Raw genomic sequence first — 51,558 nt, forward strand, 5'->3', positions numbered from 1 at the left:
GAAAACGAATTAATTACTGCTGTCGATTTACCTCCATCTTTGAATGTAAAGTCTTATTACTTAAAAGTTAGAGATAGGGCTTCTTATGCTTTTGCTTTAGTTTCAGTTGCAGCAATGCTGGAAATTGAAAATAATTCAATTAAAACGGCACGTTTAGCGATGGGTGGAGTTGCTCATAAACCTTGGAGAGCAACGAATGCAGAAGACATTTTAGTCGGTGCTTCCCCAACTGAGGAAGTATTTAGACAAGCCGCAGAAACTGCATTGCAGGGAGCGCAAGGTTATGAACATAATACTTTCAAAATTGAACTTGCGAAACGGGCAATTGTGCGATCGCTGACGACAGTAGCAGAGTAAAGGGATGGGGAGATGGGGAGATGGGGAGATGGGGAGACAAGGTGACAAGGAGACAAGGAAACAAGGTGAATATAATTATTAACTACTTAACTCCTAACTATTCCCAATGGCCTATGCCCAATCCCCAATGCCCAGCCATTAATCTAAAATCTAAAATCTAAAATCCAAAATTGAAATGACTCAAACAATCGGAAAACCTTTAAATCGCGTTGACGGTAATCTTAAGGTTACTGGTGGCGCACTTTATTCGGCAGAATTTCCTCAAGAAAACCTTGCTTATGCTGTTGCGATCGGTAGCAAAATTGCACGGGGAAAAATCACAAGTATTGATACGAGTGCAGCAGCAAGTTTACCAGGAGTAACAAATGTAATTACTCACGAAAATGCTCCGAAGCTAGAGAAAGTTAAAACATTTAATCAAGGTGGAACGGCAGCAGAAAATTATTTACCACTGCAAGATAATAGTATTTACTATAGTGGACAACATATTGCTGTAGTAGTTGCAGATAGTTTAGAGCAAGCAACTTATGCTGCTACGTTAATTAATATTACCTATGAAGAAGAAAATCCTATCTTAGGAATGGAAAAATACCGAGGAGATGCTTTTGAACCAGACCATATTATGGGAAAACCTCCTAAATCGGTACGAGGAAATCCAGATACTAGTTTGGCACAAGCAGAGGTGAAAATAGAAGCAACTTATACTACTCCCATCGAAACTCATAATCCGATGGAACCTCATGCGACTATTGTTGTATGGGAAGAAAATAAACTAACGGTTTACGATTCTACCCAAAATACTTACGGTACAAAAAGTGCTTTAGCTACAGCTTTCGGTGTTACTGAAGATAACGTGCGTGTTGTATGTAATTTTATTGGCGGTGCTTTTGGCTGTAAAGGTGCAACTTGGTCGAATACTATTTTAGCTGCAATGGCAGCTCGTCAAGTTAACCGTCCGGTAAAGCTGGTTTTAACCCGCGAAGATATGTTTAATGTGGTGGGACATCGTGCACAAACCGAACAAATCGTTAAACTAGGAGCAAAACGCGATGGTAGTTTGACTGCAATTGTCCATTTGGGTATTTCTCAAACCTCGATGTTTGACAATTTTGTTGAAGCTTTCACTACGGCTACACCTTTACTCTATGCTTGTCCTAATTTAGAAGTATCGCAGCGTTTAGTTAAATTAAATAGAAGTACACCAGCTTGGATGCGTGCGCCTGGGGAAAGTCCTGGTACTTTTGCTTTAGAATCAGCAATGGATGAGCTTGCTTACGCTTTGAAAATCGACCCGATTGAATTAAGATTGCGTAACTATGCCGATGTTAACCCTGAAGATAATTTACCTTGGTCGAGTAAGTCTTTGAAGGAATGCTATCAAATCGGTGCAGAAAAGTTCGGTTGGTCAAAACGCAATCCCGAACCCGCTTCGATGCGCGACGGACGTTATTTAATTGGTATGGGTATGGCAACTGCGACATATCCTGTATGGCTTTTCTCCGCTACCGCTAAAGCTAAAATGTTAGCCGATGGTAGCGTTGTGGTGCAAAGTAGCACTCACGATATGGGTGGTGGTACGGCTACCGTAATGGCACAACTGATTGCGGATACTTTGGATTTACCCTTTGAAAAGGTCTGCTTTGAATATGGGGACACTAGACTACCGAAAGCACCTGTCAGTGGTGGTTCGGCGACTGTCGGTACTGTGGGTTCTGCGGTACATGGTGCAGTTAAGGCATTGCAAGCCAAGGTTTTGGAGCTTGCAGGTAAAGATATAAATGATTCTCCTAAAATAGAAGAGTACGCAGAAATACTGAAGAAAAATAATCTTGAACAAGTCGAAGTAGACTATACTTTTCAGCCAGATAAAGACAAAAAGTACTCAAAACACGCTTTCGGCGCTCAATTTGTGGAAGTGCGGATAGATCCTGATTTTGGAGAAGTGCGTATTAACCGTTACACCGGAGCTTTTGCTTGCGGCAAGATATTGAATGAGAAGACAGCGCGATCGCAATTCATGGGGGGTATTATTATGGGTATCGGTATGGCTTTGATGGAAGAAACTTTAGTTGACCCAAGTTTAGGTCGGGTAATGAACGCAAATCTTGGTGAATACCACGTTCCTGTAAATGCAGATATTCCCGATATTGACATTGAAATGATTGAGGAAGTTGATAATCATGTTAATCCGATTGGGACAAAAGGTATCGGTGAAATTGGAATTACAGGTGTTGCTGCTGCGATCGCGAATGCTGTTTATCATGCTACGGGTAAACGGATTCGCGATTTACCAATTACCCCCGATAAGGTGATGTGATTAATAGTAGAGACGTAGCAGTGCTACGTCTCCCTATATTTTAATTTGTAAACGAAAATTTAATCAAGGGATTATTAAACGCAAAGGGACGCTGAGGGAAGCGCAGAGGAACACAGAGAAAATTAATATAATGAAAGAATTAAAAAATATAATTTCAGCTATAGAAGATTTAAAAGCAACTAATGAAACAGCGATCGCAACTTTAGTAAAAGTCAGCGGCTCGACTTACAGAAGTCCCGGTGCGAGAATGTTAATGACTGCTAATAGTAATATTATTGGTGCTATTAGCGGGGGTTGTTTGGAAAGTGATGTTTTTGATAAAGCCCAAGCTGTAATTGAATCTGGAAAACCTCGTGTAATCAAGTACGATACAACCTCCGAAGAAGATATGATTTGGGGTTTAGGGCTTGGTTGTCAGGGGATTGCTTATGTTTTAATTGAGTCTTTGCAGGAGAATAAATTACAGGAAATTGCTTTTATCAAAAAGTGTTTGGATACTCGAAGCTATGGGGCGATCGCTACGATAATTATAGTTGAAGGTGAAGCTAAAACCCAAGTCGGACAGCGTTTATTATTGGGTGAAGATACTATTATTAGTAATTTGACGGATGACAATCTGTTAACGGAAGTTTTAAGCGACACTAAAGCAGCATTGCAAAATAATTCTTCTATTTTAAAAGAGTATCAGTTAGTAACAGGAAAAATCGAAGTTTTTATCGAAGTAATTCAACCACCTCTATCTTTGATCGTATTTGGTGCTGGTTACGATGTCCTACCACTAGTAATTTTCGGTAAACAACTTGGTTGGGATATAACTGTAGTAGATAACCGTCAGCGAGAAGCCAGTAAAAAACGTTTTGAACAAGCCGATAAAATACAGCTTTCTGCTCCCGAAAATGTTTTAGAGCATATTGAAATTACAGAGCGTACCGTTGCTGTAGTTATGAGTCATAATTATTTAGATGATTTAGAAATGCTCCAATTACTGCTACCATCTAATTTAAAATATTTAGGAATACTTGGTCCGAAAAAAAGAACAAATCGCATCCTAGAAGAATTAAAATCAGCAGGAATTACATCGAATGCGAATATTTACAGTCCCGTAGGATTAGATATCGGTGCAGATAACGCTGAAGAAATTGCTCTTTCCATAGTAGCTGAAATCCAAGCCGTAATATCTCAACGTAACGGAGAATTTTTAAAAAATCGTAATGCTCCAATTCATGCTAAGAAAGAATAGAAAACCTCACCCTCTTTCCCTCTCCTTGTTAAGGAGAGGGATGTCCGTTAGGATAGGTAAGATGAACCGTGATAATTGGTAATTGGTAATTAATGGGAAATGTTGGTTTAATAATATTAGCTGCGGGAAAATCAAACCGCATGGGTAAACCAAAACAACTGTTAACTTATCAAGGAAGTAGTTTAATATCTCATGCTGTAAAAACTGGTTTGAATTCTATTTGTAAACCCGTAATAGTAGTATTAGGTGCTTATGTAGAACACATTAAACCACAAATAAATAAATTCCCCGTACAGATAATAGAAAATCCCTATTGGAAAACAGGAATGTCATCTTCAATTCATGCGGGTATTACTGTAATCAAAACGAGTCATCCTAATTTAGATGCTGTAATTATCGCACTTGCAGACCAACCATTAATAAATCAAACGGTTTTTAATCAATTGGTTCAAAGCTATCAAGAAACGCAAAATATCATAATTGCTTCTGCTTACGATGATATTATCGGTGTTCCGGCTTTATTTGATCGCAGTCTTTTTACAGAATTGAATAACCTTGAAGGTGATAAAGGTGCAAAAACCTTGATGCGTAAATATCAAGATGAAATATTAACTATTAACATACCACAAGCAGCTATTGATATTGATACACCAGATGATTATGAGAAGTTGTTGGCTTTTTAAGCAGGTAACATTAGAATTTTACAAAATATTGTAGTGGGAGCATCTTGCTCCCTAATTTATAAATGTTGCTCCCTAGTTTATTTCCTACATCCTCTCTAAAACATCAATTCCTAACAAAAATAACCCCAATTTCAAAGTTCTCGCACTCAAATCGCATAAAGCCAAACGCGATGTTCTCGTTGGTTCTTCCGATTTCAAAACCGGACAGCTTTCAAAGAATTGATTGAACTTTTCACTCAATTGATAAAGGTATTCACATAAACGATTTGGAAGTAATTCCTGCTCAACTTCTGCAATCACTTCATCTAGCTGCAATAGATGTTTTGCTAAAGTAAATTCCGCTTCTTCTTGCAGGTTAATTTTGACATTTTCACCCAAATTTTCATAGTCGATATTACCTTTACGACTAATGCTTTGGGTTCTTGCATAAGCGTAAAGCATATAAGGTGCAGTATTACCTTTGAGCGCGAGCATTTTGTCAAAACTGAATTTATAATTACCTGTCCGATTTTGACTCAAATCAGCATATTTTACCGCACTTATTCCCACCACTTTGGCAACATTAGCAATAAATTCTTCCGTTTCTTCTCTTACTTCTTCCTGTGTTAATCTACTTTTTAAATCCTCGCGAGCGCGAGCAACTGCTTCATCCAATAGATCCCGCAATCTTACTGTATCACCAGAACGAGTTTTAAATTTCTTGCCATCTTCTCCCAATACTAAACCAAAGGTTACGTGAACTATTTCTACATCTTCAGGAATCCAATTAGCACGATTTGCTACTTGAAAAAACCCTGCAAAATGGCTTGCTTGTCCAGCATCGGTAACATAAATTAACCTTTTGGCTTTATCTTGCTGTATGCGGTAGCGTAAAGCTGCTAAATCCGTTGTCGCGTAGTTGTAACCGCCATCGGATTTCTGTACAATCAACGGTAATGGTTCGCCTTCCCTATTTTTAAACCCTTCCAAAAATACTACCTTTGCACCTTGATTTTCTTCCAATAATCCAGCTTGATTTAAATCTTCCACAACCGCTGGTAAAAAAGGATTGTAAAAAGATTCTCCCCTTTCCTCTACCTTAATATCGAGTAAATCGTAAATTATTTGAAATTCTTGCCGCGATTGTTCGCATAGTAACTTCCAAGCGTGGACTGTATCTTCGGCTCCTGCTTGCAATTTTACAACTTCTTGCCGCGCTCGTTCTTGAAAATCTTCATCTTCATCAAACCGCTTTTTAGCTTGCTTGTAAAAATTCACTAAATCTCCAATATCCAAAGCATTAGCAGTAGTTAACGCTGATGGTGAAACTTCCCGCAGATAAGTAATCAACATCCCAAACTGCGTACCCCAATCACCCACATGATTCAACCGCAGTACATCATGTCCGCGAAATTCTAAAATTCTTGCGATCGCATCTCCAATAATTGTAGAACGTAAATGTCCGACGTGCATTTCTTTGGCAATATTCGGACTGGAAAAATCCACAATCTCCCGTTTGGGATGGGAAGACACGGGAACTCCCAATCGGGAATCGGTTTGAATCGAATTTAATTGAGCTTCGAGGTAAGATGAAGTCAGTCGCAAATTGATAAAACCGGGGCCAGCAATTTCCGGAGTTTCGCAGATATCGGAGACATCAAGATGATCTACTACAAGATGCGCGATATCTCTCGGCTTTTGTCCCAACTTCTTCGCTAAACTTAAAGCCATATTTGCTTGATAATCGCCAAATTTAGGGTTTGACGCAGGAACTAAAATTGGGTCAATATCTATGTATTCATCACCGAAAGCCTTACCCAAAGCCTGCTTTAACTTATCTTTTAGCTGTTCCTGTGTAGCGTTCATATATATATATAACTATAAAACTTATACTATACAATACATTACTGCTTCCAGATGCAGTCGTGCCAACAGATTTGATTGTCAGCTTCCGAACTACATCTCAGAAAATATAATACTGCTAGTATTGCTCAACCCAATATTAAGCATATATCTGCGCTATTCATTAACTTGCCAAAGCAAATAAGCTTATGTGCCATTTAGGAATATTTGCTTTTTATTCTCTATTCCTTACGAGTTATATGGCTGAGCCAAGCTGCGCCTAAATAAATAAAAACAAATTCCTAAGTAAGTCGGTACAAATAAAACCAACTATGTAACAAAATGTAAATTTGTCTTAAAGCCTTGACCCTACTCCCTACTCCCTACTCCCTTGTCCCTACTCCCTTGTCCTAATGCCGAACTACTTGTATCTAATTAAGTTTACACAAACACTTATCAAGTTGGATCAAAATGTTTTTTATTTGCATTAATTTCTTACTTATGACAGATATCATTAGTTAAATACCTTTTATACTACTTTTGATAGATGTTAAATATATAGCAATTCGATCTATCTATGGTGTTGCTAAAGTATCGCTTTAGGTTATTCATTTTATCGACTTACTAATTACTTTATTGCTATATAGAGATATATTAAATTTTGGATAGATAAGCTTATTACTTGTTTTGCAAGAAAAAATCCCCATCTTGTTTATAAATTCAAGTAACATTAAATTTAAAGTTTTGATGAAGATAATATGTTTTTTTGAATTATAGGCGGTTTTTTTTATGATAGACTCTTGACAGAACTAACGATAATTTATTAATAGTAAGTGTAGTTCCATATAAAGTCTCAGAGACTACTATTTTCAAGGAAAAAACTGTCTTTGAAACAGTTTCGTGCTAATAGTAAGTTATCAAATACAAAATCCTTATTGACAGGCAAGTTCGGTAAACATCCATTCCGCTTAATCGATAGATGACTCATATTTATGGCTTCAATCCGTAAATATTTGTAAATTTTATCTTTTTTAAGATAATTTAGGTAATTTTGCTTTGGAGTATTTAATAACCAACACTTAAAACAAGAAAAACTACTTGAATTTGTAACATTTTCATCGTGGTGTCTGCATTTTTGGGATGTAAAAAAACATGAAACTGAGTCATAAATAATGGTCATTAATGGCTGGTAATGCTTGATTCCATCCGTTGTTCTAGCTCTTTAGCAATCGATTTTTACCCAGAGTTTGAGTTTTCTTTCTCGTTTAACACCATATAAAACTACTTATTCTCTGGAAGTTATACATCCACAGTAGTTGCAAAAGCATAGAGAGAATGCATACATATCATAAAATAATCGCATACTGCATAATCTCAATAAATAGCACCCATATATAAGTAGGGAACATTAAAATGATAAAGGCTACTAAATATGATTTGCAAAAAGCTAAAAAAAGAAAGGTTCAGCTTATTGTTGATGAAAGTTCATAAAACACAGTTTCAAAGTTTTCAATCTAGCTTTTCCGTAATTAACAAAGCACAATCAAAAATAGCAGTTATTTAAAAATTATGTATTATTTGCATTTGGAGATTAATACATGGAAAGATCTAATAATATCCCATAGGTAAGTTAAAGATTTATTCGTACTAACCCAGGAATAATCCCCCGAAACACTTGCAATGTCAGGGGGAAAAGCTTCCGAGGTTAGCTGCACATCGTAAACAAAATTAGCAAAGATGTAGAACCTTGGCGGGGATTTAACCTACAGCAATGCGTTACCATTCACGGCAGCTTATAAAAATTATGTCACATCAACTCAGTTTTCTACAAGGCTTTGTAGGGTACGGTTCCGTGCAAAGCAACCTATTCACCGCTTTGAAGAGCAACCGGATGCTAAAAAAGATACAGCAATTTTTACGGATAGAAAGCGATATAGGCAGCATAGTTAAACGCCTTCTTGAAATTATATTGTTGGCGGATATAGGTAAATTTCTCAATCAAATTTCTCAAGAATTAAAATTATTTCAGCATAAGTGCCTGTCCCGTAATACTTTGGCGCTTGGGACTAAAAATACTCAATGGAATCAACCGACTACTGATAGACTTAGAATTTCAAACTATCAGTACATTAGGCAATTAAAAAAGTTCGTCACTCAATCTTCGAGCGGCAGCGAGCAAGGTGATATATTTTACTTTTGCAAAGCTATGTGGCAATGTAATTATTGGTTAAAAAAAATACAACTTTTCAAGAAAAAGGTTGCCGAGTGTGAAGAAAAGTTAATTTATGACCTGCAACGCTGGCTTGTTGAACGCAACATTTATCGGTTATCTAAATTTCAGTTAATTAATCATTAAAGTTGTAGAGGTATGGGAATAATGCAGAACGTGTTATCCCAAGAACAGCTATGCAAAAATATCATCGCGACTTTGGGTGAAAGCCTGAGCGACCAGGATATACAAAGCTGCTTGAAGGGAGTAGAAATAATTGAGCCAGAAGTTGCAAAGCTGTTTTGGCAAGGATTAGAAGCAAAACCCGGTATTTATATTGTGCTTGCGGGTCAAGCAAGACTTCTCGATAGTTCGGATAATTTAATTGCAACTGTTAAGAGTGGTGTATCTTTCTCTGAACAGAGTTTATTCAGGGAACAGAATCTTGACTTGAGTGCAAGGGCTTCCAATTCTTTAAAGCTTGCCTTTATCGATGGTGAAGTAATACATGATTTGATGGAGAAATATCCTCAAATTCGAGAGCATCTCTACAGACGTGCGGAATTTTGGGACATATTGCTGCTGTGTCGTCATTCTCAACTATCCCGCTCCGACCCAGAAGAGATGTTTAAAGCTCTGTGTTTATTTGAGCGCTATCATATTGAGCCTGGAGGAAGCACTAATAAACTATTTGAGGATAATCAATTACTAATATTGCGACAGGGGGAACTAAAAAATGACGCAAATCGGACTTTGACTCCAGGGAATATCTATACAGATACCAATGGAAAATGGTCAGTAACACAACCAACGATCGCCTATAGCCTGAAAAGTTCTAACTTGCAATTAGCCTTTGCAGAGTGGGATCAGTTGAAAACGTGGATTAACCCATCAGAGCAAATCTCGCCCCGCGAAGTTCGTCCTCGAAACCGAATTAGTAAAGCATTTCCTAAAGCTGAGGGAGGTGTTAGCGACAGAAAAATTATTCCATTCCCTTCCCCTTCAGCCCAAAAGCAGAAAACAAAACCTTATTTTCCCAGCCCCAAAGTTAAGGCTAAGCATATATGGGAACATCTGAGTAAACAATATCCTTTTTATGCTCAACAAAGCGCTTCCGACTGCGGCTGTGCTTGTTTGGTAATGATTGCCAGACATTGGGGTAAACGGTTGGCTGTGAATCGCGTGCGGGATATTGCCAATGTTAGCCGCAGTGGCGCATCTTTACGAAGTTTAGCAGCAGCAGCCGAAAGTATGGGCTTTGCCAGCAAACCCGTGAAAGCTAGCTTTGATAAGTTGAAGGAACAACCTTTACCGGCAATTGTTCACTGGGAAGGCAAACATTACATTGTTGTCTATGAGATCGATAAAAAACACGTCATAGTTTGCGATCCCGCGATCGGACAACGCAATATTACTCATGCAGAATTTAAAGACAAGTGGAGTGGTTATGCATTGTTATTGCAACCGACACTTGGGTTAAAAGAAGCCAAAGAAGAGACAGGCGGCGTTTGGAGGTTTTATGAATTAATTAAACCCCACTCCTGGGTACTGTTTGAAGTATTCATGGCTTCGATATTGCTGCAAGTATTTGGTTTGATAATGCCGCTATTTACGCAACTGTTATTAGACAAAGTAATTGTCCAAGGTAGCGTATCTACTTTAAATGCCATTGGATTGGGATTGTTAATCTTTGGTTTCTTCAGCATCGCAGTAGATGCCGTGCGGCAATATCTGCTATTTCACACCGCTAACCGCATCAGCGTCGCGATGCTGGTAGGCTTTCTTAAACATACTTTTAGCTTGCCTCTGTCCTATTTTGAATCGCGTTTCGTAGGCGATATAACTTCCCGAATTGAAGAAAATCAGAAAATTCAAAGTTTTTTAACTGGTGAAACACTTTCAATAATTCTCGATCTAATTACGGTAGTTGTTTATCTCGCTGTAATGTTTTGGTACAACGCGCAGATGACATTATTAGTACTGTTAATAGTACCGCCATTTTTTATCTTAGCGTTTGCTAGTACAGGCATTTTAAGGAAAATGTCTAGAGAAATTTTTAATGCTGGTGCCGAACAGGACAGCTATTTAATTCAATCTCTGACAGGTATCCGTTCTGTGCGAAGTATGGCGATCGAGCATACAGTGCGCTGGCACTGGGAAGGATTGTTAAATGATTTAATTAAAAAAAGCTTTCGAGCGCAGATAATTGGTACGAGATTGCAAATTATTAGCGGCAGCATCGATACCATAAGTAGTACAGTATTATTGTGGTATGGCGCATATTTAGTAATTCAGAATCAACTTACCATCGGACAATTGATTGCCTTTAATATGTTGATGGGCAACGTTATCAGTCCTTTTAAGCGGCTTTCAGGAGTATGGAATCAATTCCAAGAAATTATTATTTCTACCGAACGTATTAACGATGTCTTGGAAGCCGAACCAGAAGAAAATTTACTTACATCACCCCGCAAACATATATCTAAACTTCGCGGACATATTCGCTTTGATAACGTTACCTTCCGCTATCACCCAGAAAGCGAAATTAACGTATTAGAGAATCTCAGCTTTGAAATTCTGCCAGAGCAAACGATCGCGGTTGTCGGACGTAGCGGTTCAGGAAAAACAACTCTTTCAAAACTGATGCTGGGTTTATATCCTCCGACAGATGGAAAAGTTTTTGTTGACGGTCAAGATGTATCTAAAGTTTCCTTAAAATCCCTGCGTCGCCAAATCGGGGTAGTAGATCAAAATACCTTCTTATTTGGCGGAACTATCCGAGAAAACATCAGCGTTGCTCATCCAGAAGCTGCTTTAGAAGAAATCGTCGAAGCAGCACGTTTAGCTGGAGCCGATGAATTTATTCAGCAATTACCAATGGGTTACGAAAACGAAATCGGTGAAGGTGGCGGAATGTTATCTGGAGGACAACGCCAACGTCTTGTAATTGCTCGGGCTTTATTAGGTAATCCTCAATTATTAATTTTCGATGAAGCAACCAGTAGTTTGGATGCTGAAACCGAACGCATAATTCAAAACAATTTAAAAACAATTCTTAAAGGACGCACTAGTTTAATCATCGCTCACCGTCTCTCTACAGTACGCAATGCCGATTTAATCCTAGTTTTAGACAAAGGTGTATTGATAGAAAGCGGCACTCATGACGAATTAATCGCCCAAAAAGGTCATTACTACTATCTCAACCAGCAGCAATTAGCACAAGCTGGGTAGAGGAATTAAGAGTTAGGAGTTAGGAGTTAGGAGTTAGGAGTTAGGAGTTAGGAGTTAGTTATTACACCTTTAACCTTTAACCTTTAACCCATGCCCAAGTGATAACTGATAATTGGTAACTGATTATGCCGCACACACATCACAATTCATCATCTCTGGCGAGAAAGGATGAATATCAAGTTTATACTCCACCTCCCTATGAGGAATTTACGGAGGAAAAATCGTCTTCAGAGGTCGTAGAAGATTCTGAAAAACTGCATCACGGTACGGAGGAACTGCTAGATGCTTTACCAAAAGTTTGGAGTCGCTCTTTACTCTATGTTTTTGTTGGTTTTATCGCTGTTGCAATACCTTGGTCAATGGTTTCTACAGTTGATGAAACTGGTAGCGCGATCGGACGGATAGAACCATTCGGAGCAATCCGCAAATTAGATAGTATTGCTGGTGGTAGTGTTACTGCTGTGAAAGTCAAAGAAGGAGATCGAGTCAGAGCCGGACAAATTCTTTTGGAACTAGATAACGATACAGTTAAACCTGAATTAGAACGGACAAAAGAAAAATTGGCGGGTTCAAAAAATCAGGTGTCGCAATTAGAACTGCTCAAAAAGCAAATAGAGTTGACGATTAACACTCAAGAGCAACAAAACCAGTCTCAAGCCTTGGAAAAGAAAGCCCAGGTTAATCAAGCGATTCAGAATCTAAACGCGAAACAAAGTACTTATAATCTACAAAAATTAGAGAAACAAGCATTAGTCAATCAAGCTAAGCAACAGATTGAAACAAATATTAACGAACGCAAATCGGCACAGGCTCGTTTAGATATAGATAAAAACCAAGTGGAACGTTATAGCAAACTTTTAACAGATGGTGCAGTCTCTGCTGCTCAAATTGACAGTCTTAGAAAAGAACAGCAAGAAAGCAAACGAGTTTACCAGAAAACTGAGTCGGACATTAAGCAAGCTCAATTGAGTTTAGTTGAAGAAACAAATCGCTATCAGACGACAATGAATCAGTTGGAATCTGATATTGAACAAGCCAAACTGCAACTAGCCGAGCAGAATAGTGGTTATCAAAGCGCAGTTAATGCTGGAAAACTCGCTCTGTTAAAGACAACCGAGCAAATTAAAGATTTGCAAAGACAGATAAATTTAACAAAATCGGAAATTGCTCAAACCAAAAGCGATATTACTTCCTTAAATATTCAAATGCAGCAGCGAATAGTGCGATCGCCAATTGATGGAGTTGTGTTTGAGTTACCCGTATCCAAGCCGGGAGAAGTGTTACAACCCGGACAAAGAATCGCCAGAATTGCGCCTAAAGATAGCGGTTTTGTTCTTAGAGCTACGATGCCAGTCAAAGAAACTGGTTTTTTAAAAACGGGAATGCCAGTAAAAGTTAAATTTGATGCTTATCCTTTCCAAGAGTATGGAATTGTACCGGGGAAAGTCAGTTGGATTTCTCCAGACTCGAAAGCTGAACAAGCAACCCCAGGTAGTCCAGAAATTTATGAATTAAGAATCACGCTTAATAAACCCTATATCGAAAATGGCGATCGACGTATTCCCTTAACTGCTGGGCAGACAGCGCAGGCTGAAGTGATTGTTCGTCAGCGACGTGCGATCGATTTTCTTTTAGATCCATTTAAGAAATTGCAAAAAGGAGGATTGGAGCTATGAAGAGAGGGGGGGAGAGAGGGAGATGGGGAGATGGGGAGATGGGGAGATGGGGAGATGGGGAGCAAGATGCGAACACTACTAATTGTTTTATAACTTTCAATGCCCAATGCCCAATTACCAATTACCAATTACCAATTACCACCAACTATTTATGTCAAATGTTTTATCTATATCACCTACAGAGGTGATTCATTACCTGAAAATATCTTGTCAAATTCCTAATGTTATCGAGGAGATAGCGACTCGAAAAATTATTGCTGATGCTGCGAAGGAAATAGGTATCACCGTCGAGGAGGAAGAGTTACAGCAAGAAGGAGACAGGCTGAGGTTTGCGAAAAAACTAGTCAAAGCTACAGACACTTTCGCTTGGTTGAAAGCTCATCATGTTTCTATTAATGAGTTTGAGGAATTAGTCTACAACACCGTACTTTCTAAAAAAGTGTCTCATCACCTATTTAGCGATCAAGTCGAATCTTTCTTTTATAAAAATCAACTCGATTTTGTCGCAGCAGTTACCTATGAAGTCGTTTTCGATAATTATGACTTGGCTCTAGAACTGTTTTACGGGCTGCAAGAAAATGAACTGACTTTTCCGGAAATTGCTCGCGAATATATTCCAATTCCAGAATTGCGTCGTGCTGGTGGATATCAAGGAATTCGACATCGTAAAGATTTTCGTCCAGAAATAGCAAGTCGTGTATTTGCTGCTACTCCACCGGAAGTTATTAAGCCAATTATTACTCCTAAAGGTGTTTATCTCATCTGGGTTGAAGAAATTATTCAACCTGAATTGAATGAGCAATTACGGGAGCAGATAATTACAGATTTATTCAACGGTTGGTTACAACACCAAATTCAACAAATGCAGATTGTAACTTCATTTGATGGCAATATTGAAAATCAAACCTCACCAAATTTATTAAAGCAGGCATAAGGAGGTCATTAAGTACAATTTGGTTCAATCAAGTGGTAGTGCATTCAGGCTCTCAAGCCGTTTTTAGTATATAGGTGCTTTGCCTTTATTTAAAAATTTGTCGTCTATTTTAAAAAAATATTTCCTAAATTAGGAATTATATTTGTCTAGACAAAAAATATTTTTTGTCTGATTAATGCTGCTTACAATTAATATTAAAATTAGCCTTTTACATAAGCAAAAATAGAATTTTATTTGAAGCAAATATAAGAGATTGCTATCATTGAAAAAGTAAAAACCCTTGTTTTTTGAAAGCATAAGATATATAGTTATAAATGTAAGCAACAGAAAAAAAGCTGCTTACCTCAATTCCCAGAAAAAATAAATTCCCAGGAGAATCTCATGAATATTTTAGATTTAAACCAATTAGAAACCGTTCAAGGAACTGAAGTTGTTGGTGGTGGTTATGACTACAAGCCTTCTTACAAAAAGCCTACTATTAATGTAGCTGTTGCTAAGGCCGACGCAGCTGCTTTTGGTGAAAATACCCTTACTATTACCAAATCAGATGCTTTTGTAGACAGTGGCTTTGCTTCAATTTCTAGTTCTAAATCTGTCGCTGTTACTGTAGATTTGAAGAAAGGAAAAGGAAAGTATTAATAATTCGACTTAAATTTTCATTGGCTCCCATTCATTACATTTGATAGGAGATATTTTATAAAGCTCATTCGACTATTTTAGTTGAAGTGTATGAGCTTTATGATGTGAAAATTCGAGAAGTCACAAATATCACTGAAAACTTATAATCGGTTTTCAGTGATATCAAAATCTCAACGGCAGGTCTTATGAACAGATTAAACATCGCCGACCTCAGCTTTTGTGATACAGAAATTAATGATAGCGAAAAAGTAAAAGGGGGAATGTTATATGATTCCCTAGAACTTTACTATGGCTATCTTGCCAATTTTTCTTTTCCTATTGCAAAATCAGACTTGAAACTTGTTGAACAATCTTTAGCTAAAGGTGGTTATAAAACAAGCTATTACTATGATGAGAAATCAGGTGATATTGCAATTTTGGCATCTAAAGGAAATGGTAAATCTTTTTCTAGCAACACAATAAGCTATCTTTCTAACGGCGAAAGAAGCAGTTCTTTTGAATTCGCTAGCACTTAAAGTTCCTGAAATGCAAGTCTCTGAAATGTCCATTGCTTGATTGTAATTTAATCAGCTATTAAAAAGATTTTAGACAAGGCTTTTGGATAGCTGATTTGATAACTTGCAACAATCTCAACTAGTTTGAGTAAATTGCTACTTCAGACTTGATGAGAATGATGCAAGTTATCATTATTATTTTTTACAAACAATATATAGGTCAGGTAGCCATGACTAATTATCGAGTTGTTAATAAATGGATTGTATCGCCTGATGGTACAGTGGTTTGCCAAGCGAAAAGTGTAGCTTCATCTGCTGGCGATTATACACAAACCAGTCAATACGTTTCAGTTGATATGTCTTCTGATGGTTGCAGTAGTTCTTCATCATCTAGCTCTTCGAGTCGTGCAGTATCTAGAGGTGACAGCAATTAGTAGGATGGTGCGGCTTTGTTGCGCTAACGGCACCCTACTATATATTTGATTTAATCGTTTATTTGCGTCTGCGGCGTTTAATCATAACTCCAATAACACCACTAGATAGCAGCAAAGCTAAATTAGCTGAAGGCTCAGGGGCTTTCACCAAAACTCTGTTTCGTTTAAATTCAATTAATGCCAAATTTGTTTGATTGGCAAAATTACGATTGAATGAACCTGCGACAGAAGCTTGTAAAGATTCTTTTAATCCACCAATATTAGGATTAACAGATTGCTGGTTTAAATTAACATTACTGCTTGCTTCCAATCCAACAAAATCATTATCGCCTTCCGTATTTAAGTTTCCGGCAATATTAAAAAAATCTAATACAGAGTTATTATCAACATCCAATAAAAAGAAAAATATATCTCCACTTGCTCTAGCATTTTCTGCTGAGGGATTATCAATAGATGTTGCTAACTTTAAATCCGCTGTAAAATCAAAGGAAAAACTCGTACCTGCTTTGATGTCAAAATTACCTATAATTTTAGATTGACTGTCTGCAAAAGCTAAATAAGCTTGATTTTCACCAAAGGCTTCACTCAAATTTGAATTAGACGCAAATGCTGGAGATTGTAAAAAAATCGCATTTGCTTCGGCTGTTGCTTGTGCAATTCCACTTTCACCAAAAACCAGAGCGTTAGTATCTGTAAAAGTCCCAACACTAGAAGAAGTTTGGCTAAAATTTTTAAACTCTAATTCTGAGCTAGAAGAAGCAAAGGTAGCGGCTCTACTGGGAGAAATACTTAAAACGGAAGTAGCTAAGATTGGAGCAGCAATTAGAAAAAACTTTTGCATCAATTTGTTTTTTTTGTTCATACTAATTCTTTAAAAAAAATGCATGATAAATTTAGCTGACTCACGAGCATTAGCATTCATCAATTTCTCTCAAAAGAAAATTATGCAAAATGCTGTGTAGTCAATGAATAGACAAGATGTTGCTTCCGTAAAATTACTTTTTTACAGAAATAATAATTACAAGCCTGTTGTGTTTCAGACTTCGAGCGAAACACCCAATAGTTTATATAAAACTACTTAAGTACCAATACTAAAGTATAAAATAGGTCATTAAGTAAAGTTACTATGAATACATTATAAAATTATATTTCTCAGTATATACCAATATCTAGAAAATCAAAGCCAGTTAACTAGTTAGAGCTATTAAAGAATCAAAAAAAAACCCTTGCTTACTTTTAAGTCAAGGGGTTTGAATTATTTAATTGAGAAATGTCCATGCTTGGTTAAATTTTGACAAAGCGGATATAGATTTATGATGAATTGCTCTGAAATACTTGATTCATCCGTTTTGTCTGCACATAATTTAATCTATTTAGAAAAATAAATTATATTCTTTTTAAAATATTTATTTAATTTTCTAAAGATATAGTGCCTATAAAAAATGCAAGTTTAAAGCTAGTGTCCTAGTAGAGATTTGACAATACATTCGTATTGTAATTTAGACAAGATTTAATTAATTTCAAATGCTGTAGTTTTGTTGTTAACTATTATTTCTGGTATCCGTAATCATAACCAGAATCATAGGACAAGTCATATTTAGTTCCTGTCTTAGCTACGGCACTACCTGCAAAGAAGTCACTTCCATAAGTTGGAGATACACTTGCACCAGTTGCAGTTTTAGTAGAAGTACTATCACCAACAGCTACTGCTACTACATTGGCATTTGCATATCCTGGTTTAGCTTTGGCACTTCCTTTTACATAGGTTTTAGGATTACCTCCGATAACTTGATTGCCAAATACTACTTCGCAAGTTTCTAAGTCATTAATATTCATGGAATTTCTCAACCTAAATTCATTCTTGTTCAATTAACATGATAATTTTACCAAAAAAGATAGAATTAAAGCAACTAAAAATATGAACTATATTAGGTATTTTTGTTTATAATAAATAACTCTTATGCTTCAATAGTAAAAATAATTAATAATTAAATATAAAAGATATTAAAATTAATACTTTTTGTGCATAATTTTGAATACACCTGATTTATGATTCTGTTGATTTGAGTCTATAAAATCAAGTTAAAAATAATTATTGTAGATATATATACAATAATATGAATTTAGGCTTTTTATTATTTGATGCATAAAAAAACATCTAATGCAATTAAGTGATATATATTACTTAGTATATAGTATTATTTAGGGTAAGTTAAAATCTTTTTTATAGTATATATACTTATCCTTAGTGGATAAAATATAAGTAAAAATTCGCGATTTACTGTTTACTTAGGAAGACTAAATATATTTTTTATACTAATGGTAATTACGCAATTGTCATAAGGTCTTAGTTGGTGCGTGACAGGAAAACCTTATTATTACGTTAATCAAGCGAACTGTCACAGCAACGGCAATAAAACCCGAAGTGTATCTACACCGCTTTTTGCCTCCCCTACGAGCAAAATGTGCCAGTTACGGCCATTCCTAACTAATACTCAGTAGTTTCACCACTTCAACAATGAATTAAGCATTTTAAACATTGACTACTATACAAAATATGGATATGGGGAAAGCCACATTCATCGTAGGGGTTTAGCAGTGCTAAACCCCTACATATGACTATATACTCATAAACTATCAAAGGCTGAAATGATTTATTTTTGTGAACGCATACCATAATTAATTTGTATAGTGCGTAAGTCCTATTACATATAAAAAACCCCAGTTGATTAAACCGGGGCTATATACTTACTTAAGAAAACTATTATTAGTTACTAGCTTGAGGTTTCGGCGTACCAGGAATGGTAATATCGATAGGTGTTACCTGCGATGCAAGTTGTGTCAGTGGTGGATTAATCGCGGTTTGATTTCCCACTACTAGAAAAACAAGATTTTCTGGTTTAAGATGTTCTTTGGCAACTCGCTGTACATCTGCTACTGTGGTATTTTCCACCTCTTTTTGATAGGTAAACAAGAAATCTTTGGGATAACCATAATATTCGTAACGCATTAAACGCGATAAAGTTTGAGCGGGGTCTTGGAAATTGAACACAAAGGAATTCAAAGTAGACTCTTTAGCAAAAGCTAACTCTTGAGGTGTTACAGGTCGTGTTTGAATCCGCTTGATTTCTTCCTGAATAGCTTTGACAAACTGTACCGTAGCATCACTACGTGTTTGTCCTCCGGCAATAAACATTCCCGGATAGTCGTAACGAGGACTCCAGTAACCGTATACTGAATATGCTATACCTTGACGCGATCGCACTTCATTAAACAATCTGCCACCGAATCCGTTCAATATCCCATTCATTACGTCTAATTCGGGATAGTCAGGGCTAGCAAGTTTACCACCGATATGTCCGATTAGGACGTTACTCTGGGTTAACTGTGGCTGGTTGACAAAAAAGACTCCACCTGTTTTAGCTTGCGAAACTTCTGGTAATTGGGGTTTCTTGAACTTAGGATTAGCTTTCCATTTACCAAATGTTTGCTTAATTAGAGATTTCATTTTTGCAGAATCAAAATCCCCTTCAATTCCCAAAATCATATTGTTGGGATAATAATACTGCTGATAGAATTTTACCAAATCATCGCGAGTAATATTATTCAGCGATGCATATTCAGGGATACGAGCGTAAGGACTATTTTCACCGTAAATCAGTTTTTTGAATTCCCGTTGGGCAATTTCATCAGGACTATCATTACGACGAGCAATACCACCCTTCATCTGGGTTTTTGCTAACTCTAACTGATCTTCAACAAATGCAGGTTGCTGTAATACTTCAGCAAACAACCCAAAAACTGTATCCAAATCTTCGCTAAGTGCTTCAAAACCAGCACTACCAGAAGTATCCCCAATACCAGTTTCTACCGAAGCCGCTCGTTGTTCCAACATTTGATTGAGTTGATCGGGAGAATGTTGCAAAGTTCCCCCAGTCCGCATCACTCCACCCGTTAACTCAGCCAAACCAACTTCATTACCAGGTTCTAAGCGAGAGCCAGTATTAATTAAAGCACTACCATTAACCAACGGCAATTCATGGTTTTCCATTAAATAAACTATCATGCCGTTTTCAAGTTGGTACCGTTCATATTTGGGTAACTTAATTTCCCCAACCGGCTTGAATTGCAAATCCGTGTAGTGTTTCGGCGTATATTTAGTTTGTGGATTAGTTTGTGGATTAGTTCGTGGATTAGTTCGTGGAGTTACTTGCTGAGCGATCGCACTCGAAAAGTCAAAACTTACCAGGACAAAAGCCAAACAAATCAGTAACGAGTAAAGCAATCTTTTCACTTTCTTTTTGTGCCTTTTTCTTTTAATCTTCATTTTGTCGGGAATTGGGAATTGGGAATGGGTAATGGGTAATTGGTAATTGGGAATTGGTAATTGGGTAAGAGGGAGAAAATAACTCATAACTCATAACTCCTCACTCCTAACTCCTAACTCCTTAAGGTTTTTTCGATAGCAACTTACCAACGGTGCGATTTTCCGACACAAATGTCTCTTTCGCTACACGCATCACATCTTGTGCGGTTACGGCTTCAATTTTTTCTAATTGTGCAAATAAGTTCTTCCAAGAACCAGTTTTGACTTCATATTCTAATAACTGTTGTGCCATACCCATATTAGAATCGAGGGAACGCAACAATCCCGCACGAGCATTAGTTTTGACTCGTTCCAATTCTTGAGCAGAAACTGGCTGTGTTTTCAAAGCTTCAATTTGTTCTCGCAGCGCTGTAGCGACTTCATCAACGGTATGTCCGGGTGCAGTTAAAGCGTAGAACAACATCAAATTCGGATATTTATCTCCGGGAAATCCACTAAATCCTTGGGCGGCAAGTGCTAATTGCTGCTTTTCTACTAAAGACTTATATAACCGCGAAGTCCGACCATCGCTGAGCAAACCAGTGATAATATCATAAACTGCGTTATCTGGATGATTAAGATTAGGACGGTGATAACCTTCTAAATACCAAGGTTGAGAAGGTAAACTTAAAGTAAATTCTCGTTGTTGAGTTTGCTTGGGTTCGGTGGGAAGCTTTTGCTGTGGTTTGGGTTTGGCTGCATAACGTCCGAAATAAGCTGCCGCCATTTTTTTGACTTCAGTTGGGTTGACATCTCCAACCACAGCAACGGTAAGATTGCTCGGTACATAATGAGTATCGAAAAACTGCTGTACATCTTCTGTGGTTAAATTGCGGATATCTTTGTCATAACCAATCACCGGACGTTTGTAAGGGTGCTGTTGAAAAGCAGTGTCGTTAAACTTTTCAATCATTTGTCCGATAGGTGAATTATCTACCCGCAGTCGTCTTTCCTCTAAAATTACGTCTTTTTCTTTGTAAAATTCCCGTCTTAATACGGGATTGAGAAAACGTTCCGACTCCAAAGACATCCACAGTTCTAATTTATTCGCAGGAAAACTGTAAAAATATTTAGTAGCTTCTGAAGAAGTTGTGGCATTTAAACCGACTCCTCCGGCTTGTTCGACAATTCTACCTAACTCATTTTGGTTAACAACTCTGGTAACTTGCGCTTCTATTTTTTGAAAGCTAGCCTGTAGCTGAGCAACTTTGTCTTTTTGTCCGGCTGCTTGTGCTTGTTGAATTTGGGCTGCTAATTTATCTAATTTATCTAGCAACACCTTTTCTTTGGCGTAATTTTTAGTACCAATTTTCTCAGTACCTTTAAAAGCCAAATGCTCTAAAAAGTGAGCAACACCAGTCTTGCCAACAGGTTCATCGACACCACCGACATCAGCATAAGTAACAAAAGAAACTACAGGTGCTTGAGGTCGTCGTAAAACAATGAACTTCATGCCATTATCTAATTTGAACTCCGTTAAATTTTCCACAACCCGATCTAAATAAGGTTGAATGGAAGTTTCATTAGATGGAGATGGAGATGGAGTTGGAGTTGGGGTTTGAGCAAATGCGACTCCTGGTACAAACTCCCAACAGAAAACTAATGCTAAAAGTAGTGCGACTAGCCGACGTGAGAAATTTCCCATAATTGTCCTTTTATATGGAGTAATTTTCGAGAATTGAATATTGTAGCGTTTATGGTTTGTAAAAGCTTTGAACTTTCTTGCATTGGAGAATCAATCTATTTTTTGAGTTACAAAATACATCTAAATTCTTCAGGCATTAATCTTATATTAAGGATTTGGTGCAACTTGTACTTAACGTTAGACAATAATGCTACAAACGCAGTTCCAGCGAACTCACTATACCCGATATTATTATGCGAATTTTTAAATCTCCTGCTCCAGAAACCCAAACACGCGATCGCATTTTGCAAGCAGCACAAAAATTGTTTGCTTCTCAAGGGTTTGACGGTACTACTACTCGTGACTTAGCACAAAAAGCAGGGGTTGCTGAAGGAACTCTATTCCGCCATTTTTCTAATAAAAAAGCCATACTGGTCGAAGTCGCAACCGCTGGCTGGGTAGATATCTTAACAGATTTACTCACCGAATTAAGCGAAATGGGTAGCTACAAAGCAGTGGCCCAAGTCATGCGTCGTCGGATGTGGAATTTACAAAAAAACGCCGATATGATGAAGGTTTGTTTTATGGAAGCCCAATTTCATCCCGACCTGCGCGATCGCATTCAAAAAGAAGTCATCGACAAAATGACTCATGTTGCTGAAGCTTTTTTTCAATCGGCAATGGACAAAGGAATCTACCGTAAGACAGATGCGAAACTTGTCGCTCAGGTATTCTTAGGAATGTTTGCCGTCGCAGGTTTTTCCCATGAAACTCTCATGGAACCCGACGCTTCCCCCCAAGAAAAACAGAAAATGGCAGAAGGATTAGCTGACATCTTCTTAAATGGGGTATTGGAAAAGGAGTGAGGAGTTAAGAGTTAGGAGTAAGCGAATTAAGAATTATGAATTCAAATCTAACTGATAAATATTCAACATCCAAGTTTCATCATTTATAACTCATAACTCATAACTCTTAACTCATAACTTTTTCGCATCCTTAATCCATTGATGCACTTCTTCGATCGGGGGACATAAATCCCGTCGTTGTAACGTTGCTACTTGCAAACGTAAAATTTGCCTGTGCAGTCGATGAGCGGGAGTAGTTAATAACTGCATCACCGAAGCAACACCAGCATGAAGCAACAATCCACAATGTTGGATTCCCACACCGGGAATCCGAGCCAAATCTGCTAAGGCAATCCATTTATTGACAGACTGGACGTTAACTTGTAATTTAGTTGCCAATATTACCTTTTCTTCTAAATTTTTTCCTTGCTCGATTAAAGCTAAAGTATTTGGAACACCGCAATTCTTTAAATTATCAATTTCGTCTTGACTCAATCCCGGCAATTCCTCAATTGACCAGTTACTCTCTCTAATACCACTAATTTTAGTTTTCAAGGACATATCAGTTATTAATTATTAGTTAGAAATTAAAAGCTAGGAGTTAGAAGTTATAAGTTAAAAATTCTACCCCTTATACCCACTGTAACGTTATTTTCAATTCCAAATTCTCAAACCATGACAACAACTTCTACTTCCAATTTATTGGCAGATATTCTACGTCAAAGACGAGAAAAGTTAGCTAAATTAATCGATTTTCCGGCAATTTTATGGTCTGGAAGTCCTAGCCCTCGTAATTTTACTGCAAATATCTTTCCCCATCGTCCTAGCAGTCATTTTCTCTATTTTGCCGGATTGCCTTTACAAAATGCGGCGATTCGCCTGGAAGCGGGTAAACTGCTATTATTCATGGATAATCCTGGAGCCAGTAGCGCTCTTTGGCATGGAGAAATGCCCACCCGCGACCAAATTGCCGAGCAAATTGGTGCAGATGCAGCTTACCCAATGGTAGAGTTAAAATCGCATTTGCAAGGTGTAGCAACAATTGCCGTACAGGATGCAGCTTCGTGGACGCAACAGTCACAATTATTAGATAGATGGATTTTACCCCTAAGTGCGCCGGAAAATATCGATTTAGAATTACAATTAGCTATTGTAGAACTGCGTCTCACCCATGATGAAGCCGGATTAGCTGAAATACGCAATGCCGTAAGCGTTACTGTAGAAGCACATAAAGCCGGTATGGCTGCAACATCTACAGCTAAAACAGAAGCACAAGTTAGGGCAGCTATGGAAGCGGCAATTATTTCTCATAATATGACTACATCCTACAACAGTATTGTCACGGTGCGCGGGGAAGTTTTGCATAACGAACATTATGGAAACACTTTACAACCCTATGACTTACTGCTTGCGGATGTGGGTGCGGAAACTCGCACGGGTTGGGCTGCTGATGTTACCCGGACTTGGGCTGTAAACGGTAAATTTTCATCTACCCAAAGAGATATTTATGATGTGGTTTTAGCCGCGCATGATACCTGTATTAATAAAATACGTCCCGGTGTCGAATACGAAGAGATTCATCTTTGTGCTTGTCAGGTTATTGCTGAAGGTTTGGTAAATTTAGGCATTTTACAAGGTAATTCTGAAGAATTAGTTGATATGGATGCTCATGCATTGTTTTTCCCCCACGGTATCGGTCATTTACTGGGTTTAGACGTGCATGATATGGAAGATTTGGGAGATTTAGCAGGATATGAACCGGGAAGAGAAAGAAGCGATCGCTTCGGTTTGGGTTATTTACGCTTAAATCGACCTTTGCGTGTGGGAATGTTGGTCACAATTGAACCCGGTTTTTATCAAGTACCCGCGATTATAAACAATGCTCAAAACCGCGAATCCTTTGGTAAATACGTCAACTGGGAACGTTTATCTCAATTTTCCGATGTCCGAGGAATCCGCATCGAAGATGACGTTTTAGTTACCGATAATGCTAGCGAAGTTTTAACGGCAGCTTTACCCACATCAGCGGATGCTGTGGAACAGTTGACAGTGAGCAGTGAACAGTGAACAGTATTTAATTTGTCAATGCGTAAAATCACTACTTCACTTCTTCAATACAGGTATTGAAATTAATAGTCATAATACTTTACATTTGTTAACAAATAACCAAATTTTTAAAAAACTGATTGTTTTCTAAACTGTATTTGATGGAATGTTGTAAACAAAATGAAAGTAAAATGGCGGAAATTATTTATTGAAACTTCTGCATGGGTAACTACCGAAGTTATGTTAAATGTAGTTGGTTTGGATAATTTGGCAGACTATAGCGAATTTGTTTTTCAAAGTAAAGTTATAGCCGATGCAACTGAAGCTTTTTCTAACTTGATTACTTTAGTGTCATAGAACTATATTCTTCCGATAATTCAATACCAAGCTATTCATTTTCAAAAATTGCACCTTCTCGCTTTAAATAAAGTTTGACATCTTCGCTAATGCCTATATTTTGCCCGAAGCGAGCATTTATAACTTTTGCATTTAGTAGATTGGTGTTGGTTAAATTTGCTTGTCTTAAATCGGCATTAGATAAATTAGCGTTTTCAAGGTTACTATTTTCTAAGTTAGCTTTTTCTAAACAAGCTTCGTTTAAATTGGCATTTTTTAAATTAGCGTTATCTAACTGAGCATTGTTCAAATTAACTGATGCTAAGTTGGCATCTTTTAACTTGGCCGTACATAGTTGAGCATCTTTGAGAATAGCGCGAGTTAGGTTAGCATTATTAAGTTTTATATTATTCATATAGGCACAAGTTAAATCGGCATTAACTAACTGAGCATTTTTAAGGTTAGCATTCCATAAATAAGCTTTATGAAGTTGGGCATTAGTCAAATTAGCATTTACTAATTTAGCATCGCTTAGATTTGCGCTGACTAATTGGGTTCCTATTAAGCAAGCATCATTAAGCTGGGCTGTACTAAGATTGGTATCTCTTAAGTTAGCGTTATTTAGATTCGCACCTGTTAACTTAATGCTGTTGAGATTTGCACCTGCTAATTGAGCATTGACTAATTTGGCATTTGTTAAATCAGCTTCACTCAAATCAACTCCAATCAATTGGGTATCTGTTAAATTAGCACCGCTTAATTCAACACCACTCAAATACATATTGTTGAGATTAGCACCAATTAACTTAACCTCTTTTAATTCAGCAAAAATTAAGTTCAAACTACCAGGATTTTTCCCTTGGGCAATTTGATCGAGTATTTGTTCTCGGATGTTAAGTTGCTGTTGAATTTCTGCGCTACTAGATTCAACGTTCTGAAGTCTTGAATATTTTTGTTTGTTCCAAATATTTACAACAGTAAAAGCCAAACCAGCGGCTAAACTGAGACTAATTAATAAAATTGAAGATTTGTTTGTTGTTATTAATGATGTAAACATATAACTTGTCATAACTATAGAGATTAATTTAAATGTGAAAAATAGTTTAAGTTTAGTTTCTTCCGGTATACTATTCTTTTTAGAGCTAGTTGGATTCATATTTATATTTAATATTTTTTTTAAGTAATGTAATAAATAATTTAACTTAACTTAATTTAATTGGATTTAATTAATTTAATTTTAATTTATGCTTATGCGATCGCCATGAGAAAAAGTCAGGACTTACGCAATTGTCACAATACTCTAATTGGTGCGTGAGACAAAAACCTTATTACTACGTTAAAAATCAGTCAAAGTGTCACAGCACCCTACAAGAAAATATGCCTTTTTGCTAGGTCTTAAAAATAGATAAATATTAGATATTATCCACTTTATAGATATTTAGATTTGTGTCTATATTTATATATAGTATATAAACGTTACGTGCGAATGGCAATGATAGAGTATTTAAAAATACGCCGAGGATATTCTGTATGACATTGATTCCGGTTAAATTAATCGAGTTTAAAGGGATTTGATTCCTACTCCCCAGTTTCGCCGTATTGCCTTATAGAAATGCGTTTCTCAATTAAAAACTATTAAGCTGTTATATAGCGCCTTAATATGCTGGCTGAGTAATAGTAATTGAATTATGTTTGACGCACTAGCTGACCGTTTAGAATCCACCTGGAAAAAGCTCCGGGGACAAGATAAAATTTCTCAATCCAACATCCAGGAAGCTCTGAAGGAAGTACGTAGAGCCTTATTAGAAGCGGATGTTAACCTCGAAGTAGTCAAAGAATTTGTTAGCGAAGTTGAAGCCAAGGCACAAGGGGCTGAGGTATTAACTGGAGTACGTCCCGACCAGCAGTTTATCAAAATAGTTAATGACGAACTGGTCAAGGTGATGGGGGAAACCAACGTTCCTCTCGTACAAGCCGAAGTTGCACCTACAGTTATTTTGATGGCTGGTTTGCAGGGTACGGGTAAAACCACCGCTACAGCGAAGTTAGCCTTACATCTGAGAAAATTAGAACGCAGTTGCTTGATGGTTGCTACAGACGTTTACCGTCCGGCTGCGATCGATCAATTAATAACTTTGGGTCAACAAATTGACGTGCCGGTATTTGAACTGGGAAGCGACGCAAATCCAGTTGAAATTGCCCGTCAGGGAGTGGAACGCGCTAGAGCAGAAGGAATCGATACCGTAATTATTGATACCGCCGGTCGTCTGCAAATTGACGAAAATATGATGGCGGAGTTAGCTCAGGTTAAACAAACCGTCCAGCCCCATGAAACGCTGCTGGTCGTAGATGCGATGACTGGTCAAGAAGCGGCAAATTTGACCCGTACTTTCCACGATCAAATTGGTATTACTGGTGCAATTTTAACCAAGTTAGATGGTGATAGCCGTGGTGGTGCTGCGCTGTCGGTAAGAAGAATTTCCGGAGCGCCGATTAAGTTTGTTGGTGTGGGCGAAAAAGTCGAAGCGCTACAGCCCTTTTATCCCGAAAGAATGGCATCGCGAATTCTGGGAATGGGGGATGTCTTAACTCTGGTAGAAAAAGCCCAAGAAGAGTTTGACCTCGCCGATGCCGAAAAAATGACAGAGAAAATGCTGTCAGCAAAGTTTGATTTTACCGACTTTCTCAAACAACTGCGTTTGCTGAAAAATATGGGTTCCCTCGGAGGTATCATGAAGATGATTCCGGGGATGGGCAAAATTTCCAACGAGCAACTCGAACAAGGACAGTCTCAGCTGAAACGCTGCGAAGCCATGATTAAGTCCATGACTATGGAAGAACGCAAAAACCCCGATATATTGGCAAGTTCTCCCAGTCGTCGGCGACGGATTGCATCTGGAAGTGGCTATAAAGAAAAAGATATTAGCAAGCTAGTGGGCGACTTTCAGAGAATGCGGAATATGATGCAGCAAATGGGACAAGGTAACTTTCCCGGAATGCCTGGAGGCGGTATGTTCGACGGTATGGGTGGCACAATGGCTGCTGGAAATCCTGCTGCACCCGGATGGAGGGGCGGAGCTAGCGGTAAAAAGAAACCGAAAAAAGAGAAAAAAAAGAAAGGTTTCGGCACACTTTAGAAAAGGATTGTGGGAAAAGGCATTCATTAATAATTTATTAATAACTTATGTTCACCTTTGACCTCTAACCTTTAACCTTTGACCTGATAAAATAGCGCTTCATGCCGTGCGAGTGCTAAAATTATCATTTGCTACTTCTGGCGAATTTTTATCTTGCTGCCATGAAGAGCATTAGCCTTTTAGGTGAAATGCTTTCATAATGTTAAATAGGATTTATCGCCTACTAGTAGTCAACCAACACCATTAAAATTAGGAGAATAACTTCTTAATCATGATTAAACTTCGCCTCAAGCGATTCGGCAAAAAACGAGAAGCTAGTTACCGCATAATCGCCATCAATAACCTTGCTCGTCGTGATGGTCGTCCCTTGGAAGAATTGGGTTTTTATAATCCTCGAACTAATGAAGTCAAATTAGACGTTCCCGGCATAGTTAAAAGATTACAACAGGGCGCTCAACCATCTGATACCGTGCGTCGCATTTTAACAAAAAATAATGTTTTTGAACAAGTCCGTGCAGAAGCTGTATCCTCATAACGTAGGAGAAACAAATCCCCGTACAATTCCCAATTACATCGATCTAGTGAAGTTCTTAATTGAGCCGTTTTTGGAGTCTCCAGAATCTCTAAGCGTTGATTGCGAAATTTCTAGCAGCAAACGAGCTTGGATTCGGATTGCCTTTGATAATGCAGATAAAGGTAAAGTCTTTGGTCGTGGAGGACGCAACATTCAGGCTATTCGCACGGTAATTTCTGCGGCTGCTCAAGTTGCTGAACAATCGGCATACTTAGATGTTTACGGTAGTAATGATCGCATTGATGCACCTGCATCTACAAATACTACTGATACTAATGGCGAAGAACGAAATACACAATTACCGATGCCCAAACCTAAAGTAAGACAAAACGATCGACCCACAAATTTCACTCAACCCCGAACTCGTATTTGATGTTGAAACAATATTAATTATTTATTTATTGTTTCGTGCTTGATTCGCTATCAGCCCTACGGCTGATAGTAAACAGCAATTAAGTTGAAATATTGCTCGCAAAATAGGTTAGTCTCCCCATCGGAGCCTCTTTATAAAAATTACTACTTACTAATAATAAACACTATGGCAGATGCCATAACGATAGAACTGCCTGATATACCGAGTGCTATAGCCTTAGCGGGAAGCGAGGAAGAAAACCTCAAAACCCTATCGCGACAAACTGGAGCCACTATAGTACTACGGGGACAAGAATTATACGTTAGCGGTACTGAAAACCAAATCGATTTGGTTCGTCGGTTAGTTAAATCCCTAGAAGATATTTGGACGAAGGGCAATATACTATCTCTTGCCGATATCTTAACTGCGCGTCAAGCCTTGGATACTCATCGAGAAGATGAACTGCAAACATTACAAAAGGATGTACTTGCTAAAACCCGTCGCGGCGAACAGATTCGCGCTAAAACCTTTCGTCAGCGGCAGTATATTGAAGCAATACGTAAGCGTGACTTGACATTTTGCATCGGACCTGCTGGTACTGGTAAAACATTTTTGGCGGTTGTGGTTGCCGTCCAAGCACTGCTTGATAACAAGTATGAGAAACTTATTTTAACTCGTCCTGCCGTTGAAGCCGGTGAAAAACTCGGCTTTTTACCAGGAGACTTGCAGCAGAAAGTTAATCCTTATTTGCGTCCGCTTTATGATGCGATCAACGAATTTATCGATCCCGATAAAGTCCCATCGTTAATTGAAAAAGGAGTGATTGAAGTTGCACCCCTAGCCTATATGCGGGGAAGAACTTTAAGTAATGCATTTGTGATTGTGGACGAAGCTCAAAACACCACACCAGCCCAGATGAAAATGCTGTTAACTCGTTTGGGTTTCCGTTCCCGCATGGTAGTAACGGGTGACATGACGCAAAGCGATTTACCATCACAGCAACAATCGGGATTAATGACAGCCTTTCAAATTTTAAAGCACGTAGAAGGCATCGCATTTTGTGAATTTTCTCAAAAAGATGTCGTGCGTCATCCCCTAGTGCAGCGGATTGTCGCTGCTTACGAGCAGTTTGAGAAATGATGGGGAGATGGGGGGATAGGGGGATGGGGTGATGAGGTGATGGGGTGATGGGGGGATGGGGAGATGGGGAGATGGGGAGAAACAATTTTAAATTGCTGACTCCTCACTCCGGTGATCCTAACCTTTATAACTTTTAACCTTTAACCTTACTAAGGCATTTGTCGAACGCTAATTGGAAAAGTTGAGTTATAGGCTCCACCTCCATTACCGATCGCAATGGTTTTACCGTCGGGACTAAAAGCGGTGGAGGTGGGATAAATTTGGTCGTAATTTTGAGGGTTATTAGCAGCTTGGACTAAGGTCTTTATGACTTTTCCGGTAGTTAAATTCCACATTATGACTGCACCATCTAATGTGGTTGTGACAACGCTTTGACTATCTTTTCCTAAAGTTGCAGAGGTAATGCCTTCAATATCTGATACGCTAAAACTATTAACTAATTTACCAGTATTTAAATCCCAAACGTTGATTTTTGGGTCTGTGGCATTAACTAGATACTTTCCGTCGGGAGTAAAGCCGATAAAGCTAATAACGTTGCCATTGTCATTAATGCTACTAATCAATTTTCCCGTTTCTAAATTCCATAATTTAACTGTTTTATCAGCATCACCTTTGAGGGAACCTCCACCGCTAGCAAGAATTTTTCCGTCGGGACTAATCGCAACTGAACGGACTTCGCTAGTATGTCCGGTTAAGGTACGAATCAATGTTCCGGTTTGTGGGTTCCAAAATTTAATTGTTTTATCGTAACTACCGCTAACAAGAGTTTTACCGTCGGGAGTTATTGCAAGCGTTGTAACTCCTTGGGAATGTCCAGTGAGTGTACGAAGCAGTTTTTTAGTTTTCATGCTCCATACTTTAATTACTTTACTTGTATTGGGTCCTGCCGTACCTCCAGCAGTAAAGAAAAGCTGTCCGTCGGGACTAATAATAACGGCGTTTACCCCATCTTTGTGTCCGTCCAGCGTAGCTATCAGTTTACCATTTGTCAGGTTCCAGACTTTGACGGTGTAGTCGTAGCTACCACTAACTAAAGTTTTTCCATCGGGACTAAAAGCTAAAGCTTCGATATCCCATATATGTCCTTTTAAGGTAAAGGTGGGTTTGGTTGGTTGGGACTTTGAAGTAGGTGTTTGAGCAGAAGTTAAAGCTATTTGAGTTAAATTAATTCCACCTATTAAAATTGCTGCTACAACTGACGCGATCGCACTTTTGTGGAAAAATTGTTTGTAATTCATGTTGACTAAAAGCCATTTAGGGCTGGATTATTGCAATTGCGTTTATTTATTTCTTTATTTAGCTTTTATCATATTGGCGATACAAATATATATAGTCAATGTCAAAAAAATAAATTTGGCGTTGATTCCGCTATAGGAAGAGCAAAAAAATAATTAATTTTAATAATTCACGATTTATTTTTATATGAAAATAAATCATATTTTAGCTTGATAATTAATATTCTTAGGGTGCATCCCACTTTTTAAAATGAAAAACCAAGAATTGGGGGAGAATCCCCCAAACCCCCTCCGCAAAAATCTTTTCGGTTTTATGATTATTTTTAAAATACAAAATAAAAAGTGGGATGCTCCCATATTCTTAAAAGAGAACTGAATTATTTATCACGCCAGTCCTCTCATCTTAACTATTTACTATTCTGTAATTAGCTAGTTGCTATTAGCCACTATTTGTTGGCATTTATCCAGATAATTATTCACTTCTGAATGTTGAGGAAATAGTCTCTTGACTAGCTGAAATTTTTGCAATGCTTGCTCGTAATTTCCTTGACTGTAAAGTTGCAAGCCTTGACGATACTGCTGGTTTACTAATCCCTGTTGATTGTTAATCTTGGCAGAATCGAGAAACTCTTGAATTGTATTACTGGTAAAAAGAAATGTAAAATTATCGTTGGGACCAAAGGTGACTAAACCGATAACTTCGCCATTATCGTTGAGAACAGGACCACCTGAATTCCCATTTGGTACAGGGGCTGTAATTTGTAAAACAGGTGTACCGTCCAACAGATTTTTCTTAGCAGAAATTTGACCGCGAGTAAAGCTAGCTTCGTAAAAAGATTCATCGTTAAATAAGGCTGAATTTTCAACTAATCCCGGATATCCAACTACCGTTACTGAATCTAAAAGTTTCACCTGGCTAGATTCTGCAAGTTTGAGAGTAGGAGCATTGATGACATCAACTTTGATGATGGAAACATCTTTACCTTAATGTCACCTACACCTATGTGAGTTATACCCAAAGAAAATCGCGCAATTAACGACTTTTTATTTAGTATCTATATAACTTCCTAAAAATTCTGAAAATATTGGCGATATAGCTTGCAACGTATTATCACTTCGTCATTTAACAAATTTACTAAACCCAGGGCTTTTAATTTATACCTAACTGCATCACTGAATTTCCCAGTACTGGGTGAATTAACAATTTCTGTCATGGCTGTGCCTAATTCCTGTTCCTTTGTCAAAATTAAGCTCAGGTGACGCAGATGATTGCTGAAAATTCCAGATACGGTGGATGCTGTTTCTAACAAATTGGTCAAAGTAATACCATCATGAGCTATTTTATACAAAGCCAGACGCACTAAATAGGGATGTCCGCCAATCATATCTCGCAATTGCTCAACTTCTGTACTACTCCATTCTAGTTGGTGACGCTGGGCTAAATCTAGGATTTGTGTGGGGGTAAATTCTGGTAATTCTATGGGTAAACCGACGTTAAATGGGGATTGGTTGATATCCATCGGTACATAAGCTTCGGTGGAATGTACTATCACTAAACGGAGTTTTTTCCAGATTTCTTGTTGTCTTCCTTCTTGATGGAGAGAACGCAATAGTCCAAAAAAGTCTTTGTAAATTCCTGGATACTCAAATAATCTATCTACTTCTTCCAGTGCTAAGGTGAGAGGTTGATTGATTTTGGGAAGTAGATATCGCTCTAGATAATATTTGACAGCCAGTTTACTACCAATACGTGGAGCCAATTTCCAATGCTCGTCTAATTTTTCAAATTGCAATTGATGATAGCCCGGAGCAAATGAGGTTACGTTTGACTGGGTTGGTAGTGGAATATCAGAAAAATTTAAGGGTTTATAACCAAATTTATGCAGAAGTATTTGATTTACAGTGGGTCGTTCGAGAACAATATAAAACTAGCCCACGTTTTTATGAAAATAAAATATCTAATTGGTTAAAATCTGGCAAAAGCAAATTTAAATTATTATCGGGTAAACAACTTAAAGAAGCTATAAAGTGGGGAGAAGATAGAAATTTAAATATTAAGGACTATCAATTTATAGCAGAGAGTAAACAATTTAGCCTACTAAAAAGAAGCACCATCGCAATTTTGTCATTGGCTTTGTCAGCCGGAACTGGGGTATTTTTAGTATACGCTCAACAACGTGAGCAAGCTAAGCAAGTTACTAAATTAGAAACAAATAGCTTGACTGCATTAAGAGAATTTGAAAATACACAACTCGAATCTTTATCTCTGGTAATGGAAACAGCTTATCAATTAAAAAAAATTGTGGGGGATAGCATTGATGATTTAGAAAAATATCCAACCGTTACTCCGTTATTAGCATTAAGAACAATTTTAGATGATACTCGTCTCCGCCAAATTAATGAATTTAAACCTGGTCAAGAGGGAATTAATGCTTTATCTTTGATCAAAGATAAAGGTCAACAACAAGAAAATGAGATAGCAACGAATATTCTTTAGCAGCTAAACATATTAAATGATGTACTTGTTATAATCATCTGATAAACATTTAGGAAAGCTTGAAAAATGCGCCAATTTCCCCTTGGAGAACTCCAAAATCCCCACAGTAATGCTTTAGAACAAGCTGCGACGGAACCAATCGTACTGACAAGTGAATCACAAGCTAGCTATGTAATTATGTCGGTAGAAAATTATGAGCAATTAATGAATCGAGTTGCTCAACTTGAAGATTCAATTTTAGCTCAACAAGCACAAATAGCTGTGGCAAATTCTCAAATGCTTGGTTCAGAGATTTTTACAGCAGAACTTGAACGTTTAGCAGCACTTGATGACTAATTTGTAGTATGGCGAAATTAGACGGTTTAGAAACAGTTCTCGATTTTCTCAAAGGTTTACAACCTAAAATAGCTGCCCAAATAGCAAAAAAAGTAATGTCGCTGAATGTTGACCCATTACCCGCAGATTATAAAGAATTAACAGGTTATTCAGGATACTATCGCGTGGAATAAGAGAGAATATCGTATTGTTTATCGCTTTGATGTAGATGCAGATTTGGTCGAAGTAATTTTAGTTGGTAAACGTAACGACGATGAAGTGTATAGGCAACTCAAGCGTTTGCTGGGTTAGAGATTTTTAGTGCGATGTCTAACGACAAGCCTTACGGCTACGCGCTACCTGTCATTCAACGGATTGGAAAGTTCCGTTAAAATAAATAGCACAGTCATTGGGCCCAAAGCTATGAGCAATCAAGAACTAGAGCAACAACTCCTCAGCCTCAACAAAGCCGAAAGAATTCGCATCCTTCAACTTTTGGCTCAAAGCTTGACAGTGCCATCATCACAGGCATCTCTAACCCCTGACGAAATTGATTTAACTCGCGTAGCCGTAAGGTTTGTCGCTAGACATCGCAGTCCTCAGCATCCCCTACGCAAAATCCCCTTGACAATTCCTCCAGATTTTGACGAACCCATGCCTGAATTATGGGATGCTTTGGGACAATGATTTTACTAGACACCCACATTTGGCTTTGGTGGCTCCACTCCCCAGAATAGCTTTCTGAGCGTGGACGTACCCTATTAACCATAGGCGAAAACCAAAATGCCCTTATTGTTTCTGCCATTTCTGTATGGGAAATTGCAGTTAAGCACAGTAATGGGAAACTACCACTCCCCCTTCCCATCAATGAATGGTTTGCACTTGCAACAACTCGACCTGGAATCACCATAGAACCACTCGATCCACTCGATGCAATCGCCAGTACCCAATTAGCCGGTGACTTCCATAAAGACCCAGCCGATCGTATTATTGTTGCGATCGCCTACCGCCGCAATATAGAACTTATGACCTGCGATCAAAAAATTCTCAACTATCCACACATCAAAACAGTTTGGTAAGTGCGATGTCTAACGACAAGCCTTACGGCTACGCACTTATTCAGCCTATTTTATCTAGTAGCGTTTCATTAATAACCGTTTGATATCCTATTCCTCGTTTTTCTGCCTCTTCCTTTGCCCAGGCTATGATTTTAGGATGAAATCTGATGGAAACCGGCTCATACTTTTCCTCTTCATTTTTAGCTGGTCGTCCACGCTTCCTAAGTGTAACCCCAAACTGATCTGCGATCGCATCTCTGAATTTTTGGTTTTCCTCTGCTGTAACTCGTCTTGCTTTGTCAAAAGGAAACTCACATTCCTGATTCATATTGTTGACACTCCCTTTTTGTCGCTTTTCTCGCGCTAATTATCCTTATTCGCTCATCTCGCATGGTAAAAACAACCACAACAATTGAGCCATCTTCCATTTCACCAATTGCCCATTCCCTTTCTTCTCCCTGAGAATGGCTAGAGTCCTCCGTAAACATAAGATAAGGGTCGGCAAAAACTGTTACAGCTTCCTCAAATTGAATACCATGCTTCAAAAAATTTGACTCAGCTTTATTTTCATCCCACTCAAAGCGCATTTATAGTATATACCAAAAACATTGTCTTTGCCATCCTACACCGACTTGGGCTTTGGCATTAAGCTCTGCTTGTCGCCTTTGTTAGGGTTGTAGGAATTAATTGTGCGATCGCATTGTTTATTTAATTTAAATTTTATTAAATAGAACTTGAAATAAATTATTTTAAATTTTTAATTCTCAATTACTAATGTCCAATTCTCTATGCCCAACTTGGTTAACACTTTTAAAAAAACATCGCGTTATTGCTGTAATTCGGGCTGAGAAAAGAGAATTAGCCAGACAAATGGCTTTAGCAGTGGCATCTGGCGGAATGCAGTTAATAGAAGTGACCTGGAATACTCCTCAAGCTGCAAAACTGGTCGTAGAATTGCGTAGAGAACTACCTGACTGTATTATTGGTGCGGGTACGCTATTAAGTTTGTCACAAATGCATGAAGCCATACAAGCCGGGTCACAATTTCTTTTTACTCCTCACATTGACCCAGAAATAATTCAAGCGGCTGTCAATTTAAATGTACCAATTATACCGGGAGCGTTGACTCCTACAGAAATTATGACAGCTTGGAATCTAGGTGCAACTTGCGTCAAAGTTTTTCCCGTACAGGCATTAGGTGGTGTTAAATACATCAAAAATTTGCGATCGCCATTAGGAGAAATTCCCTTGATTCCAACTGGGGGAGTAACTTTAGAGAACGCAGCAGAATTTATCTCTTCAGGTGCGATCGCCATTGGATTAAGTAGTGAGTTATTTCCTAAACATTTAGTTATGTCTGGAGATTGGGACTTAATAACTCAGCAGACAGTGACATTGCTTCAAAAGATAAAGTAAGATAAAAATAGATAAATTCATAGATTTGAACAGAATTCATCTATTAATTAAAGTTAGAAAATAGAATAAATAAAAACGTTGATGTTTGAGAGTATTTACCATGAAAAAACTAATTTTACCTCAGTATATTCGCTATTTCAAAATTTTTGTTGCGGCTGTAACACTGTCGGCTACTATTTTAATTCCTACAAATAAAGTGTTAGGAAATAATACGCAGCGTGTTAGTAAAAAAGTTAGCCAGTTGAAAAAAACCAATCAACGTTGGATTCAAGTAGATTTGTCAGAACAAAGATTAATTGCTTGGCAAGGAAATAAACCTGCTTTTGGAGTTATTGTTTCTACAGGGAAAAGAGCGACTCCTACCCCAATTGGTGTATTTAATATTTATACAAAGTTAAAGAAAACTCGCATGAAAGGTGAAGGCTACGACATTCCTAATGTTCCCCATACTATGTATTATCAAGGTGGTTATGGAATTCACGGCGCATTCTGGCATAATAACTTTGGGACGCGGGTTAGTCATGGTTGCGTCAATTTAGCACCGAACCAAGCTAAAAAATTATTTAATTGGGCATCAGTTGGAACTACTGTGGTTGTACAGCCATAGGAACGAAATTAATTTGTAATCACGTAATCAAACCCGATATCTTCAAGATCCGGGTTTTTTTAGATAAATGGGCAAGGATGGGGTATTTTCTTAATTTCATCAAAATAAAAGCTATGTTCTTAAGTAAGTTTGACAAGCTGTCTTTTGACTTAAATACATTGCTGATTTGATACTTTATTTGTTGATGTAAAATACTTACCAATTGGTCGAGGTTTATAAATTGAATTTAGATTATTGTAAATTTAGTTTAGCTATTATTAGTATTGCTTTATTTCCATTCACTGCTATTGCAGAAATTAAATCCGAATCAAGTATAGAAGCAGATATCAAAACCGATCGGCGCGGTTTAATTCAAAAATTAATTCAATCTAAGCAGTCTCAATTGACAGAGCAGGAAAATACAGTAATTTCGACTTCAGCAGTTGACTTAGATTTAAACGAACCAATAAATAAATCTCCAGAATATTTATCCAATCTATCATTAACTCAATCAGAAGAAGTAATCATTGCAGATAGCGATCGCAACAGCGACCCCGATAAATGGTCTGGTGGTCGTCCCGACGGACACGCTCCTATTGGAGTTATGGGAGAGCATACTCACAAAAAAGGAGAATTTATGTTCTCCTACCGCTATATGTTGATGAAGATGGACGGTAATCGTGACGGGACAAAAAGTATTAGCGATCGCGAAGTATTGCAGCAATATATGGTCACTCCCGTCGATATGACCATGCAAATGCATATGGTTGGAGCAATGTATGGAGTTAGCGACGATGTTACTCTAATGGCAATGGTGCCTTATGTTTCTAAGGAAATGGAGCATCTGACCCGGATGGGTGGACGTTTCACTACAAATTCCGAAGGCTTCGGGGATATTAAAACCACAGCACTATATACAATTTTTAATCAAGATCAACAGCGGATACATTTAAATCTAGGAGCAAGTTTTCCCACGGGTTCAATTAACGAAAGAGACGATACTCCCGTAGGTAAAGACCAGATACTTCCCTATCCTATGCAAATCGGTTCCGGTACTTTCGATTTGTTACCAGGAATTACGTACTTAGGTCAATCAGAAAAGGGTTCATGGGGAGCGCAAGCCTTAACCACGTTGAGATTAGGAAAAAACGACAATGGTTATCGTCTAGGTAATCAATATCAAGTATCGGGTTGGATTGCTCGTAATTGGACGGATTGGTTAAGTACTTCGCTACGGTTAACAGGTGCAACTTGGGGAAATATTGATGGTGCTGATAGTAGACTCAATCCGATGATGATTCCTACTGCTGACCCAAATAGAAGAGGTGGTACTCAGCTTAATTTGGGTTTTGGTGTAAATTTATATGCTCCCGAAGGTAATTTAAAAGGCTCTCGTTTAGCAATGGAGTTTGAATTACCTATTTATCGTTCCTTGGATGGTCCTCAGTTAGAAACTGATTGGCAATTAACGTTAGGATTGCAATCGTCGTTTTAACTAACAAACTTGAATTTCATCTAATTTATTAATTACCACATCCGCACCTCGAACATGATCGGATTTGCCGATCCAAGTAATCCCAATACAGCCAGCAGCTTTAGCGTTACGTGCCATTTGCATATCGCCGACAGAATCTCCTACCATTAATGTTGTACTTGGTTCTACTCCCAATTTTTCGCAAGCTTGTAAAAACAAAGCTGGTTCTGGTTTAAAAATACTGCCGTCTACTCCCATTTCTAAGTTTATATAGTCACCAAGTTGATGAAATGCGACAAAATTATTTACTTCTGCGGTTGTCGCTGCTGAAAGGATACCTACCTTTAATTGCGATCGCGAAAGTTTCTGTAATATGTCCAAAGTACCTGTAAATAATGAAGAAGTCGAATCACTCAGATATTTATCTGCTTCGTCTAAACTTTTACGAGCTATTTCTAAGGATTCAATCCAACCTCTTCCTGTTTCTGCAATATAAGCTGCTGCGGCAATTTCTGTTTCTCGACGACTTGCTACAGCCATTAAACCCGCAGCATCTAAAGTGTCACCATTAACACCAAATGCCATTAACAAAGGTTCCCCAATACCAGGTATTTGAGCATCTATAATTCTGGCTGCTTTTTGGGCAAAATTACGTAAATATACCTCTGAATCTTGTAAAGTACCGTTTTTGTCAAATACTATTGCTTGTATATTAGAAAAAGTTTTATCTCTACATTTAATAGTCGCCATAAGATACACCCCTTTTCAGGTTAAAGGTCAATTTAATTTTGGATTTTGGATTTTAACAACGAATGCTTTTATTCTAGATTTGGAATTTTTCTCTCTTTAAAAGTATACTTATTATTTGTATTTTACACAGAGTTTTTTATGTTGATCACCCAACTATTTGATATTGTCAATCTTTACCCAGAGATACTTGCTAAAAGTATTTTAAAGCTAGAACCTTCACCTGCAACAGAGGAAACGGAAATACTTCCACCGCATTTTTGAAGTAATTTTTCTACAATAGTTAAACCCAAACCAGCACTTCCTGTTTCTTCATTGGCTGCGGGACGCACTTTGTAAAAGCGGTCAAATATTTTTGAAATTTCATTTTCTGGAATCCCAATACCAGTATCGGTAAATTCTAGCTGTACATAACCTTTTAGCGTGCGAGTTCTTACCCAAACTTGACCGCCATTAGGTGTAAATTTGATACAGTTGGAAAGAAGATGGATGACAATTTGCCTTAATCCGCCACTGACACACCAAACATTAGGTAAATTGTTAGGTACTGTATACGCCAGCATGATACCTCTTTCTTGTGCTAAAGGTTGGTACGTGCTGACGATACCCGGAACCACATCAGACAGACATACAGGTTCTAAAGAAGTAGTTTCCAAATGACGTTCCAACTCTACTAAATCCATGACACCAGTAATTAAATGATTTTGGCGATCGCACTCTCGTTTAATCATTTCCAAATAACGTTGTCTCTGGGGTACTTTGATACTAGGAGAATTCAGTAATGAAAGTGCTGTTTTGATGTGCGTTAAAGGTGCAAGTAATTCCTGGAACACGTTCTTTAAGTATTCATCTTTAGCTTGTAATTCATTGCGAAGTGTTTGGTTTTGCTGTTTGGAGTTGTTGAAGCGGCTTTTGAATTTTCTAGAACTTATTTCCTCTTGTCTTTTAACTTGTGCAATAAATAATTGACTTATTAACGCTGTTTGGGGTGCTTGAGGATTAATAAATTTATTAGCTAGATTAAATTCTGAATTACTTGTATTTTTTATACCATTTAATACTTGCTGAATTACTTCACCGTCAAAACTTTGAACAGCTACTAGCGATGGAATTTTATACTGATTTTTTTGATTTAAAATTCGCTTTTTTAGGTTTTTTTGCGAACGATGAGCCGAAATCAAGCTGCAAAATTCTGGAGACAAAACAATTAAAAAGTATTCTCGCCTAATTTCGTGATTATCTGCAACAAGTTGGACTAAATGATGTGATAAATCGATTGGAGAAGCTGGAGTTGACCAGTAATGAGATTTTGAATCCGAATTATTAGCATCCGGCTTAATTTCTTCCACCCCACCCAATTGACAATTATAAATAGTAGCATCACCTAAATGTCGTCGATAACGCCTTAATTCCGAATCTAAAATACTTAGTCGTGGAAATTTGACTATAATAGTAGCCGATATTTTATTTTCAATCAGTAAATCAATTTGCGACCTGACCATTGATACTAAAGTTGTACAGCTAAGAGTTAAACGTTTTGGAGGTGTTTGAACTTCCATTACTAACTGATAGATAGATAAACGATCGGGTGGAGATGAATTCATAAAAAAATAAAAGAAGGAAAACCTAAAAAGTATACAGCAATAAATAATACTTTCTTAGATTCTCCCCCCTAAGTGTAATTTTTTTACAAAAACATTAGAATTTGGGGATTGGGAGTTAAGAGTTAGCAATTGGTAATTGTCCCCCCATCCCCCCATCCCCCCCATCCCTTCATCCCTTCATCCCTTCATCCCTTCATCCTTTCCGCTAAAGCTTCCCGTGCGTGTTCTCTGTCGTCGAAGTGGATTTTTTCGGTTCCGAGGATTTGGTAATCTTCGTGTCCTTTACCTGCTAACAGTACTCCGTCTCCGGATTTTGCTTGGACGATCGCAGTGCGGATCGCAGTAGCGCGATCGCCAATTACCATCGGCTCGACTGTATCGGGAATTCCGTTTAAAACATCTTGTAAAATGGCTTCTGGGTCTTCGGTGCGAGGATTATCGGAAGTTACTACGGCTAAATCGGCTAAATGAGCGGCGATTTTACCCATTTTGGGACGCTTGGTTTTGTCTCTATCTCCACCACAGCCGAATACGCAAATCATTTTACCCGGAATAAATGGACGTGATGCTTTTAATAAGTTCTCTAAACTATCGGGGGTATGAGCGTAATCCACAATCACGCTGATATCTTGGTTTGAACTTATTTGTACTCTTTCCATACGTCCGGGAACTCCCTCGAATTTGGGTATCGCGGCTGCTATTAACTGTAAATCTAAATCGAAGTGTAAAACGGCTCCTACGGCTGCTAGTAAATTTTCTAGGTTAAATTGTCCTACCAGTGGCGAACTAAAGGCTACGTCTCCTTTTGGAGTATGCAAAGTGCCGTTAACTCCGTTGGGTTCATAACTTAAATCACTCATATACAAGTCAGCGGTGGAATCGTTAACGCTGTAACTCCACACCTTTTTGTCACCTAAAGATTTTATTAACCGTTTACCATAAAGGTCATCGATGTTAATAATTGCCCTTCCCGTGAGATAATCGGAATCAAATAATAAACTTTTAGCAGCAAAATAATCTTCCATATCCTTGTGATAATCAAGGTGGTCTTGAGTCAGGTTGGTAAATACTCCAACTTCAAACTTGCAACCCGAAACCCTTCCTTGAGCCAAAGCATGGGAACTGACTTCCATTGTTCCATATTCGTTACCAGCATCGAGAGCGGCTTTTAATTGTTTTTGCAACTCTACCGCAAACGGTGTAGTGTAAGCAGCAGTTTGGACAAAACCCTTCCAGCGAGTGTAAAGAGTCCCCATCAAAGCGGTAGATAGCTCAGCTTGATTGAGAAAATATTCGATTAAATGGCTGGTTGTAGTTTTACCATTCGTCCCCGTTACACCAATTAACTTAAGTTTGTGTCCAGGATAATCGAAAAAAGCCGCAGCTAGTTGAGCGCAAGCTTTGGTCATATCCGCAGCGACAATAACTAAAGGAGAATTTCCGTCAACTCCCTGTTGATAAGGAGGAGCAAGGGGAGGAAACTTTTCAGCAGCTTGGGGAGAAATAATAGTGGCGATCGCACCTGCTTTAATTGCGCTTTCCCAAAATTCTCCACCATCAACTCGCGTACCCGGCATTCCAATAAACACATCTCCCACATTAGTTGCATGGGAATTTGTCGTCAAACCCTTAACTTCAGCATCCATTGCGGGATGTTCGGGTAATTGCGAAATACCATCAATAGCACCTAGTAATTCACGCAGTTTCATCTTATCAACCTCGTCAGTTCAATTTTGGATTTTGGATTATTCTACGGGAGGACGGTTGCGCGTCAATTGATTTTAGATTATTTAGCTTGTCCCTCTTTGGATTATCCTCGTCGTCAACTACGAGGCTTTTTTAATTTAGAATCTAAAATTTAAAATCTAAAATTTAAAATCTAAAATCCAATATAGATCGGTCACACGCATTGCTTGGGGTTATTTTGCAACATTTTTGACGATATACAAATACTTAAATATACTTCCGGAGAGTTTTTTCTAACTGAGTAACGGAAGCACGGGGAGAAGGACGGGGAATGGAAAGTAAATTCTCATCTTTTGCTACACACAGTACGGGTACTTCATACTGGTAAGCAGCAAACCAATCCTCGCGGGTTGTAATATCTCGCACCTCCAAATCTATTGATGCAAAATCCTGAGTTTGGATTATGGTTTCCAATTTTTCCTGCAAACCCTCACATAAATGACATCCCGGCTTACTGTATAAAATTAATTTCATAATTTGGAATGGGAATTGGAAATTGGGAATTGGGAATTGGTAATTGGTAATTGGTAATGGGGAATGGGGAATGGGGAATTGGGAATTGGGAATTGGTAATTGGGAAAGAGTTAGGAGTAAGAAGTAGGACTTAGCAAAAAGGCATATTTTTCTTGTAGGGGAGGCGGTTGAGGGGGCGTAGATAATATCCCCCTTTATTGCCGTTGCTAGTACACAGACTAATTATCAACCTAGTAATAAGACGGTGAGTGTACGGCACCATCCGAGTTTTGTGACACTTGCGGCCATTCCTGAGAAGTAAGGAGTTATAAATTTATTGCTCGCGGTTATTCATACACATTACCGATTACCGATTACCGATTACCTGACCTTTTTCACTAATATTTGGGAACTATAGATATTAAAGAGTGTAATTGTAGATGGCGTTTCTACCATGACTGAAAATTCTATCATTATCGATAAAAGTATTTATGAATCGCTCCAGCGAGAAAATCAGCAGTTAAAAGATAAGTTACAATTCTCCGAACAACTATTCCAGCTTGCGATCAATAATATCCCGCATTCTGTATTCTGGAAAGATAGAAATTCGGTTTTTCTGGGCTGTAATCGTAATTGTGCTGATGATGCTGGTGTCGGTGAACCTTCCAATATAGTTGGTAAAACTGATTACGATTTACCTTGGACAACACAACAAGCAGATTTTTATCGGGAATGCGATAAGCGGGTTATCGATAGTGGTGTTCCCGAACTAAATATTATTGAAACTCAAGTACAAGCAGATGGAAACCTGTTCTGGTTAAATACCAACAAAATTCCGTTACGCGACGGTGAAGGTAATGTCGTGGGTATCTTCGGTACTTATGAAAATATTACCGAACGCAAGCAGGTAGAACAAAGCCTCAAGAAGTTAAACGAAACATTAGAAGCAAAAGTTGAAAGACGTACAGCGCAGTTGAATGAAAGTAAAATGCAACTTTCCCGGTTAGCAGATAACGTACCGGGAATGATTTACCAGTTTCAACTTAACCCCGATGGTACAATATCTTTTCCCTACGTCTCCTCTGGGTGTCAAGATATTTGGGAAGTGGAACCGCAACAGGTGTATGACGATGCCGATTTATTGTTTACAATGATTCATCGTGAAGATTTACCGAACTTGAAGGAAGCAATTGCTAACTCGGCTCAAACTCTTCAAAATTGGGAATATGAATGGCGGATTACTACTCCAAGTGGTAAAAATAAATGGTTAAAAGGTATTTCTAAACCTCAATTACAGCCAGATAATTCTATTCTTTGGGATGGCTGCATAATTGATATTACTCAACGTAAACTAGCTGAATACGCACTGCAAAAACTCAACCAAGAACTAGAAATAAGAGTTGAACAACGTACCGCAGCACTTAATCAAACCGAAGCAAGATTAAAAAAATTAACAGATAACGTACCGGGAATGATTTACGAATTTTGTTTGCATCCCGACGGTAAAATGTCATTTCCTTATGTATCTTCTGGGTGTCGAGATATTTACGAAATAGAACCCGATCAAGTTTTTGAAAATGTTGATTTGTTATTTAACCCAGTTCATCCCGAAGATGTTCCGAAGTTACAACAGGGTATTGCGATTTCTGCACAAACTTTGAATAATTGGGAATATGAATATCGGATTACGACTACAATCGGTAAACAAAAATGGTTAAAAGCTATTTCTAAACCTGAATTACAACCAGATGCTTCTATTATTTGGTACGGTTGTATTGTTGATATTACCGAAATTAAACAAGCCGAAGCAAAATTGTTAGAACAAGAACAATTTCTACGCAGTATTTACGATGGAATGGAACAGAATATATTTGTGATTGATACTCGTGGGGACGATTTTATCTGCGCGGGTATCAACTCTTTTGGACTGCGGATGATCGGTTTATCTAATGCTGAAATTATTGGTAAAACATTAGAAGAAATATTTGGTGTATATGCAGCAGCAGATATATATCAAAAATGTAAAAATTGTATAGAAGCTGGGAGTGCGATTACTTATGAAGAATCTTTGATATTACAAGGTCAAGAAACTTGGCTGTTAACAACTATGAATCCCATCAAAGACGATCAAGGTCAAGTTTATCGATTGGTAGGAACAACATTTAATATTACCGATCGCAAACAAGCAGAGGAAGAACTTAAAGCTAGTCAGCATTTTATTCAACGCATCACCAATTCTTCTCCAAATATACTTTATATTTTCGATGTTGATGAACAACGAAATATCTACGCAAATCAAGAAGCTGCGACTTTTCTTGGTTACTCTAACGAAGATATTTTAGCTGCGGGAAATAAATTAATGTTCAAGATAACTCACCCAGAAGACTTAGAAAAAATTATTTGTCAACAGCAAAAAGTACTTGCTGCTGCTGATGGAGACATATTAGAATTTGAATATCGTGTCAAACATCATGATGGTGAATATCATTGGTTTGACGATCGACAAACGGTTTTTCATCGCAACGAAGACGGTACGGTCAAGCAATTACTCGGTGTCGCAACTGATATCACTAAACGTAAATTAATAGAAATTGAAGTACAGCAAAAAGCTATTGAGTTAGAAAATACTTTACAAAAATTACAACAAACTCAAGCTCAACTGATTCAAACTGAAAAAATGTCTGGTTTGGGTCAAATGGTTGCGGGTGTCGCTCACGAAATTAATAACCCCGCAAACTTTATTCATGGAAACCTTTCTTTCGTTTGTGAATATACTCAAGATTTACTAGGAGTTTTGGAACTATATCAAAAATACTACCCAAATCCATCAGCAGAAATTCAAAAACAAATTGCAGCAATAGAACTGGATTTTCTCAAAGAAGATTTAACAAAAATCCTGACTTCAATGGAAGAAGGAACCCGACGCATTCGAGAAATTGTTTTATCATTACGTAATTTTTCACGCTTAGATGAATCTGAATTCAAAAAAGTATATATTCATGAAGGGATAGATTCTACATTAATGATTTTACAAAATCGTTTGAAGTCTAAATCGAATTTTTCTGGGATTGAAGTTATTAAAGAATATGGTAATCTTCCTTCAATTGAATGCTATCCTTCTCAACTCAATCAAGTATTTATGAATATTTTAGTTAACGCTATTGATGCGTTGGAAGAGGGAATTATAAAAAATAATTCTTCTAATAATTCTATTCCTAAAATTACTATCTCCACTACAAGATTAAACAAGAATATCGCTCAAATTCGTATTTCCGATAACGGTTGCGGTATTCCTCAAAATATAATATCAAAACTTTTCGATCCTTTCTTCACTACCAAAGAAGTTGGAAAAGGTACAGGATTAGGCTTATCAGTCAGCTACCAAATTATTATAGATAAACACGGTGGAAAATTGTTTTGCGAATCCGTACAAGGTAAAGGAACGAGTTTTATTATTCAGATTCCGATTTCTCATAGGAATAGGAAATAGGAAATAGGAAATAGGAAATAGGGAATAGGGAATAGGGAATAGGGAATAGGGAATAGGGAATAGGGAATAGGGAATAGGGAATAGGGAATAGGGAATAGGGAGTAGGAAGTAGGGGCAAGAATTTAAAGCCAGTTTACCCAACCGTTACCGTTGTTAGATTTGCTTATGCCGACTAACTTGAAAGCTTGTAAAATCCAAAATCTATTGACGCGGAACCGTTTTCCCATAGAGTAATCTAAAATCTATTGACGCGAAAGCGTCTTCTCGTAGAGTAATCCAAAATCCAAAATCTAAAACCCCTCTCAGTAAAGAGCGGGGCAATGTAAACTTATGTTACGCAATAAATCCCATCTTGACCTAAAACATATTCATAATAGTGATAACGCTAGCGCCGGTAATCATCACCAAAACGCCCATCAGTAAGGATTCTTTAAGGACGTTTGGACTTTTTGATTCATTCATTTTTTTACAATCCTTTGATTATTAAATATGTTATTAGATTATCAGTAACCGTATAATTATCTACAAAACTATCGTAAAACTTAAAATTGCGTAAACTTACTTAGCAATTACTTAAGTATTTACTTGAATTTAAAACGATCAGTTTTTAACTGCTAACTCCTCATTCCTAACTCTTAACAAAATACTTAATCCCGCTCGGATTATGCGCCTTTGTACGGTAGAATTAATTTATCCCTGCTATGTAAGCATTTGAGCGATTAATTGTTATGACTATTTCACTAGCATCTACTAGTAAGACCGATTTCAATCTAGAAGAGTTGAACCAAAAATACGAAACTGCTCATCCAAGAGAAATTTTGGCATGGTCTGCGGAGAATGTTTCTACAGGTTTGGTGCAGACAAGCGCTTTCAATGTAGATGATATTGTTATTACTGACATTCTCTATCGCGAACTCAAGCAGCAAACACCCGTAATTTTTCTCGATACACTGTTCCATTTCCGTGAAACTTTAGAATTAGTAGAAAAAGTAAAGCAACTGTATAACGTCAATTTGCAAGTTTACAAAAATGAGAATGTTGATAGCCGCGAAGCTTTTACGGCTAAATATGGTGAAGCACTTTGGGATCAAGACATTGTAAAATTTCACGACGTTACTAAAATAGAACCTCTACAACGCGGTTTAGATGAACTTGATACTGTTGCTTGGATAACTGGACGTAGACGCGACCAAGCACCAACTCGTGCTAGTATGCCGATTTTTGAATTAGATAAAAAAGGTCGTTTAAAAATTAATCCTTTGGCTACCTGGACTCGTAAAGAAACTTGGGATTATGTAGGCGAATACAAGGTAATTTACAATCCTTTACACGACCAAGGTTATCCCAGTGTTGGTGATGAACCGATTACTACCAAAGTGGCAGAAGGCGAAAGCGAACGCGATGGACGCTGGCGCGGTACTGGTAAAACCGAGTGTGGAATACATATTTAAAAGGTTAAAGGTTAAAGGTTAAAGGTCGAAGGTAAATATTTTGTACCACCATTGAGAGTTAAATTCTTTTTTTGAAGAATATAGGTGATACATATCAATAGAGTAGAGACGTTGCAGTGCAACGTCTTTTTGTATTTTGATTTGTATTGATAATTTGGTGGAATGTGAGGAAATATTAGTTATAAGCTATAGGTTACAAGTTAATAGTTTTAACTTTATTTCTTCGTAATCATTAATAATGATAAAACCGCTAATAACTAATTATCTCCTATGATTAAAATCCTCCACCTTTCCGACATTCACATGGGAAGCGGCTTTACCCACGGGCGCGTCAATCCGGAAACGGGTTTGAATACGCGCTTAGAAGATTTTGTGAAAACTTTATCTGTGTGCATTGACCGCGCGATCGCAGAACAAGTCGATTTGGTGTTGTTTGGTGGCGACGCTTTCCCCGATGCAACGCCGCCACCTTTTGTACAGCAGGCGTTTGCGGGTCAGTTTCGCCGTTTGGTTGATGCTCAAATCCCCACGGTATTACTTGTAGGAAATCACGACCAGCATTCTCAAGGACAAGGTGGAGCAAGTCTATGTATTTACCGTACTTTGGGTGTACCTGGTGTTGTAGTGGGAGATACTCTAGATACGCATAATATTCAAACTCGTAGCGGTGCGGTGCAGGTGATTACTTTACCTTGGTTAACTCGTTCTGCTTTGATGACACGTCAAGAAACTCAAGGTTTATCGCTCGGAGAAATCAATCAATTATTAACCCAACGTCTACAAGTTGTATTAGAAGGAGAAATTCGTCGTCTCGACCCCGATGTGCCAATTGTACTTCTAGCTCACTTAATGGCGGATAATGCCAACTTGGGAGCAGAGCGTTTCTTGGCTGTGGGCAAGGGTTTCACTCTGCCTTTATCTTTATTGACACGTCCGTGTTTTGATTATGTAGCGTTAGGACACGTACATCGTCACCAAAATTTGAACAAATCCAATAAACCCCCGGTGATATATCCCGGAAGTATTGAACGAGTTGATTTTAGTGAAGAAAAGGAAGATAAAGGCTATGTAATGGTAGAAGTCGAATCGGGTAGCGCTAAATGGGAATTTTGTCCTTTATCAGTTCGCGCTTTCCGCACCATCGAAGTAGATGTATCTAAAACCGAAGACCCAATAGCTGCGATCGCCAAATCTGTAGCCAAAAATAATATTAAAGACGCGGTTGTCAGGTTAGTTTACAAATTGCGATCGGAACAGTTGGATTTAATTGATAATGCTTCTTTACAGGAAATACTAAGTCCAGCGCATACTTATACGATTCATCCAGAATTAGTCAGTCAGTTAGCTCGTCCCCGTCTTCCAGAATTGAGCGCGAGTAGCAGTATTGACCCAATGGAAGCATTGAAAACTTATTTAAACAACCGGGAAGACCTCCAGGACATTGCTAATCTCATGTTAGAGGCGGCACATAGCTTACTGAGCCCCGACGAGGAAGAGTTCTTCGATTCACCCAACAACGGGGATTCAGCAGGTGATGAATCTATGATTGGTGAAAATACTCAGTTGCGTTTGTTGTAAGTATTCAAAGTTATAAATTTCTACCTCATGCTTCCAATTACTATCTATTGGTATAGCTAATTAATGCTGGAATCTAGCTCAAATAAAGCTTTCTCTTGGTTAACCTGTCTTTACAGGTAGATTTACAAAATCAAAACTTGTGGAACTGACGATTTAGCCTAGAACAAAGTGAGTTGTTTGTATAGTTTCGATAAATAAAAGGTAATAAAATTGTAAAAATAAGGTGTTATGCGTTTTTTTTGCTAGTAAAGTTTTTATCGAAAACATCAAAAGATTTACCAAAAATTCGTAAAAATACAGTCTTTTTAAAATTATACTTTTATTGTATAAACTGATTGTGTGATATTAATAAGTTAGAGGTCGATTTTACCTCTACCTCCCTTCTGTTCCCTAATTTAGCTAGATTTTACTTATAATAAGTGCCTCATTTTTTACGAGTCACTGTTATTTGAATACAATGATGCACCTTAACTAACGATTAGTTGTGGTGCATCATTAATTCATTGAATCATTAATACAATCAAAAAAAAATGAATAATATTTTTAGTAACGTTAATTTTGATGTTTCCTTTTTGAAAAGCTATCTTGCTATTCTAAAAAATAGACAAGTCAAGGATCGAGAGCAAACAAAAGTAGTTATTCAAGAAGCAACCAAAGAGCTAGCTTTATATTTTCAACATACTCCTTTAGAGATTAATGAGATATTTAGTTTTTTGACAAGCCACTTACAAAAAAATCCGGAAATACTTGGTAATGCTTTTGCTTTCTCACCTGAAATACGTTCCTCTTGTCCTTTTGTATTTAGAGGTATCAATGGATTTGAAAGTAGAGATATTGCCAAGGGATTTCCTTACAATAACAGTATTTGGTATGACGTGCCTGTAAAAAAAAGAAAAGCTGTTTGGAGCGTTCCTTATTTCGATATTGGCAAAGCTGGTGAGGATATTCTTCTGACGACTTATTCTATTCCAGTATTTAATCAACATTCCATGTTAATTGGTGTAATTATCAGCGACCTTTTATTAGCAAGTATAGAAGAAATCGAAAAAATGGAATAGCTGGTGAATGAAATATTTTTTAATCTGCAAATTGGGATTATATCTAATTATTTAGTTATTATATATGTTATATTCTCAATATTTTTTTTAATCAATTGGTTAAGATTTCAAAAGCGTTACCCTAGTTTATATCCAGAGGAAAAATTTCTAGCTTTAGTTATAATTATAATTATTAGCGTATTGTGGCCGGTAGCTTTACCTTTTTATTGGATAAAACTTTTTAGAAATAAATGATATTTGAATAGCGGTTTTTTGTTAACTTTAATATACTCAAAAATCTTGTGGTACGGAAAGCTAAATCGCCCTCACTCTGGAAGAGTGGGGCTACTCAAACAAAGCCTACCTGCGTAGGCTGAATTCGGTACCTCTTTATACAGAAACGGCATTACGCAAGT

General features: G+C 37.7%; 45 protein-coding genes and 1 pseudogene. 30 read left to right on the plus strand and 16 right to left on the minus strand.

Annotation, left to right across the window (positions count from 1 at the left end; all coding sequences use genetic code 11):
• From VB797_RS26265 to VB797_RS26280, 4 genes are all read left to right on the plus strand, one after another.
• Window positions 1-357 (plus strand): FAD binding domain-containing protein (locus VB797_RS26265; RefSeq protein WP_416350936.1); only part of this gene is annotated, 357 nt, incomplete at its 5' end.
• A 175-nt stretch (window positions 358-532) separates the two neighbouring features.
• Window positions 533-2,674: a xanthine dehydrogenase family protein molybdopterin-binding subunit gene (locus tag VB797_RS26270; protein WP_323240710.1), complete on the plus strand. Its 2,142-nt coding sequence runs from the start codon at window positions 533-535 to the stop codon at window positions 2,672-2,674.
• Between the two features lie 130 nt (window positions 2,675-2,804).
• Entirely contained in the window at window positions 2,805-3,914 is a 1,110-nt protein-coding gene (locus VB797_RS26275) for an XdhC family protein (protein ID WP_323240711.1), read from the plus strand.
• A gap of 92 nt (window positions 3,915-4,006) precedes the next feature.
• Window positions 4,007-4,597 (plus strand): nucleotidyltransferase family protein, encoded by a 591-nt coding sequence (locus tag VB797_RS26280; protein WP_323240712.1) that lies wholly within the window; start codon window positions 4,007-4,009, stop codon window positions 4,595-4,597.
• An 84-nt stretch (window positions 4,598-4,681) separates the two neighbouring features.
• Here the strand turns inward: VB797_RS26280 and argS are convergent, their stop codons facing one another.
• The gene (gene argS, locus VB797_RS26285; RefSeq protein ID WP_323240713.1) at window positions 4,682-6,442 is read right to left on the minus strand and encodes an arginine--tRNA ligase; all 1,761 of its coding nucleotides are present in this window, start codon (window positions 6,440-6,442) and stop codon (window positions 4,682-4,684) included.
• 1,780 nt (window positions 6,443-8,222) lie between these two features.
• Between argS and VB797_RS26290 the strand changes: the two genes are divergently transcribed.
• The 7 genes from VB797_RS26290 (at window position 8,223) to VB797_RS26320 (ending at window position 16,035) form a co-directional block, all read left to right on the plus strand.
• The gene (locus VB797_RS26290) at window positions 8,223-8,774 is read left to right on the plus strand and encodes a hypothetical protein (protein WP_323240714.1); all 552 of its coding nucleotides are present in this window, start codon (window positions 8,223-8,225) and stop codon (window positions 8,772-8,774) included.
• A 21-nt stretch (window positions 8,775-8,795) separates the two neighbouring features.
• Entirely contained in the window at window positions 8,796-11,858 is a 3,063-nt protein-coding gene (locus VB797_RS26295; RefSeq protein WP_323240715.1) for a peptidase domain-containing ABC transporter, read from the plus strand.
• Window positions 11,859-11,983: 125 nt separating this feature from the next.
• The gene (locus tag VB797_RS26300) at window positions 11,984-13,534 is read left to right on the plus strand and encodes an HlyD family efflux transporter periplasmic adaptor subunit (protein WP_323240716.1); all 1,551 of its coding nucleotides are present in this window, start codon (window positions 11,984-11,986) and stop codon (window positions 13,532-13,534) included.
• A 151-nt stretch (window positions 13,535-13,685) separates the two neighbouring features.
• Window positions 13,686-14,468: a peptidylprolyl isomerase gene (locus VB797_RS26305; protein WP_323240750.1), complete on the plus strand. Its 783-nt coding sequence runs from the start codon at window positions 13,686-13,688 to the stop codon at window positions 14,466-14,468.
• Between the two features lie 381 nt (window positions 14,469-14,849).
• A complete protein-coding gene (locus VB797_RS26310; protein WP_323240717.1) occupies window positions 14,850-15,107 on the plus strand; it encodes a hypothetical protein in 258 nt (85 codons plus the stop codon).
• A 185-nt stretch (window positions 15,108-15,292) separates the two neighbouring features.
• Window positions 15,293-15,622 (plus strand): hypothetical protein, encoded by a 330-nt coding sequence (locus tag VB797_RS26315; protein ID WP_323240718.1) that lies wholly within the window; start codon window positions 15,293-15,295, stop codon window positions 15,620-15,622.
• A gap of 155 nt (window positions 15,623-15,777) precedes the next feature.
• Window positions 15,778-16,035 (plus strand): hypothetical protein, encoded by a 258-nt coding sequence (locus VB797_RS26320; protein ID WP_323240719.1) that lies wholly within the window; start codon window positions 15,778-15,780, stop codon window positions 16,033-16,035.
• Window positions 16,036-16,093: 58 nt separating this feature from the next.
• Here VB797_RS26320 and VB797_RS26325 read toward each other — a convergent pair whose 3' ends face one another.
• From VB797_RS26325 to VB797_RS26340, 4 genes are all read right to left on the minus strand, one after another.
• Entirely contained in the window at window positions 16,094-16,897 is an 804-nt protein-coding gene (locus tag VB797_RS26325) for a hypothetical protein (protein ID WP_323240720.1), read from the minus strand.
• A 686-nt stretch (window positions 16,898-17,583) separates the two neighbouring features.
• The gene (locus VB797_RS26330; RefSeq protein ID WP_323240721.1) at window positions 17,584-17,871 is read right to left on the minus strand and encodes a hypothetical protein; all 288 of its coding nucleotides are present in this window, start codon (window positions 17,869-17,871) and stop codon (window positions 17,584-17,586) included.
• A 931-nt stretch (window positions 17,872-18,802) separates the two neighbouring features.
• Complete coding sequence (locus tag VB797_RS26335; protein ID WP_323240751.1) at window positions 18,803-20,362, minus strand: pitrilysin family protein; 1,560 nt, start codon at window positions 20,360-20,362, stop codon at window positions 18,803-18,805.
• A 121-nt stretch (window positions 20,363-20,483) separates the two neighbouring features.
• Window positions 20,484-22,046, minus strand: coding sequence for a pitrilysin family protein (locus VB797_RS26340; RefSeq protein WP_323240722.1), 1,563 nt, complete (start codon window positions 22,044-22,046; stop codon window positions 20,484-20,486).
• A gap of 233 nt (window positions 22,047-22,279) precedes the next feature.
• On the opposite strand from VB797_RS26340, the gene VB797_RS26345 reads away from it, so the two are divergent.
• Window positions 22,280-22,891 carry a TetR/AcrR family transcriptional regulator gene (locus tag VB797_RS26345; RefSeq protein ID WP_323240723.1) on the plus strand — a complete coding sequence of 204 codons (612 nt, stop codon included), beginning with the start codon at window positions 22,280-22,282 and terminating at the stop codon, window positions 22,889-22,891.
• Between the two features lie 111 nt (window positions 22,892-23,002).
• Here VB797_RS26345 and VB797_RS26350 read toward each other — a convergent pair whose 3' ends face one another.
• Window positions 23,003-23,431, minus strand: coding sequence for a DUF4332 domain-containing protein (locus tag VB797_RS26350; protein WP_323240724.1), 429 nt, complete (start codon window positions 23,429-23,431; stop codon window positions 23,003-23,005).
• A 114-nt stretch (window positions 23,432-23,545) separates the two neighbouring features.
• On the opposite strand from VB797_RS26350, the gene VB797_RS26355 reads away from it, so the two are divergent.
• Window positions 23,546-24,937, plus strand: coding sequence for an aminopeptidase P family protein (locus VB797_RS26355; protein ID WP_323240725.1), 1,392 nt, complete (start codon window positions 23,546-23,548; stop codon window positions 24,935-24,937).
• 159 nt (window positions 24,938-25,096) lie between these two features.
• Window positions 25,097-25,273: a hypothetical protein gene (locus VB797_RS26360; RefSeq protein ID WP_323240726.1), complete on the plus strand. Its 177-nt coding sequence runs from the start codon at window positions 25,097-25,099 to the stop codon at window positions 25,271-25,273.
• Window positions 25,274-25,304: 31 nt separating this feature from the next.
• Here VB797_RS26360 and VB797_RS26365 read toward each other — a convergent pair whose 3' ends face one another.
• Window positions 25,305-26,309, minus strand: coding sequence for a pentapeptide repeat-containing protein (locus VB797_RS26365; protein ID WP_323240727.1), 1,005 nt, complete (start codon window positions 26,307-26,309; stop codon window positions 25,305-25,307).
• 631 nt (window positions 26,310-26,940) lie between these two features.
• Here VB797_RS26365 and ffh point away from each other — a divergent pair.
• From ffh to VB797_RS26385, 4 genes are all read left to right on the plus strand, one after another.
• The gene (gene ffh, locus VB797_RS26370; protein WP_323240728.1) at window positions 26,941-28,389 is read left to right on the plus strand and encodes a signal recognition particle protein; all 1,449 of its coding nucleotides are present in this window, start codon (window positions 26,941-26,943) and stop codon (window positions 28,387-28,389) included.
• Between the two features lie 271 nt (window positions 28,390-28,660).
• On the plus strand, window positions 28,661-28,924 hold the full coding sequence (gene rpsP, locus VB797_RS26375) for a 30S ribosomal protein S16 (protein WP_323240729.1): 264 nt from the start codon (window positions 28,661-28,663) through the stop codon (window positions 28,922-28,924).
• Window positions 28,884-29,336, plus strand: a complete 453-nt coding sequence (locus VB797_RS26380; protein ID WP_323240730.1) for a KH domain-containing protein — start codon at window positions 28,884-28,886, stop codon at window positions 29,334-29,336. Before rpsP ends, VB797_RS26380 begins: the two co-directional genes overlap by 41 nt.
• Window positions 29,337-29,501: 165 nt before the next feature.
• A complete protein-coding gene (locus VB797_RS26385; RefSeq protein WP_323240731.1) occupies window positions 29,502-30,455 on the plus strand; it encodes a PhoH family protein in 954 nt (317 codons plus the stop codon).
• A gap of 149 nt (window positions 30,456-30,604) precedes the next feature.
• Here VB797_RS26385 and VB797_RS26390 read toward each other — a convergent pair whose 3' ends face one another.
• The 3 genes from VB797_RS26390 to VB797_RS26400 all read right to left on the minus strand — a co-directional run bounded on the left by VB797_RS26390 (window position 30,605) and on the right by VB797_RS26400 (window position 33,450).
• Window positions 30,605-31,693: a WD40 repeat domain-containing protein gene (locus VB797_RS26390; RefSeq protein ID WP_323240732.1), complete on the minus strand. Its 1,089-nt coding sequence runs from the start codon at window positions 31,691-31,693 to the stop codon at window positions 30,605-30,607.
• A gap of 426 nt (window positions 31,694-32,119) precedes the next feature.
• A complete protein-coding gene (locus VB797_RS26395) occupies window positions 32,120-32,659 on the minus strand; it encodes a trypsin-like peptidase domain-containing protein (protein ID WP_323240752.1) in 540 nt (179 codons plus the stop codon).
• 98 nt (window positions 32,660-32,757) lie between these two features.
• Complete coding sequence (locus VB797_RS26400) at window positions 32,758-33,450, minus strand: AAA-like domain-containing protein (RefSeq protein ID WP_323240733.1); 693 nt, start codon at window positions 33,448-33,450, stop codon at window positions 32,758-32,760.
• On the opposite strand from VB797_RS26400, the gene VB797_RS26405 reads away from it, so the two are divergent.
• From VB797_RS26405 to VB797_RS26425, 5 genes and pseudogenes are all read left to right on the plus strand, one after another.
• Window positions 33,441-34,187 (plus strand): hypothetical protein, encoded by a 747-nt coding sequence (locus VB797_RS26405; protein WP_323240734.1) that lies wholly within the window; start codon window positions 33,441-33,443, stop codon window positions 34,185-34,187. The genes VB797_RS26400 and VB797_RS26405 overlap by 10 nt on opposite strands.
• A 66-nt stretch (window positions 34,188-34,253) precedes the next feature.
• Window positions 34,254-34,523, plus strand: a complete 270-nt coding sequence (locus VB797_RS26410) for a type II toxin-antitoxin system prevent-host-death family antitoxin (protein ID WP_323240735.1) — start codon at window positions 34,254-34,256, stop codon at window positions 34,521-34,523.
• Window positions 34,524-34,531: 8 nt separating this feature from the next.
• Window positions 34,532-34,814 (plus strand): annotated as a pseudogene (locus VB797_RS26415) (type II toxin-antitoxin system RelE family toxin).
• A 111-nt stretch (window positions 34,815-34,925) separates the two neighbouring features.
• Complete coding sequence (locus VB797_RS26420; RefSeq protein ID WP_323240736.1) at window positions 34,926-35,189, plus strand: hypothetical protein; 264 nt, start codon at window positions 34,926-34,928, stop codon at window positions 35,187-35,189.
• 80 nt (window positions 35,190-35,269) lie between these two features.
• Window positions 35,270-35,581 carry a type II toxin-antitoxin system VapC family toxin gene (locus VB797_RS26425; RefSeq protein WP_323240753.1) on the plus strand — a complete coding sequence of 104 codons (312 nt, stop codon included), beginning with the start codon at window positions 35,270-35,272 and terminating at the stop codon, window positions 35,579-35,581.
• 40 nt (window positions 35,582-35,621) lie between these two features.
• Here VB797_RS26425 and VB797_RS26430 read toward each other — a convergent pair whose 3' ends face one another.
• On the minus strand, window positions 35,622-35,888 hold the full coding sequence (locus VB797_RS26430; protein WP_323240737.1) for a BrnA antitoxin family protein: 267 nt from the start codon (window positions 35,886-35,888) through the stop codon (window positions 35,622-35,624).
• A complete protein-coding gene (locus VB797_RS26435) occupies window positions 35,872-36,147 on the minus strand; it encodes a BrnT family toxin (protein WP_323240738.1) in 276 nt (91 codons plus the stop codon). The genes VB797_RS26430 and VB797_RS26435 overlap by 17 nt, the downstream gene beginning before the upstream one ends.
• Window positions 36,148-36,334: 187 nt before the next feature.
• Here VB797_RS26435 and VB797_RS26440 point away from each other — a divergent pair, with 187 nt between their 5' ends.
• The 3 genes from VB797_RS26440 (at window position 36,335) to VB797_RS26450 (ending at window position 39,057) form a co-directional block, all read left to right on the plus strand.
• Window positions 36,335-36,976 carry a bifunctional 4-hydroxy-2-oxoglutarate aldolase/2-dehydro-3-deoxy-phosphogluconate aldolase gene (locus VB797_RS26440; RefSeq protein WP_323240739.1) on the plus strand — a complete coding sequence of 214 codons (642 nt, stop codon included), beginning with the start codon at window positions 36,335-36,337 and terminating at the stop codon, window positions 36,974-36,976.
• 100 nt (window positions 36,977-37,076) lie between these two features.
• On the plus strand, window positions 37,077-37,583 hold the full coding sequence (locus VB797_RS26445) for a L,D-transpeptidase (RefSeq protein ID WP_323240740.1): 507 nt from the start codon (window positions 37,077-37,079) through the stop codon (window positions 37,581-37,583).
• A 220-nt stretch (window positions 37,584-37,803) separates the two neighbouring features.
• The gene (locus tag VB797_RS26450; protein WP_323240741.1) at window positions 37,804-39,057 is read left to right on the plus strand and encodes a transporter; all 1,254 of its coding nucleotides are present in this window, start codon (window positions 37,804-37,806) and stop codon (window positions 39,055-39,057) included.
• Here VB797_RS26450 and VB797_RS26455 read toward each other — a convergent pair whose 3' ends face one another.
• From VB797_RS26455 to VB797_RS26470, 4 genes are all read right to left on the minus strand, one after another.
• Window positions 39,058-39,786, minus strand: coding sequence for an HAD family hydrolase (locus tag VB797_RS26455; RefSeq protein WP_323240742.1), 729 nt, complete (start codon window positions 39,784-39,786; stop codon window positions 39,058-39,060).
• Window positions 39,787-39,959: 173 nt separating this feature from the next.
• Entirely contained in the window at window positions 39,960-41,387 is a 1,428-nt protein-coding gene (locus tag VB797_RS26460; RefSeq protein WP_323240743.1) for a DICT sensory domain-containing protein, read from the minus strand.
• A 185-nt stretch (window positions 41,388-41,572) separates the two neighbouring features.
• Window positions 41,573-43,096 (minus strand): UDP-N-acetylmuramoyl-L-alanyl-D-glutamate--2,6-diaminopimelate ligase, encoded by a 1,524-nt coding sequence (locus tag VB797_RS26465; RefSeq protein WP_323240744.1) that lies wholly within the window; start codon window positions 43,094-43,096, stop codon window positions 41,573-41,575.
• A gap of 244 nt (window positions 43,097-43,340) precedes the next feature.
• Window positions 43,341-43,607 (minus strand): glutaredoxin family protein, encoded by a 267-nt coding sequence (locus VB797_RS26470; RefSeq protein WP_323240745.1) that lies wholly within the window; start codon window positions 43,605-43,607, stop codon window positions 43,341-43,343.
• Between the two features lie 433 nt (window positions 43,608-44,040).
• On the opposite strand from VB797_RS26470, the gene VB797_RS26475 reads away from it, so the two are divergent.
• The 4 genes from VB797_RS26475 to VB797_RS26490 all read left to right on the plus strand — a co-directional run bounded on the left by VB797_RS26475 (window position 44,041) and on the right by VB797_RS26490 (window position 51,163).
• Window positions 44,041-47,076 (plus strand): PAS domain S-box protein, encoded by a 3,036-nt coding sequence (locus tag VB797_RS26475; RefSeq protein WP_323240746.1) that lies wholly within the window; start codon window positions 44,041-44,043, stop codon window positions 47,074-47,076.
• Window positions 47,077-47,804: 728 nt separating this feature from the next.
• A complete protein-coding gene (gene cysH / locus VB797_RS26480) occupies window positions 47,805-48,527 on the plus strand; it encodes a phosphoadenosine phosphosulfate reductase (RefSeq protein WP_323240747.1) in 723 nt (240 codons plus the stop codon).
• A 270-nt stretch (window positions 48,528-48,797) separates the two neighbouring features.
• Window positions 48,798-50,105, plus strand: coding sequence for an exonuclease SbcCD subunit D (locus tag VB797_RS26485; protein WP_323240748.1), 1,308 nt, complete (start codon window positions 48,798-48,800; stop codon window positions 50,103-50,105).
• Between the two features lie 530 nt (window positions 50,106-50,635).
• Entirely contained in the window at window positions 50,636-51,163 is a 528-nt protein-coding gene (locus tag VB797_RS26490) for a cache domain-containing protein (RefSeq protein WP_323240749.1), read from the plus strand.
• Window positions 51,164-51,558: the final 395 nt, after the last annotated feature.

This window comes from Rivularia sp. UHCC 0363 (genome assembly GCF_034931125.1).
Taxonomy (GTDB): domain Bacteria; phylum Cyanobacteriota; class Cyanobacteriia; order Cyanobacteriales; family Nostocaceae; genus Rivularia.

What these genes read in the sequence shown, in the direction of transcription:
- VB797_RS26270 (WP_323240710.1), top strand. Translation starts at nt 533, where the DNA reads ATGACTCAAACAATCGGAAAACCTTTAAATCGCGTTGACGGTAATCTT.
- VB797_RS26275 (WP_323240711.1), top strand. Translation starts at nt 2,805, where the DNA reads ATGAAAGAATTAAAAAATATAATTTCAGCTATAGAAGATTTAAAAGCA.
- VB797_RS26280 (WP_323240712.1), top strand. Translation starts at nt 4,007, where the DNA reads ATGGGAAATGTTGGTTTAATAATATTAGCTGCGGGAAAATCAAACCGC.
- argS (WP_323240713.1), bottom strand. Translation starts at nt 6,442, where the DNA reads ATGAACGCTACACAGGAACAGCTAAAAGATAAGTTAAAGCAGGCTTTG.
- VB797_RS26290 (WP_323240714.1), top strand. Translation starts at nt 8,223, where the DNA reads ATGTCACATCAACTCAGTTTTCTACAAGGCTTTGTAGGGTACGGTTCC.
- VB797_RS26295 (WP_323240715.1), top strand. Translation starts at nt 8,796, where the DNA reads ATGCAGAACGTGTTATCCCAAGAACAGCTATGCAAAAATATCATCGCG.
- VB797_RS26300 (WP_323240716.1), top strand. Translation starts at nt 11,984, where the DNA reads ATGCCGCACACACATCACAATTCATCATCTCTGGCGAGAAAGGATGAA.
- VB797_RS26305 (WP_323240750.1), top strand. Translation starts at nt 13,686, where the DNA reads ATGTCAAATGTTTTATCTATATCACCTACAGAGGTGATTCATTACCTG.
- VB797_RS26310 (WP_323240717.1), top strand. Translation starts at nt 14,850, where the DNA reads ATGAATATTTTAGATTTAAACCAATTAGAAACCGTTCAAGGAACTGAA.
- VB797_RS26315 (WP_323240718.1), top strand. Translation starts at nt 15,293, where the DNA reads ATGAACAGATTAAACATCGCCGACCTCAGCTTTTGTGATACAGAAATT.
- VB797_RS26320 (WP_323240719.1), top strand. Translation starts at nt 15,778, where the DNA reads ATGATGCAAGTTATCATTATTATTTTTTACAAACAATATATAGGTCAG.
- VB797_RS26325 (WP_323240720.1), bottom strand. Translation starts at nt 16,897, where the DNA reads ATGAACAAAAAAAACAAATTGATGCAAAAGTTTTTTCTAATTGCTGCT.
- VB797_RS26330 (WP_323240721.1), bottom strand. Translation starts at nt 17,871, where the DNA reads ATGAATATTAATGACTTAGAAACTTGCGAAGTAGTATTTGGCAATCAA.
- VB797_RS26335 (WP_323240751.1), bottom strand. Translation starts at nt 20,362, where the DNA reads ATGAAGATTAAAAGAAAAAGGCACAAAAAGAAAGTGAAAAGATTGCTT.
- VB797_RS26340 (WP_323240722.1), bottom strand. Translation starts at nt 22,046, where the DNA reads ATGGGAAATTTCTCACGTCGGCTAGTCGCACTACTTTTAGCATTAGTT.
- VB797_RS26345 (WP_323240723.1), top strand. Translation starts at nt 22,280, where the DNA reads ATGCGAATTTTTAAATCTCCTGCTCCAGAAACCCAAACACGCGATCGC.
- VB797_RS26350 (WP_323240724.1), bottom strand. Translation starts at nt 23,431, where the DNA reads ATGTCCTTGAAAACTAAAATTAGTGGTATTAGAGAGAGTAACTGGTCA.
- VB797_RS26355 (WP_323240725.1), top strand. Translation starts at nt 23,546, where the DNA reads ATGACAACAACTTCTACTTCCAATTTATTGGCAGATATTCTACGTCAA.
- VB797_RS26360 (WP_323240726.1), top strand. Translation starts at nt 25,097, where the DNA reads ATGAAAGTAAAATGGCGGAAATTATTTATTGAAACTTCTGCATGGGTA.
- VB797_RS26365 (WP_323240727.1), bottom strand. Translation starts at nt 26,309, where the DNA reads ATGTTTACATCATTAATAACAACAAACAAATCTTCAATTTTATTAATT.
- ffh (WP_323240728.1), top strand. Translation starts at nt 26,941, where the DNA reads ATGTTTGACGCACTAGCTGACCGTTTAGAATCCACCTGGAAAAAGCTC.
- rpsP (WP_323240729.1), top strand. Translation starts at nt 28,661, where the DNA reads ATGATTAAACTTCGCCTCAAGCGATTCGGCAAAAAACGAGAAGCTAGT.
- VB797_RS26380 (WP_323240730.1), top strand. Translation starts at nt 28,884, where the DNA reads ATGTTTTTGAACAAGTCCGTGCAGAAGCTGTATCCTCATAACGTAGGA.
- VB797_RS26385 (WP_323240731.1), top strand. Translation starts at nt 29,502, where the DNA reads ATGGCAGATGCCATAACGATAGAACTGCCTGATATACCGAGTGCTATA.
- VB797_RS26390 (WP_323240732.1), bottom strand. Translation starts at nt 31,693, where the DNA reads ATGAATTACAAACAATTTTTCCACAAAAGTGCGATCGCGTCAGTTGTA.
- VB797_RS26410 (WP_323240735.1), top strand. Translation starts at nt 34,254, where the DNA reads ATGCGCCAATTTCCCCTTGGAGAACTCCAAAATCCCCACAGTAATGCT.
- VB797_RS26420 (WP_323240736.1), top strand. Translation starts at nt 34,926, where the DNA reads ATGAGCAATCAAGAACTAGAGCAACAACTCCTCAGCCTCAACAAAGCC.
- VB797_RS26430 (WP_323240737.1), bottom strand. Translation starts at nt 35,888, where the DNA reads ATGAATCAGGAATGTGAGTTTCCTTTTGACAAAGCAAGACGAGTTACA.
- VB797_RS26435 (WP_323240738.1), bottom strand. Translation starts at nt 36,147, where the DNA reads ATGCGCTTTGAGTGGGATGAAAATAAAGCTGAGTCAAATTTTTTGAAG.
- VB797_RS26440 (WP_323240739.1), top strand. Translation starts at nt 36,335, where the DNA reads ATGTCCAATTCTCTATGCCCAACTTGGTTAACACTTTTAAAAAAACAT.
- VB797_RS26445 (WP_323240740.1), top strand. Translation starts at nt 37,077, where the DNA reads ATGAAAAAACTAATTTTACCTCAGTATATTCGCTATTTCAAAATTTTT.
- VB797_RS26455 (WP_323240742.1), bottom strand. Translation starts at nt 39,786, where the DNA reads ATGGCGACTATTAAATGTAGAGATAAAACTTTTTCTAATATACAAGCA.
- VB797_RS26460 (WP_323240743.1), bottom strand. Translation starts at nt 41,387, where the DNA reads ATGAATTCATCTCCACCCGATCGTTTATCTATCTATCAGTTAGTAATG.
- VB797_RS26465 (WP_323240744.1), bottom strand. Translation starts at nt 43,096, where the DNA reads ATGAAACTGCGTGAATTACTAGGTGCTATTGATGGTATTTCGCAATTA.
- VB797_RS26470 (WP_323240745.1), bottom strand. Translation starts at nt 43,607, where the DNA reads ATGAAATTAATTTTATACAGTAAGCCGGGATGTCATTTATGTGAGGGT.
- VB797_RS26475 (WP_323240746.1), top strand. Translation starts at nt 44,041, where the DNA reads ATGACTGAAAATTCTATCATTATCGATAAAAGTATTTATGAATCGCTC.
- cysH (WP_323240747.1), top strand. Translation starts at nt 47,805, where the DNA reads ATGACTATTTCACTAGCATCTACTAGTAAGACCGATTTCAATCTAGAA.
- VB797_RS26485 (WP_323240748.1), top strand. Translation starts at nt 48,798, where the DNA reads ATGATTAAAATCCTCCACCTTTCCGACATTCACATGGGAAGCGGCTTT.
- VB797_RS26490 (WP_323240749.1), top strand. Translation starts at nt 50,636, where the DNA reads ATGAATAATATTTTTAGTAACGTTAATTTTGATGTTTCCTTTTTGAAA.